Origin of the sequence: Pollutimonas sp. M17 (genome assembly GCF_025836975.1) — a bacterium.
GTDB lineage: Bacteria > Pseudomonadota > Gammaproteobacteria > Burkholderiales > Burkholderiaceae_B.
Genome location: NZ_CP107548.1, coordinates 507,690 through 562,988 on the forward strand (window position 1 = coordinate 507,690; position 55,299 = coordinate 562,988).

54 protein-coding genes, 2 pseudogenes and 1 riboswitch (2 of these 57 running past the window's edge) are annotated in these 55,299 nt (G+C 63.2%); of the genes and pseudogenes, 34 read left to right on the plus strand and 22 right to left on the minus strand.

Features of this window, described 5'->3' with window-relative positions; translation table 11 throughout:
- Positions 1–71, minus strand: partial view of an IclR family transcriptional regulator gene (locus tag OEG81_RS02405; RefSeq protein WP_264131128.1) — the start only. It extends 754 nt beyond the left edge of the window; only the first 71 of its 825 coding nucleotides appear in the window; its start codon is at positions 69–71; the stop codon falls past the left edge of the window.
- Between the two features lie 146 nt (positions 72–217).
- On the opposite strand from OEG81_RS02405, the gene OEG81_RS02410 reads away from it, so the two are divergent.
- The 4 genes from OEG81_RS02410 (at position 218) to OEG81_RS02425 (ending at position 3,860) form a co-directional block, all read left to right on the plus strand.
- Positions 218–1,144 carry a dihydrodipicolinate synthase family protein gene (locus tag OEG81_RS02410; RefSeq protein ID WP_264131129.1) on the plus strand — a complete coding sequence of 309 codons (927 nt, stop codon included), beginning with the start codon at positions 218–220 and terminating at the stop codon, positions 1,142–1,144.
- A 64-nt stretch (positions 1,145–1,208) separates the two neighbouring features.
- The gene (locus OEG81_RS02415) at positions 1,209–2,174 is read left to right on the plus strand and encodes a Bug family tripartite tricarboxylate transporter substrate binding protein (RefSeq protein ID WP_264131130.1); all 966 of its coding nucleotides are present in this window, start codon (positions 1,209–1,211) and stop codon (positions 2,172–2,174) included.
- 120 nt (positions 2,175–2,294) lie between these two features.
- A complete protein-coding gene (locus OEG81_RS02420) occupies positions 2,295–3,473 on the plus strand; it encodes a zinc-dependent alcohol dehydrogenase (RefSeq protein ID WP_264131131.1) in 1,179 nt (392 codons plus the stop codon).
- Between the two features lie 75 nt (positions 3,474–3,548).
- On the plus strand, positions 3,549–3,860 hold the full coding sequence (locus tag OEG81_RS02425; RefSeq protein ID WP_264131132.1) for a hypothetical protein: 312 nt from the start codon (positions 3,549–3,551) through the stop codon (positions 3,858–3,860).
- A 7-nt stretch (positions 3,861–3,867) separates the two neighbouring features.
- Here OEG81_RS02425 and OEG81_RS02430 read toward each other — a convergent pair whose 3' ends face one another.
- Positions 3,868–4,782, minus strand: coding sequence for a LysR family transcriptional regulator (locus OEG81_RS02430; RefSeq protein ID WP_264131133.1), 915 nt, complete (start codon positions 4,780–4,782; stop codon positions 3,868–3,870).
- A gap of 124 nt (positions 4,783–4,906) precedes the next feature.
- Here OEG81_RS02430 and OEG81_RS02435 point away from each other — a divergent pair, with 124 nt between their 5' ends.
- Entirely contained in the window at positions 4,907–5,674 is a 768-nt protein-coding gene (locus OEG81_RS02435; protein ID WP_264131134.1) for an SDR family NAD(P)-dependent oxidoreductase, read from the plus strand.
- 42 nt (positions 5,675–5,716) lie between these two features.
- On the opposite strand, the gene gshA is transcribed toward OEG81_RS02435, so the two are convergent.
- On the minus strand, positions 5,717–7,288 hold the full coding sequence (gshA, locus tag OEG81_RS02440; RefSeq protein ID WP_264131135.1) for a glutamate--cysteine ligase: 1,572 nt from the start codon (positions 7,286–7,288) through the stop codon (positions 5,717–5,719).
- 76 nt (positions 7,289–7,364) lie between these two features.
- On the opposite strand from gshA, the gene OEG81_RS02445 reads away from it, so the two are divergent.
- Positions 7,365–7,853: a hypothetical protein gene (locus OEG81_RS02445; RefSeq protein WP_264131136.1), complete on the plus strand. Its 489-nt coding sequence runs from the start codon at positions 7,365–7,367 to the stop codon at positions 7,851–7,853.
- On the opposite strand, the gene OEG81_RS02450 is transcribed toward OEG81_RS02445, so the two are convergent.
- On the minus strand, positions 7,780–8,052 hold the full coding sequence (locus OEG81_RS02450) for a helix-turn-helix domain-containing protein (RefSeq protein ID WP_264131137.1): 273 nt from the start codon (positions 8,050–8,052) through the stop codon (positions 7,780–7,782). The genes OEG81_RS02445 and OEG81_RS02450 overlap by 74 nt on opposite strands.
- Before the next feature lie 150 nt (positions 8,053–8,202).
- Positions 8,203–8,281: riboswitch (SAM riboswitch) on the plus strand.
- Between OEG81_RS02450 and metX the strand changes: the two genes are divergently transcribed.
- The 8 genes from metX (at position 8,271) to OEG81_RS02490 (ending at position 17,714) form a co-directional block, all read left to right on the plus strand.
- Positions 8,271–9,521 (plus strand): homoserine O-succinyltransferase MetX, encoded by a 1,251-nt coding sequence (gene metX, locus OEG81_RS02455; RefSeq protein WP_264131138.1) that lies wholly within the window; start codon positions 8,271–8,273, stop codon positions 9,519–9,521. Its footprint overlaps the riboswitch before it by 11 nt.
- Positions 9,518–10,132 carry a methionine biosynthesis protein MetW gene (gene metW, locus OEG81_RS02460; RefSeq protein WP_264131139.1) on the plus strand — a complete coding sequence of 205 codons (615 nt, stop codon included), beginning with the start codon at positions 9,518–9,520 and terminating at the stop codon, positions 10,130–10,132. Before metX ends, metW begins: the two co-directional genes overlap by 4 nt.
- Before the next feature lie 11 nt (positions 10,133–10,143).
- The gene (locus OEG81_RS02465; protein WP_264132677.1) at positions 10,144–11,385 is read left to right on the plus strand and encodes a muropeptide transporter; all 1,242 of its coding nucleotides are present in this window, start codon (positions 10,144–10,146) and stop codon (positions 11,383–11,385) included.
- A 1-nt stretch (position 11,386) separates the two neighbouring features.
- A complete protein-coding gene (locus tag OEG81_RS02470) occupies positions 11,387–12,001 on the plus strand; it encodes a trimeric intracellular cation channel family protein (protein ID WP_264131140.1) in 615 nt (204 codons plus the stop codon).
- A 115-nt stretch (positions 12,002–12,116) separates the two neighbouring features.
- The gene (locus OEG81_RS02475; protein WP_264131141.1) at positions 12,117–14,318 is read left to right on the plus strand and encodes a TonB-dependent receptor; all 2,202 of its coding nucleotides are present in this window, start codon (positions 12,117–12,119) and stop codon (positions 14,316–14,318) included.
- Between the two features lie 11 nt (positions 14,319–14,329).
- A complete protein-coding gene (locus OEG81_RS02480; protein ID WP_264131142.1) occupies positions 14,330–15,688 on the plus strand; it encodes a PepSY-associated TM helix domain-containing protein in 1,359 nt (452 codons plus the stop codon).
- Positions 15,689–15,790: 102 nt separating this feature from the next.
- Positions 15,791–17,452, plus strand: coding sequence for a diguanylate cyclase domain-containing protein (locus OEG81_RS02485; protein ID WP_264131143.1), 1,662 nt, complete (start codon positions 15,791–15,793; stop codon positions 17,450–17,452).
- Positions 17,453–17,519: 67 nt separating this feature from the next.
- Entirely contained in the window at positions 17,520–17,714 is a 195-nt protein-coding gene (locus OEG81_RS02490; protein ID WP_264131144.1) for a hypothetical protein, read from the plus strand.
- Between the two features lie 102 nt (positions 17,715–17,816).
- Here the strand turns inward: OEG81_RS02490 and OEG81_RS02495 are convergent, their stop codons facing one another.
- The gene (locus OEG81_RS02495) at positions 17,817–18,683 is read right to left on the minus strand and encodes a DMT family transporter (RefSeq protein ID WP_264131145.1); all 867 of its coding nucleotides are present in this window, start codon (positions 18,681–18,683) and stop codon (positions 17,817–17,819) included.
- A 145-nt stretch (positions 18,684–18,828) separates the two neighbouring features.
- Here OEG81_RS02495 and OEG81_RS02500 point away from each other — a divergent pair, with 145 nt between their 5' ends.
- Positions 18,829–20,253: a PLP-dependent aminotransferase family protein gene (locus tag OEG81_RS02500; protein WP_264131146.1), complete on the plus strand. Its 1,425-nt coding sequence runs from the start codon at positions 18,829–18,831 to the stop codon at positions 20,251–20,253.
- Positions 20,254–20,259: 6 nt separating this feature from the next.
- Here OEG81_RS02500 and OEG81_RS02505 read toward each other — a convergent pair whose 3' ends face one another.
- The 3 genes from OEG81_RS02505 to OEG81_RS02515 all read right to left on the minus strand — a co-directional run bounded on the left by OEG81_RS02505 (position 20,260) and on the right by OEG81_RS02515 (position 22,405).
- The gene (locus OEG81_RS02505) at positions 20,260–21,042 is read right to left on the minus strand and encodes an exodeoxyribonuclease III (protein WP_264131147.1); all 783 of its coding nucleotides are present in this window, start codon (positions 21,040–21,042) and stop codon (positions 20,260–20,262) included.
- Positions 21,043–21,127: 85 nt separating this feature from the next.
- On the minus strand, positions 21,128–21,934 hold the full coding sequence (locus OEG81_RS02510) for a DODA-type extradiol aromatic ring-opening family dioxygenase (RefSeq protein WP_264131148.1): 807 nt from the start codon (positions 21,932–21,934) through the stop codon (positions 21,128–21,130).
- 63 nt (positions 21,935–21,997) lie between these two features.
- Entirely contained in the window at positions 21,998–22,405 is a 408-nt protein-coding gene (locus OEG81_RS02515; RefSeq protein WP_264131149.1) for a DoxX family protein, read from the minus strand.
- Between the two features lie 189 nt (positions 22,406–22,594).
- On the opposite strand from OEG81_RS02515, the gene OEG81_RS02520 reads away from it, so the two are divergent.
- Together OEG81_RS02520 and pyrE are read left to right on the plus strand one after the other, a co-directional pair.
- Complete coding sequence (locus tag OEG81_RS02520; RefSeq protein WP_264131150.1) at positions 22,595–23,482, plus strand: LysR family transcriptional regulator; 888 nt, start codon at positions 22,595–22,597, stop codon at positions 23,480–23,482.
- A gap of 35 nt (positions 23,483–23,517) precedes the next feature.
- Positions 23,518–24,189, plus strand: a complete 672-nt coding sequence (pyrE, locus tag OEG81_RS02525; protein WP_412034158.1) for an orotate phosphoribosyltransferase — start codon at positions 23,518–23,520, stop codon at positions 24,187–24,189.
- A 42-nt stretch (positions 24,190–24,231) separates the two neighbouring features.
- Here the strand turns inward: pyrE and gatB are convergent, their stop codons facing one another.
- The 3 genes from gatB to gatC are packed head-to-tail and all read right to left on the minus strand — an operon-like array spanning position 24,232 to position 27,530.
- Positions 24,232–25,686 carry an Asp-tRNA(Asn)/Glu-tRNA(Gln) amidotransferase subunit GatB gene (gene gatB / locus OEG81_RS02530; protein ID WP_264131152.1) on the minus strand — a complete coding sequence of 485 codons (1,455 nt, stop codon included), beginning with the start codon at positions 25,684–25,686 and terminating at the stop codon, positions 24,232–24,234.
- Positions 25,686–27,218, minus strand: a complete 1,533-nt coding sequence (gatA, locus tag OEG81_RS02535; RefSeq protein WP_264131153.1) for an Asp-tRNA(Asn)/Glu-tRNA(Gln) amidotransferase subunit GatA — start codon at positions 27,216–27,218, stop codon at positions 25,686–25,688. Before gatA ends, gatB begins: the two co-directional genes overlap by 1 nt.
- Before the next feature lie 3 nt (positions 27,219–27,221).
- Entirely contained in the window at positions 27,222–27,530 is a 309-nt protein-coding gene (gatC, locus tag OEG81_RS02540; protein WP_264131154.1) for an Asp-tRNA(Asn)/Glu-tRNA(Gln) amidotransferase subunit GatC, read from the minus strand.
- A gap of 230 nt (positions 27,531–27,760) precedes the next feature.
- On the opposite strand from gatC, the gene OEG81_RS02545 reads away from it, so the two are divergent.
- The 5 genes from OEG81_RS02545 to rodA all read left to right on the plus strand — a co-directional run bounded on the left by OEG81_RS02545 (position 27,761) and on the right by rodA (position 33,525).
- Positions 27,761–28,804: a rod shape-determining protein gene (locus OEG81_RS02545; protein ID WP_130037429.1), complete on the plus strand. Its 1,044-nt coding sequence runs from the start codon at positions 27,761–27,763 to the stop codon at positions 28,802–28,804.
- Between the two features lie 71 nt (positions 28,805–28,875).
- Positions 28,876–29,766, plus strand: a complete 891-nt coding sequence (mreC, locus tag OEG81_RS02550) for a rod shape-determining protein MreC (RefSeq protein ID WP_264131155.1) — start codon at positions 28,876–28,878, stop codon at positions 29,764–29,766.
- Entirely contained in the window at positions 29,744–30,322 is a 579-nt protein-coding gene (gene mreD, locus OEG81_RS02555) for a rod shape-determining protein MreD (protein WP_264131156.1), read from the plus strand. The genes mreC and mreD overlap by 23 nt, the downstream gene beginning before the upstream one ends.
- A 9-nt stretch (positions 30,323–30,331) precedes the next feature.
- On the plus strand, positions 30,332–32,392 hold the full coding sequence (gene mrdA / locus OEG81_RS02560) for a penicillin-binding protein 2 (RefSeq protein ID WP_264131157.1): 2,061 nt from the start codon (positions 30,332–30,334) through the stop codon (positions 32,390–32,392).
- Complete coding sequence (rodA, locus tag OEG81_RS02565; protein WP_264131158.1) at positions 32,389–33,525, plus strand: rod shape-determining protein RodA; 1,137 nt, start codon at positions 32,389–32,391, stop codon at positions 33,523–33,525. Before mrdA ends, rodA begins: the two co-directional genes overlap by 4 nt.
- Here the strand turns inward: rodA and mutY are convergent.
- From mutY to OEG81_RS02580, 3 genes are read right to left on the minus strand one after another with little or no spacing between them, the layout of a single operon-like run.
- A complete protein-coding gene (gene mutY, locus OEG81_RS02570) occupies positions 33,504–34,586 on the minus strand; it encodes an A/G-specific adenine glycosylase (RefSeq protein WP_264131159.1) in 1,083 nt (360 codons plus the stop codon). The genes rodA and mutY overlap by 22 nt on opposite strands.
- A complete protein-coding gene (locus tag OEG81_RS02575; protein WP_264131160.1) occupies positions 34,586–35,494 on the minus strand; it encodes a cell division protein FtsX in 909 nt (302 codons plus the stop codon). The genes mutY and OEG81_RS02575 overlap by 1 nt, the downstream gene beginning before the upstream one ends.
- On the minus strand, positions 35,491–36,162 hold the full coding sequence (locus tag OEG81_RS02580; protein ID WP_264132679.1) for a cell division ATP-binding protein FtsE: 672 nt from the start codon (positions 36,160–36,162) through the stop codon (positions 35,491–35,493). Before OEG81_RS02580 ends, OEG81_RS02575 begins: the two co-directional genes overlap by 4 nt.
- 232 nt (positions 36,163–36,394) lie before the next feature.
- Between OEG81_RS02580 and OEG81_RS02585 the strand changes: the two genes are divergently transcribed.
- From OEG81_RS02585 to OEG81_RS02610, 7 genes and pseudogenes are all read left to right on the plus strand, one after another.
- Complete coding sequence (locus tag OEG81_RS02585) at positions 36,395–37,411, plus strand: amino acid ABC transporter substrate-binding protein (RefSeq protein WP_264131161.1); 1,017 nt, start codon at positions 36,395–36,397, stop codon at positions 37,409–37,411.
- Between the two features lie 316 nt (positions 37,412–37,727).
- Positions 37,728–37,952: pseudogene (locus tag OEG81_RS18120) on the plus strand (ABC transporter permease subunit); the annotation flags it as partial.
- Positions 37,953–38,300: 348 nt separating this feature from the next.
- Positions 38,301–38,693: pseudogene (locus OEG81_RS18125) on the plus strand (ABC transporter permease subunit); the annotation flags it as partial.
- A complete protein-coding gene (locus OEG81_RS02595; protein WP_264131163.1) occupies positions 38,693–39,790 on the plus strand; it encodes an amino acid ABC transporter permease in 1,098 nt (365 codons plus the stop codon). The pseudogene OEG81_RS18125 and the gene OEG81_RS02595, both read left to right, overlap by 1 nt.
- 48 nt (positions 39,791–39,838) lie before the next feature.
- On the plus strand, positions 39,839–40,579 hold the full coding sequence (locus OEG81_RS02600) for an amino acid ABC transporter ATP-binding protein (RefSeq protein WP_264131164.1): 741 nt from the start codon (positions 39,839–39,841) through the stop codon (positions 40,577–40,579).
- Positions 40,580–40,724: 145 nt separating this feature from the next.
- On the plus strand, positions 40,725–41,720 hold the full coding sequence (locus OEG81_RS02605; RefSeq protein ID WP_264131165.1) for a Bug family tripartite tricarboxylate transporter substrate binding protein: 996 nt from the start codon (positions 40,725–40,727) through the stop codon (positions 41,718–41,720).
- 211 nt (positions 41,721–41,931) lie between these two features.
- On the plus strand, positions 41,932–42,597 hold the full coding sequence (locus OEG81_RS02610) for an OmpA family protein (RefSeq protein WP_412034097.1): 666 nt from the start codon (positions 41,932–41,934) through the stop codon (positions 42,595–42,597).
- Positions 42,598–42,720: 123 nt separating this feature from the next.
- On the opposite strand, the gene OEG81_RS02615 is transcribed toward OEG81_RS02610, so the two are convergent.
- Positions 42,721–43,158: a helix-turn-helix transcriptional regulator gene (locus OEG81_RS02615; RefSeq protein WP_317135363.1), complete on the minus strand. Its 438-nt coding sequence runs from the start codon at positions 43,156–43,158 to the stop codon at positions 42,721–42,723.
- Between the two features lie 171 nt (positions 43,159–43,329).
- Here OEG81_RS02615 and OEG81_RS02620 point away from each other — a divergent pair, with 171 nt between their 5' ends.
- Positions 43,330–44,073: a hypothetical protein gene (locus OEG81_RS02620; protein ID WP_264131167.1), complete on the plus strand. Its 744-nt coding sequence runs from the start codon at positions 43,330–43,332 to the stop codon at positions 44,071–44,073.
- On the opposite strand, the gene OEG81_RS02625 is transcribed toward OEG81_RS02620, so the two are convergent.
- Entirely contained in the window at positions 44,049–45,353 is a 1,305-nt protein-coding gene (locus tag OEG81_RS02625) for a D-amino acid dehydrogenase (RefSeq protein ID WP_264131168.1), read from the minus strand. The two genes, OEG81_RS02620 and OEG81_RS02625, sit on opposite strands and share 25 nt — an antisense overlap.
- Before the next feature lie 194 nt (positions 45,354–45,547).
- Here OEG81_RS02625 and OEG81_RS02630 point away from each other — a divergent pair, with 194 nt between their 5' ends.
- On the plus strand, positions 45,548–46,036 hold the full coding sequence (locus OEG81_RS02630) for an Lrp/AsnC ligand binding domain-containing protein (protein WP_264131169.1): 489 nt from the start codon (positions 45,548–45,550) through the stop codon (positions 46,034–46,036).
- Here the strand turns inward: OEG81_RS02630 and proB are convergent.
- The 6 genes from proB to OEG81_RS02660 all read right to left on the minus strand — a co-directional run bounded on the left by proB (position 46,017) and on the right by OEG81_RS02660 (position 51,028).
- Positions 46,017–47,201: a glutamate 5-kinase gene (gene proB, locus OEG81_RS02635; protein ID WP_264131170.1), complete on the minus strand. Its 1,185-nt coding sequence runs from the start codon at positions 47,199–47,201 to the stop codon at positions 46,017–46,019. The two genes, OEG81_RS02630 and proB, sit on opposite strands and share 20 nt — an antisense overlap.
- A 23-nt stretch (positions 47,202–47,224) precedes the next feature.
- Positions 47,225–48,331: a GTPase ObgE gene (obgE, locus tag OEG81_RS02640; RefSeq protein WP_264131171.1), complete on the minus strand. Its 1,107-nt coding sequence runs from the start codon at positions 48,329–48,331 to the stop codon at positions 47,225–47,227.
- Between the two features lie 193 nt (positions 48,332–48,524).
- Complete coding sequence (gene rpmA, locus OEG81_RS02645; protein ID WP_264131172.1) at positions 48,525–48,785, minus strand: 50S ribosomal protein L27; 261 nt, start codon at positions 48,783–48,785, stop codon at positions 48,525–48,527.
- A 37-nt stretch (positions 48,786–48,822) separates the two neighbouring features.
- Positions 48,823–49,134, minus strand: a complete 312-nt coding sequence (gene rplU, locus OEG81_RS02650; protein ID WP_264131173.1) for a 50S ribosomal protein L21 — start codon at positions 49,132–49,134, stop codon at positions 48,823–48,825.
- A 130-nt stretch (positions 49,135–49,264) separates the two neighbouring features.
- Entirely contained in the window at positions 49,265–50,491 is a 1,227-nt protein-coding gene (gene argJ / locus OEG81_RS02655) for a bifunctional glutamate N-acetyltransferase/amino-acid acetyltransferase ArgJ (protein WP_264131174.1), read from the minus strand.
- A gap of 48 nt (positions 50,492–50,539) precedes the next feature.
- The gene (locus OEG81_RS02660; RefSeq protein WP_264131175.1) at positions 50,540–51,028 is read right to left on the minus strand and encodes a MarR family winged helix-turn-helix transcriptional regulator; all 489 of its coding nucleotides are present in this window, start codon (positions 51,026–51,028) and stop codon (positions 50,540–50,542) included.
- Between the two features lie 202 nt (positions 51,029–51,230).
- On the opposite strand from OEG81_RS02660, the gene OEG81_RS02665 reads away from it, so the two are divergent.
- The 3 genes from OEG81_RS02665 to OEG81_RS02675 all read left to right on the plus strand — a co-directional run.
- The gene (locus OEG81_RS02665) at positions 51,231–52,322 is read left to right on the plus strand and encodes a M14 family metallopeptidase (protein ID WP_264131176.1); all 1,092 of its coding nucleotides are present in this window, start codon (positions 51,231–51,233) and stop codon (positions 52,320–52,322) included.
- Positions 52,323–52,487: 165 nt separating this feature from the next.
- The gene (locus OEG81_RS02670; RefSeq protein ID WP_264131177.1) at positions 52,488–54,830 is read left to right on the plus strand and encodes a bifunctional salicylyl-CoA 5-hydroxylase/oxidoreductase; all 2,343 of its coding nucleotides are present in this window, start codon (positions 52,488–52,490) and stop codon (positions 54,828–54,830) included.
- On the plus strand, positions 54,827–55,299 hold the 5' portion of the coding sequence (locus OEG81_RS02675) for an SDR family NAD(P)-dependent oxidoreductase (RefSeq protein WP_264131178.1). It continues 316 nt past the right edge of the window; 473 of the gene's 789 nt are visible here — the first part of the coding sequence; its start codon is at positions 54,827–54,829; its stop codon lies off the right edge, out of view. The genes OEG81_RS02670 and OEG81_RS02675 overlap by 4 nt, the downstream gene beginning before the upstream one ends.

Consider the following 55,299-nt stretch of genomic DNA (forward strand, 5'->3'; position numbering starts at 1 on the left):
GGTTCTGTTGCGGCGGAAAACAATTCCAGCAGGTCGAGCACGCGGGTAGCGGATTTGACACGATCGTTCATGGCAATGGACACCCATTGCGAAAGGGATGCCCTGTCTCTATAATGTTTATGAACATATACTATAGTTCATGTATATGAACATGTCAAGCAGCCACCGCACTTCGACGTGGCTGGTTCAGATCACCATTCTTTTGAAGGACATCCAAATGGCATCCCCAAAACGCTACGCCCCGCAAGACATCGTCGGCATTCTTCCTCCATTGCTGACTCCTTTTGACGAGAAGGAAGAGATCGTGGAATCCGTCCTGCGCGACGAGGTGCGCTTCATGCTTGCCCAAGGCGTGCACGGTCTGGTTCCGGGCGGGAGCGCGGGCGAAGGCAACGCGCTCTCCACTGAAGAAGTACGGCGGGTCGTCGGCATCACCTGCGAAGAGGCCAACGGACGAGTGCCGGTTATCGCCGGAATCATCGCCAATAGCACGCGGGAAGCCATACAGAAGGCCAAAGCGGTATCGGATCTGGGGGTTTCAGCGCTGCAGATCACCCCTGTGCACTACATCTACAAGAATGACGATGCGTCCATGATCCGGCACTTCGCCGCCATCCGGGACGCGGTGGATATCCCCATCATCATCTATAACGTCATCCCCTGGAACTACCTTTCGGTGACGTTGCTACTGAGGCTCATGCGCGAAGTCCCGGGAATCTTTGGCGTCAAGCAAAGCGCCAGCGACGTGAAATCGATGGCCGATCTGCTTCTGATGGCGGAGCCCGAGATGCGAATCTACGCTGCGATCGACGCGCTGCTATATCCGACCCTTGCGATGGGAGCGCATGGTTCGATATCGCAGATACTGGCGGCGGTACCGGGCCCTTGCGTGGAAATGTGGAACCTGGTGCAGCAAGGCGAGCATGAGCGCGCCCGTGAACTGCACAACCGCCTGCTGAAGGTCTGGAATGCCATCTCGGCGGACAACCGATTGGCTGTCACCAAGCACGTGCTTTCGCTTCAGGGCATCCCGGTCGGCAAACCTCGCTCTCCGCTTGCGCCGGCATCGGCAGAGCAGCAACACAACGCGCGCGCTGCGCTCGCCGAACTGCTGGGAGCGGACAAGGTGACACCCGTTAACTGAACCAGGCAGCCGGGGTCCGGCATGTCGCCGGGCGCCGCAGGCTGTCAATGTTGAGGAGACTTCAATGAAAAAAATACTATCCACCGCGCTTATGGCCGCCTCGCTTTGCCTGACCGGCATCGCGGCGGCCCAAAGCTACCCGAACCAGCCCATCAGGATGATAATTCCATTCGCGGCGGGAGGCACGACCGATTTCGTCGGCCGTGTGATCGGAGAGAAGCTTGGTGAAATTCTGGGGCAGCCTATCGTCATCGAGAGCCGTGGCGGCGCCGGCACCATCATCGGGACGGGGGTGCTGGCCAGAGCCCCTTCGGATGGCTATACCATCATGCTGGCTACGCCGGACTTCACCATCAATCCAAGCTTGCAGCCGGAGCTGCCTTACGAAACTCCGAAGGACTTCACCCCAATCAGCCTGATCGCCACTTATCCCCTGGTGCTGGCCGCCAACAGCGAGCAGGGCATAAAGTCGGTATCCGACCTGATCTCGCGAGCACGGGCCAAACCAGGCCAGCTCAATTACGCTTCGGCCGGCAACGGCTCGATCCAGCATCTTTGCGGCGCCATGCTGGTCGACATGGCGAAACTGGAAATGACGCATGTGCCCTACAAGGGCGGAGCGCCCGCCGCCGCCGATCTGGTCGCCGGCCGCGTATCGGTACTTTGCAGCGGCGCGCCACCTCTCGATCCTTATGTGAAAAGCGGCAAGCTGCGTATTCTGGCGGTCAGTACGCCGACCAGCCACCCGGCGTTGCCAGGAGTGCCGAGCATCGCGGAAAGTGGAGTGCCGGGATTCGACGTCACCGCCTGGTTTGGATTCATCGGCCCGGCAGACTTGCCCAAGGACGTCGTAAAACGCCTGAACGACGCAATAGTGAAGGTCATGCAAGACCCTGATCTACGCAAGCGGCTGTCGATACTGGGTGCGGATCTGGCCGGGAGCACGCCCGAGGCAATGGGCAGCCTGATCAACGCTGAAATCGAAAAATGGCGAAGAGTAATAATCGCCAATGGCATCAAAGCCCAGTAAGCCGCAGCATGCGCGTGGAAGCAGCCGCAAGGCTGCTTTCCTGTTCCTGAGGTCCAAAGCGCCCTGGGCACCTTGCTTGCTGCACGCCGCCGGCAGCTTACTTTGAAAGGAGCCCCGGCAATGAAAGCGCTTCAATGGCAAGGCAAGCGGGATATACGGTACGACACGGCGCCGGATCCCGTCATCGAGCATCCACGGGATGCCATTCTTAAAGTGTCGTCCTGCGCGATCTGCGGCTCCGACCTGCATCTGTTCGATGGTTTCATGCCCGGCATGAAATCGGGCGACGTCATGGGGCACGAGTTCATGGGCGAGGTGATGGAGGTGGGCAAGGAGAACAAGGCGCTGCGCCCCGGCGATAGGGTGGTGATACCCTTTACGATCTTCTGCGGAGAGTGCTTCCAGTGCCGGCGAGGCCATTATTCTCTTTGCGAGCGCAGCAACCGCAACGCCGAGGCGGCGGCCAAGCTCTTTGGCCACACCTGCGCGGGCCTCTTCGGCTATACCCATCTGACGGGCGGATACCCGGGCGGCCAGGCCGAGTACGTAAGAGTGCCTTTCGCAGACACGACGCATATCAAGGTGCCCGAAGGCCTGTCTGATGAAAAAGCGCTATTCCTGGGCGACATCCTGCCGACTGGCTGGCAGGCAGCCGCCCAATGCGACATCCTGCCAACGGATACCGTGGCGGTGTGGGGCGCCGGGCCGGTCGGGCAGATGGCGATACGCAGCGCCGTCATCATGGGTGCCAGGCAAGTCATTGCGATAGACCGTGTTCCAGAGCGCCTGGCCATGGCGCAGGAGGGTGGCGCCATCCCGATCAACTTCGACGAAGAAAGCGTGCTCGACCGCCTGGGCGAACTGACCTCCGGCCATGGCCCGGAGAAATGCATTGACGCGGTGGGCATGGAATCGCATGTAACGCGGTCGTTCGACGCCATTTACGACCGCGTCAAGCAGGCCATGATGCTCGAGACGGACCGGCCCCATGTGCTCAGGGAAATGATCTACGTATGCCGGCCCGGAGGCATATTGTCGATTCCCGGAGTATACGGCGGACTGATAGACAAGATTCCCTTCGGCGCCTCGATGAACAAGGGGCTGACCTGGCGCATGGGGCAGACCGACGTGAATCGCTGGGCCGATGACCTGGCGCAACGCATCGTCGAGGGGCAGATAGACCCATCGTTCGTCATCACCCACAATGTGGGCCTGCGGCAGGGGCCCGAGATGTACAAGACGTTCCGGGACAAAGAGGACGGCTGCATCAAAGTGGTGCTCAAGCCCGGCCAGGGCTGAAGGCGGGGGATTCCGGGGGGCGGGTATGCAATGTGCTGCGTGGCCGGCAGCGTTGCCAACATGGAGGTCCTTGCAATGACTGCACTTGATCCGAATACACCCGATCCGAATGCCAAAGCGCCGCGCCCGCGGAATGAGTCGGCCGACAAGGAACGCAAGCCCGATATGGATCGTCCTCCGTCCAGGCAATCGGGAGAGCGGCCTGCTTTCGATCGCGGCACGGCGGCGGCCGACCGGGACGCCCGCAGCGGGCAGCGCCCCGGCCAGGGCGACTACGCCGCCACACAGGCGGAGGGTACGGCGGATGCGCCGGATGTCGAGCGGGCAAAACACCCTGTGGATCCGGACGATGGAAATACGGCGGACGAGTCCGGCATGAAGAAGTAGCGGGGATTCAACCGGCCGCCGCCGATTGTGCCAGATAAGGCTCGACCACGTGCGCCAGCCAATCCAGGATGGCTTTTACACGAGGCGCCAGCTGGCGCCGCTGCGGATACAGCAGCGACACCGGCATGGCCGGGGCGGTGAATCCGGGCATGACCTTTACCAGTGAGCCGTCAGCCAGCAGGCGCAGGGCTCCCAGAACAGGCGCCTGGATAAGCCCAAGGCCGGCCAGGCAGGCGGCTTGGTAGGCGTCCGTGCCATTGACGACAAGAGTGCTTCGCATGGGATGTACGCGCACGGCGTCCCCGTCTTGCCATTCCCAGCCGGCCCCTTGCGCCCCGAGCGTGGCGGCATAGTGAATGAGCCGGTGCCGCGACAGGTCGGACAGGGTGCTGGGCGTCCCGTGCGCCTGCAGATAGGAGGGACTCGCCAGATTGCACATGGCCATGGCGCCAAGCGGGCGGGCGATCAGGTCGGTGCTGGCCAGCGGGCCGACCCGCAACACGCAATCGAATCCTTCCTGCACCACATCGACATGGCGATCCGTGGTGCTGATTCCTATTTCCAGCAAGGGATGGGCGGACAGAAACTCCGGCAGCCTGGGGATGATCAGGTCGCGGGCCAGGGTATTGGGCAGGTCGATGCGCAGGCGGCCCTGCAAACCGCTATGCGCCGGCTGGAACATGGCTTGCAGTTGCTCGGCATCGGCGATCAGGTCTTTGCACCCCGCAAGGAACTGCTCTCCGTCGGTGGTGAGCCTGACATGGCGGGTGCTGCGATGCAGAAGCCGTGCCCCCACATGCGCCTCCAGACGCCGCACGGCCATGGAAACGCGGCCTTTTGCCAAGCCCAGCTGGTCGGCGGCCTGCGTAAAGCTGCCGAGCTCGGCGACCCGGGCGAATATGCGCAAACTGTTCAGATCCATTCGTACATTGTACGTTTCAGGAGAACAGTTTGGTGTCGTTCAAGCTGTTTATCCTTTTTGGGAGAACGACTAAAGTTTCCTGGAACGACTTGAAGCACCACTCATTCAATCCAAGGAGAACACCATGACCGAATCCAGCACTCGCATTGCGCTCGTCACGGGAGCCAGCCGGGGCCTGGGCCGCAGCGCGGCCCTGAAACTCGCCGAAAAAGGGGTCGATCTGATCCTGACCTACAAGGACAATGAAGCGAAAGCGCAAGAGGTCCTGGAACAGATCGGAAAGCTGGGCCGCCGTGCCGTGGCGCTCCGGCTGGATATGGCTGACAGCAAAGGCTTCGAGGCGTTCGCGCAGCGCGTGGAAAGCGCCCTGTCCGAAACCTGGCGGCGCGATCGATTCGATTACCTGGTCAACAATGCGGGGGCTGGCGTTCAGGCGTCCTTTGCCGAAACGACGGAAGATCAGTTCGATCTGCTCGTCGACATCCATCTGAAGGGCACCTTCTTCCTGACTCAGAAGCTCCTGCCGCTGATCGAGGATGGCGGGCGTATCGTGAACACGTCATCCGGCCTGGCGCGCTTCACCTTTCCCGGCTATGCGGCGTATGCCGCGATGAAGGGTGGCGTAGAAGTATTGACCCGCTATATGGCCAAGGAACTGGGGCCGCGCGGCATTGCCGTCAACACGATTGCGCCCGGCGCCATCGAGACGGATTTCGGCGGCGGCGTGGTGCGCGACAACGCACAGGTGAATGCGCAGATCGCCAGCGTCACGACCCTGGGCCGCGTCGGCCTGCCGGACGACGTGGGCGGCGCCGTGGCGGCGCTGCTCTCCGACGGCAACAGCTGGGTCACCGGCCAGCGCATCGAAGTGTCGGGCGGCATGATGCTTTGATCGAAGAGGCGAAGGCAAGGGCTGCCGGCGCAGCCCTTGAGATCAGACTTTTACCGGTTTCTTGAGCGCGCCGTGGTAGCGCGCCACATAGCTGTCGAAGTCCTCGGTGTCGCCGTCTTCCAGCCTTTTCTGCTCGGCGATCGATTCCCGGGCGATTGTTTCATACTCATCCTGCACAGCCGGTTCCAGCGCTTGCGCGCGCAGGGCGTCGCGGTGTTCGATGCTGCGCTTGAGCGAATAATCGTGCAGGCTAAGGTTCTGGTCGCGCAAGGCCTGCAACAGGCGGGCGGAAGGCGTTTTGCCGCTGTCGCGCACCTTTTCCGCCTGGATGGCCAATGCCTGGGCATATAGATCGCCGCCTTTGGCCTGGTCCAACAACTGAGCATAGGGAGCGATGCCTTCGATGAGTTCGGCGCCCCATTCTTCGCGGGTGGTGGGCATGTTCTGGTTGATCAGTTCCAGGCCGGGCTTGCGGCCTTCCTTGACGACCAGGCTGAAGTTGTCGTGGCTGTCCATGCAGAAACCGTTGTTGGGAAACAGCTTGCTTTGCTCGGCGGCACAGAACAGCAGGAAGGCGTCCATGAAGCGGCTGGTGGCGGCGGAGATGCCTATGGGCGATTCGGGGTCGATATCCAGGCAACGGACCTCGATGTATTGCACGCCGCGCTCGGCAAGAGCCGTGGCGGGCCGCTCACACCGGCCGGTGGCGCGCTTTGGGCGAATGTTCGAGTAGTACTCGTTCTCGATCTGCAGGATGTTGGTGTTCAGTTGTATCCATTCGCCGTTGCGGTGCGTGCCGATGGCCTCGTACGCCGGCCAGGGCGTGGTGACCGCGGTCAGCATGCGCGTCAGGAATGTCTCCAGGTCGTTGTAGCAAAGCTGCAGGTCGGATTGCGCTTTATTCTGATAGCCCAGGTCGCTCATGCGCAGGCTGGTGGCATAGGGCAGGTACAGCGTGTCGGCGTCCAGCTCCTGCAAGGGATGGGGCAGGCCGCGCATGAAGCTCTTCGATACGGCGGGAGAGGCGCCGAACAAATACATCAGCAGCCATGAATAGCGGGTGAAGTTCCGGATGAGCGCCAGGTAGCCTTTGGAGCGCTGTTCGCTTTTGCTTGCGCCCGGTATGTCCATCAGGTCCCAGAAGGCATCGGGCAGGGAGAAGTTGTAGTGCACGCCGGCAATGCACTGCATGGCTTTGCCGTAGCGTTCGGCCAGCCCGCGCCGGTATACATGCTTGAGCATGCCGGTATTGGACGTGCCATACCATGCGATGGGAATTTCGGGCTCGGGCGGCAGCTGCGCCGGCATGGACTGATTCCATATCAGCTCGTCGGTCAATTGCTGCGCGACGTAGCGATGCGTCTGTTCCAGCTCCTGCACGAGGCTTTCGGTAGAATCGTGCGTTTCCGTGATCAGTTCGAGCAGGGCTTCCGAGTAATCGGTGGTGATGCGCGAGTTGGTCAGCGCCGAACCGAGGGCTTTGGGATGGGGCGTCGCCGCCAGCATGCCTTGCCCTGTGACGCGCAGTCCTTCTTTTTCAATACCGCGCAATATGCCTTGCAGCACCGGCAGGTGTGAGCCCAGCACGGCAAGGCGTTGGTTACTTGAAGTCATTCAGGGTATCTTTAAAGAAGTCTTTGTCGCAGGCGATTTTACCTGAGGTGTGGCCGTGATACGTATAGGTTTGATTATGCTGCTGTCCAGTCTGTTGGCGGCCTGTTCGCCCCAATATAACTGGCGCCAGCTTACCGTGGCGGGCGGCGCCGTGACAGCTTTTTTTCCCGACAAGCCGGTGACTCAAGAACGCAGCCTGCCCTTTTCCGGGCATGCCATTGCGTTCAGCATGACGAGCGCAACGGTGGACGGCGCCCTGTTCACGGTGGCCTATGCGGCGCTGCCCGAAGCCTTGCGGGCGGACGAGGCCGTCCGCAAGGAATTCGCCGCCGCCGTGGTGGGCTCCCTATACAGGAACCTGGGTCAGGAACCGCCGCAAACGATACCGGTATCGGGGGAATCGTTCACCATCGAGGGCGAATCGCCCGACGGCGCCATTACGCTGCAGGCCCGGGCCTGGTTGACCGGACAAGGTTTGGTGGAGGGCATCGTCACCGCCGCGCGGGACCGCTTTCCCGAGCCGCAGGCGGCCGAATTTTTGCATGGCGTGGAACCGAGCCGATAAGTCCCGGCAGCAAGCCCGCCTGCAAGGCGGCGGTGATGGCGGCCTGCCGTCCATGGACACCGAGCTTTCGGCACGCATTATGAATATGGAAATTGACGGTTCTTTCGGTCAGGCCCAGGATCATCCCCATTTCCCAACTGGTCTTGCCGAGCGCCGCCCATTGCAGGCATGACAGTTCCCGTTGCGTGAGCGGCTTCATGGGCTACTCCTCCTTGTCCCCGGTATTATTTACATTTATTGATGGAATGTATCAAGTTTTATCACTAAGGTAAAACCGATACGGACAAATGCGCAGCAGCCGGCGGGCGGCTCCCGCGCAAGCCGCCTTTGGCAGGAGTGATAAAATGGCACCCGAAACAGCGCCGATTTGCTTGATCTGCTTGCGGGCGCCTCATAAATCCAGCTAAAGAGGTCCATATGGCCGAATTTTCCGCAACCGTTATTTCCCCGACCCTTCCAACCCCTGCTTCGGCAATCCCGCCCGCGGCGCCAGCCGGATCGGTGGGTATCGTATCCCCCCAATACATTTCATTCACCGAGCCGCTTGCCCTGACCAGCGGCCAGGTCCTGCCGGGCTACGAGCTTGCGGTGGAAACCTATGGCGTCCTGAACCAGCAGCGCAGCAATGCGGTATTGGTCTGCCACGCCTTGAACGCATCGCATCATGTGGCCGGCATCGCCGCCGACAATCCCAAGGATGTCGGCTGGTGGGACAATATGGTGGGCCCGGGCAAGGCCGTGGATACCGATCGCTTTTTTGTGATCGGCGTCAACAATATCGGCTCATGCTTCGGCTCGACCGGTCCGGCCAGCATCAATCCGGCCACCGGCAAGCCCTGGGGCGCGGCCTTTCCCATGCTGACGGTGGAAGACTGGGTGCGCGCCCAGGCGCGGCTCGCCGACCACTTCGGCATTGAAAAATTCGCGGCGGTCATGGGCGGGTCGTTGGGCGGAATGCAGGCCTTGAGCTGGGCCATCACTTGCCCCGAGCGCATAGGCCACTGCGTCGTGATCGCCAGCACGCCGCGCCTGTCGGCGCAGAACATCGGCTTCAATGAAGTCGCGCGGCGCTCCATCATCAGCGACCCGGATTTCCATGGCGGCGATTACTACACCCACGACAAGGTGCCGAAACACGGTCTGTCGGTGGCCCGGATGGTGGGGCACATCACGTATCTGTCGGACGACGACATGGCGACGAAGTTCGGCCGCACGCAGCGCGCGCCGGCCGACAACGGCGAGTTCCACTATGGCTACGACGTGGAGTTCGAGGTGGAGTCCTATCTGCGCTATCAGGGCGAGAAATTCTCCACTTATTTCGACGCCAATACCTATTTGCTGATTACTCGCGCGCTGGATTACTTCGATCCCTCGCGCAATCACGGCGGGGATCTGGCGCGCGCCCTTCAAGGCGTGCAAGCCGACTTCCTGCTGGTGTCCTTCAGCACTGACTGGCGTTTTCCCCCGGCCCGTTCACGCGATATGGTGCGCGCCCTGCTGAAAAACAAGCGGCCCGTAACGTACGCGGAAATCGACGCGCCCCATGGCCACGACGCTTTCCTGCTGGACGATGCCCGCTACCATGCCGTCGTGCAAGGCTATTACGACCGGATCGCCGCCAAGCTGGGCCTGGCCGAGCGTGCCCGGACAACAGGAGTGCTAGCGTGAGCCAGTCTACCGTGGCGCCCCGGCATGTGCGCGCCGACCTGCGGCGCATTGCCGGCTGGATAGAACCCGACAGCCGCGTCCTGGACCTGGGCTGCGGCGACGGCACCTTGCTGGCTTATCTGCAGACCAACAAGAATGTGGTCGGCGCGGGTGTCGAGCTGAACGACGAACACGTGATCGCCTCGGTGCGCCGGGGCGTGCAGGTCATACAGCAGAACCTCGAAGAGGGCCTGGCGCTGTTCGACGACCAGCAGTTCGACACCGTCGTGCTTTCGCAGACCTTGCAGTCCATGCACCATACCGAGCATATCCTGCGCGAGATGGCGAGGGTGGCCCGCTACGGCATCGTGTCCTTCCCGAATTTCGGCTACTGGCCGCACGGCTGGTCGATATTGCGGGGGCGCATGCCGGTCACCGGCGAAATGCCTTACCAGTGGTTCGATACGCCGAACATCCACTTATGCACGCTGAAGGACTTTGAAGCGCTGGCCGCGGCCTTGCAGCTGCGCATCACGCATCTGGCCACCTTCAACGGCAACAAGGAAATCAAGCTATTGCCCGGCTGGCGCAGCACCCTGGCGGTGTACCGCTTCGAGTCCCCCAACCGATAAAGAGGTTCGTCATCGCTACATTTACCAGCGTCTATGCCAGCCCACGCGTCATTCCCCTGCTGGTGCTCGGATTCGCAAGCGGCCTGCCGCTCGCCCTGACCAGCGGAACGCTGCAGGCCTGGGCCACCGTCGATAATGTATCGCTGCAGAACATAGGCTTTCTGACCCTGATCGGCACGGCGTACACGCTCAAGTTCCTTTGGGCGCCGCTGGTCGACAGGTATGCGCCGCCCATCCTGGGGCGTCGGCGCAGCTGGATATTCTTTACGCAGCTCATGCTGGCGGCGGCCATCGCCGGCATGGGCCTGTTTTCCCCCGGCAATCATCTGGGCCTGCTTGCCGCGCTGGCGGTGCTGGTGGCCTTTCTGTCGGCGACCCAGGACATCGCCTTCGATGCCTACAGCACCGATGTGCTGCGCAAGGAAGAGCGGGCGGCGGGGGCGGCGGTCAAGGTGCTGGGATACCGCCTGGCCATGATCGTGTCGGGTGGGCTGGCGCTGGTGCTGGCCGATCAGTGGCTGGGCTGGCGGAACACCTACTTCCTGATGGGCGGTTTCATGGCGGTGTGCGCCATCGCCACCGTCCTGGCTCCCGAACCCGAGGTGGTCGCGCGCGCGCCGCGATCGCTTGCGGTCGCCGTGGTCGAGCCGCTGGTGGAGTTTTTCAAGCGGCGCGGCGCCATCACCATCTTGCTGCTCATCGTGCTTTACAAGCTGGGCGATGCGTTCGCCGGCGCGCTGTCGACCACCTTCCTTTTGCGCGGCGCGGGCTTCAGCGTGTCCGAAGTGGGCACCATCAACAAGGTATTCGGCCTGGCGGCCACCATTGTGGGGGCGCTTGCGGGCGGCTCCATCATGTCGCGGCTGGGCCTGTACCGGTCGCTGATGCTGTTCGGCCTGTTGCAGGCGATCTCCAATTTCGGCTACTGGGTGCTGGCCGTGACGCCGCCCCAGGTCTATTCCATGGCGTTGGTCGTGGCGGTGGAGAACTTGTGCGGAGGGTTGGGCACGGCCGCTTTCGTCGCCTTGCTGATGGCCTTGTGCAAGCAGGAGTTCTCGGCGACCCAGTTCGCCCTGCTATCGGCCTTGTCGGCGGTCGGACGCACTTACCTGGCCGGTCCCTTGACGCCGCCCTTGGTCGAATCGATAGGCTGGCCCGGCTTTTTCGTGATCACCGTGCTGATCGCCTTGCCGGGCCTGATCCTGCTGCGCCTGCGCAGGGCCGAGATCGAAGGCCTGGATACGGCCCCCTGACATGCTGCTGGCCCTGTACCTGATCGCCATTACGGCTGAAGCCATGACCGCGGCCCTGGCGGCGGGCCGGCGGGATATGGACTGGATAGGGGTCTGCATCATCGCCTGCGTCACGGCGCTGGGCGGCGGAACCTTGCGCGATGTGGTGCTCGGTCACTACCCGGTCACCTGGGTGCTGCATCCCGAATATCTATGGATAACGGCGGGGGCCGCCCTGGTCACCGCCCTGATCGCGCCCGTCATGCGGCGCCTGCACAGCCTTTTCCTTTGGCTGGACGCCTTGGGGCTGGTGGTCTTTACCGTCATCGGCTGCCAGATCGCCTTGCGCATGGAGCTGCCCATTACGGTCGTGCTCATCAGCGGCATGATCACCGGCTGCGCCGGCGGCATGTTGCGCGACATTCTGTGCAACGACATTCCACTGCTCTTGCGCAAGGAGCTGTACGCCAGCGTTTCCGTGCTGACGGGCGCCTTGTTCCTCGGCGCGCAACACCTGGGCGTGGGCCTGAATATGTCCATGATTGCATCCATGTCGGCGGGGCTGGCCCTGCGCATGCTTGCGCTGCGCTTCAACTGGCAGATGCCCAAGTTCGTTTACCGGGACGAATGGCGGTAGGCGGGCATACCGTGCTTGCCGGCCGCTCGTGCCGGAAGCCGGCGTAATTGACCTGCAGAATTGATATGAGCAATAATGCGATTCATTCTCAATGTCAATTCCATCCGGATCCATCATGCCTACACGCCTCTTCCTGCACGCGGCGATCGTCGCCGCCTTTGCGGGCGCACCGGTTTATGCGCAGACCACTTCCTCAGACTCTTCCGTTGAAACCCTGGCGCCGGTTACCGTGCAGTCCAGCGCCGACGCGTCGGCCGGGGGCCTGCTGCCGGCGTATGCCGGCGGGCAGGTGTCGCGCGGCGGGCGCATGGGCCTGCTGGGCAATCTGGACACCATGGACAGCCCATTCAACAGCACGCAATACACCAACCAATTGATCAAGGATCAGCAGGCGGCCAGCGTGGCGGACATCCTGCAGAATGATCCCGGTGTGCGCAATGCGCGGGGCTTCGGCAACTTCCAGCAGGTCTATATGGTTCGAGGGTTCCCGTTGTTCTCGGACGACATCACCTACAACGGCCTGTACGGTCTGCTGCCGCGCCAGTACCTGGCCAGCGAGTTCATCGAACGCCTGGACGTGTTCCGTGGGGCAAACGCCTTTTTGAACGGCGCGGCTCCAGGCAATTCCGGACTGGGCGGCTCGATCAACGTGGTCCCGAAGCGGGCGCCCAACGAGCCCTTGTCCGAAGTGACATTGGGCTGGGAAAGCGGCAACCAGGGTTATGCGGCGCTTGATCTGGCCAGGCGCTTCGGTCCCGATGACAGCACCGGTATCCGTTTGAATGCCGTGCGTCGCGACGGCGGCACGGCCGTGGACGACGAAAAGCGCGAATTGAGTGCCTTCGGATTGGGCCTGGACTGGCGCGGCGAGCGTGCGCGGCTGTCGGCGGATTTGGGATGGCAGGATCACCGCTTGCAGGATCCCCAGCCCAGCATCAACGTCGATGCGGGCCTGCCCATACCGTCCGCGCCCAATGCCAGCACCAATCTGGGGCCGGGCTATATCCATTCCAACGAGCGCGACCTGTTCGGGACCATTCGGGGTGAGTTCGATATCACCGACAAGATGACGGCCTGGGCGGCGGTGGGCGGGCGCAGCAGCGACGAGTCTTCTTTTACGACCACGCCAAAAGTCATAAACCTGGCGGGCGACATGACTATGTCCGGCATGACCGTTACGCGCAAGGATAGTGTCAAAACGGGTGAAGTTGGCTTAAGGGCCAAGTTCGATACTGGCAGCGTCGGCCACACTGTCAATATATCCGCCAATCATTACCGATGGGATAGCCGGAATGCCTACATTTCCTTTGCGGGAGTTGGGCATTCCAACTTGTACAGCCCCGTGCGTGTCGCACGTCCGCAAGCCGTCGGAGGATCGGGCGGCGATATACACGATCCGTTGTTGACCGAGAGTATACGGACCACCAGTTTCGCCATCGCAGATACCATGTCCCTGCTGGACAACAAGGTGTTGTTCACGGCGGGCCTGCGTCATCAAAAGATTTCCAGCCGCAGCTACAACTACAATACGGGTGAGTCGAACGGCCCCGCCAACAGTGCCAGCCGTATAACGCCTGTGGCCGGTCTGGTCATCAAGGCGACCGATCAGATTTCACTGTATGCCAACTATATTGAAGGGCTGTCCCAGATCGGCGCCGCGCCCGCTACGTTTGGCAGTAGCCCCAGGCGACCAGTTGTTAACGTTGGGGCCACCTTCGATCCAGTTCAAACCAAGCAGAAGGAAGTCGGCATCAAGTACGACGGTGGAAAAATCGGCGCCAGCCTGGCGCTGTTCACCTCTGACCAGCCCTCCGCCTATGTCGATCCGGACTCCCTGGTATACGGCGTCTACGGCAAGCAGCGCAACCGCGGCGCGGAGCTGAGCGTCTACGGCGAGCCTGTGCGCGGCTTGCGGGTGCTGGGCGGGGTGACGCTGCTGGACGCCAAGCAAGTCACCACGGTGGGTGGCGCCAATGATGGCAATCGCGCCATCGGCGTGCCCAGGACCATGGCGAACCTCGGCTTGGAATGGGATGTTCCGGGTACAGGCGGCCTGACGCTGACCGGCCAGGCGGTGTATACCTCGTCGCAGTACGCCGACGCCGCCAACAAGCAGGAACTGCCGGCCTGGACGCGCTTCGACCTGGGCGCGCGCTACCTGACCGAGATTGACGGCCACCTGCTGACCCTGCGCGCCAACGTCATCAACGTCGCCAACAAGAATTACTGGGCGTCCGCGGGCGGCTATCCCGGCGCCGGCTATCTGGTCCTGGGCGCGCCGCGCACCGTCATGCTTTCCGCCACGCTGCAATACTGATCGGTATTTTCATGAGGCTGTTTGCAACACTGATACACCGCTGGGCCGGACTGTTCATTGCTTTGTTCCTGGTCGTCTCGGGCCTGACCGGGGCGGTGATCTCCTGGGATCACGAGATCGATGAATGGCTGAACAGCGATCTGTACAAGATCGAAAGCCAGGGCGAGTTTCGCTCGCCCATCGACCTGATCAAGGTGGTCGAGGCCGACGACCCCCATGCCCAGGTGGTGTACGTGCCCCTGCATTTCGAGGAGGGGCACGCCGCCACCTATCTGGTCCAGCCGCGCATCGACCCGGCCACGGGCAAGCCTTATCCGCTGGACTACACGCAAGTGTTCATCGACCCGGTCACTGCCGCCATCGTCGGCAAGCGCGATGCCGGCGAAGTGTCGCTCTCCAGGCGGGCGCTCATGCCTTTCCTGCGCGATCTGCATGAAAGCCTGCATGTCCCCGCGTTCTGGGGCTCGGACCGCTGGGGCTATCAGTTCATGGGCATCGTCGCCCTGGTCTGGTTGCTGGACAGCTTCGTGGCCCTGTACCTGACTTTGCCGCTTCGTCGCCGGCAGGCGGGGGCCGCCAGTGGCGGCGCAGCGGACGGCGACGGCCCCGCGCCATCCAATGGGCGCAACTGGTGGCAACGCTGGAAGCCTTCCTGGCGGATACGCTGGGGGGCGGGCGGCTACAAGCTTAATTTCGACCTGCATCGGGCCGCGGGATTGTGGGTGTGGGGCGTCATTCTCGTCATTGCCTTCACCTCGTTTTCGCTGAACCTGTATCGCGAGGTGTTCTTCCCGGCGATGTCGCTGGTGTCGCAGGTGACGCCGGGACCCTTCGAAACGCGGCCCAGGTCGCCGCTGAATCAACCCATCGAGCCGCGTATCGGGTTCGGACAGGCGCTGGAGCTATCCCGCGAGCAGGCCGGCCGGCAAAATTGGGAGCGGCCGCCCGGAGGAATCTTCTATGCGCGCAACCTGGGCTTCTATAGCACTGCCTTCTTCCATCCTGGAGCGGATCATGGCAGTGGCGGCATGGCGATAGCGAACATGTATTTCGACGGCTCGGACGGCCGCTACCTGGGCGATTACCTGCCCTGGAAGGGCACGGCGGCGGATATCTTCGTCCAGTTGCAGTTTCCCCTGCACTCCGGCCGCATCCTGGGTTTCCCCGGCCGCGTCATGATGTCGCTGATGGGCCTGGTGGTGGCCATGTTGTCCATTACCGGCATCGTGATCTGGGCACGCAAGCGCCGCGCCCGCAAGCAGGCGGCCTGGCGCGATGCCTCTTCCCCCGTCGCGGGCCGCAATGCCGCCTTGCCGCACGCGACGCCGTCTAAGCGGCACGACGCCCCCCATGCGGGGGGCGGCTCCTAGCGGTTTCTCGGGTGGCAAATCCGCCGGACTTGTGTTCATATATGTCGGATTATTTCGTCGGGTATATGCGATGGCCTCCTCTGTCCCCGCGACGATGGCGCGATGAATTTCAAGACCATCAAATTTCGCATACTGGCCCTGGGCGCAGGGCTGATGATTGCGAACATCATTTTCCGGTTTGTCGTGGCGCTTCCGTTCGCGCAGGATACGCTGCACCGCCTGGTCGACGATCAGCAGCTTTCCATTGCCTCTTACATCGCGCGCGACATCGAGCATAACGTCGAAAGCCGGCGCACTCTGGTCGACCAGTTGGCGCGCAGCTTGCCGGCGGCGCTGCTTGACCGGCCCAAAGAGCTGGGCGAGTGGCTGGAAGAGCGCCGTCGCCTGCATCCCCTGTTCGCCGAAGGGATGCTGCTGATCGATCCGCAAGGCAAAAGAATAGCGTTCGACGGCGAGGCCGGGAACCCGGACAGCAAGCGGGATTTTTCCGATAGCGCCTGGTTCCAGGCCGCGCTGGCGGCCGAGGTGTCGGTGATCGGCAGGCCCGAGCGCTCTTCCACCAGCGGCAAGCCCATCATCGTCATGGCTGCGGCGATTCGAGACGCTGACCGGCAGCCGGTCGCGGTGTTGGGCGGGGTGGCCGATCTTAGCGCGGATGGCTTCCTGCGCGACATGCAGGAGAACCAGTTCGGCCATCGCGGCGGCTTCTTGCTGATTTCACCGCAGGACCAGGTTTTCATCGGTTCCAGCGTGCCAGAAATGATCCTCAAGCCCACGCCGCCGCCAGGGGTGAACCTGCTGCATGACCGTGCGATGGCCGGCTATCGCGGCACCGGCGTAACCGTCAATGCCCAAGGGGTCAAAGAGCTTTCCGCCATGGCCAGCGTTCCAGGCACCGGATGGTTCGTCGTAGCGCGCATACCCACGCAGGAAGCATTTCGTCCAGTGAATGCGCTCAAGGCATTGATCGCGCAAAGCACGGCAGTGGCCGTAGCGGCGGTCATGCTGCTTTTGCTGTTGTTGCTGCCTCGCATACTGCGGCCTCTTACCGAGAGCGCGCAGGCCATGCGGGAAATGGCTGACGGGAAGCGCAAGCTGGAAGCCCTGCCCGTTGAACGCGACGATGAAGTGGGCGGCCTGGTGCAGGGCTTCAATTACCTGTTGGCCAAACTGCGCGAGAACGAGGCCGTGCTCAAGGAAAGCGAAGAGCGCCTGTCCTTCCTGGCGCACCACGACACCTTGACGGGCTTGTATAACCGGCAGATGCTGGAAAGCCGCCTGGACTACGCGCTGGACCTGGCAAGGCGCAATGGCACGAGCTTCGCCTTGCTGTTTTGCGACCTTGACCGTTTCAAGCCCATCAACGACGAGTTCGGGCACTCCATGGGCGATGCCGTGCTGGTCCAGGTCGCGCAGCGTTTCCTGCGGGGGCGCAGAAGCTCCGACACGGTGGCGCGCCTGGGCGGGGACGAATTCGTCGTGCTGCTGACCAATCTGACCGATCCGCGCCTGGATGCCGAGCGGCTGGCCCGTGAATACATGATTTCGATCTGCGCTCCCTATAGTGTGGGCGACCACCGGTTCACGCTGAGCGTATCGATAGGCGTCGCCCTGTATACGGGAGAACCGGTGTCGGGGTCGCAACTGATGACGCGGGCCGATATGGCCATGTATCAAGCCAAGCGGACAGGCCGCTCGCGGATATGCGTTTTCGGTGAGGCCAGCGGCGACATGGCCGGCAGCCCGGCGACGGTGCCGGTATAAACCGCTAGACAATGCCTTTGGCCTCCGTTATGCTGGCAGCTGGTTTTTCATTCAATCTGGAGCCGCCATGGACATGTCCGTTGAAAGCGCCGTCAGTGTCGCGATCAGCCTTCAAGGCTACAACGCCGCGCAAGAGCAGCAAAACGTCCTGCTGCGCAAAGTACTCGACAGCCAGGCACAGACCATTGCCAGCATCATGGATTCCATGCCCAAGCTGGCCACCTTTGGCCCCGTGGGAACGCAATTGCACGTAACGGCTTAGTTTCCACTGGCTCGATTCATCCGGGCGTTCTCTCCGCGGACGTCCGGTCATCCGAATACACGGCGCAAGCATATCCTTGCGCCGTTTTGTTTTCAGGCTGCATCATTTCCTGGCGAAGATGCGCGCTCCCGCCACGCAAGCCACCACTGCGATCGTCGCGGCCATCATGGCCCCGCTGACGCTTTCTCCCAGCAGGGCGGCGGCCAGGGCCAAACCCATGAAAGGTTGAAGCAGCTGCAGCTGGCCCACGGCGGCGATTCCCCCTTGCGCCAAACCCCGGTACCAGAAGAAAAAGCCGATCAGCATGCTGAAGAGGGATACATACCCCAGGCCTATCCAGGCGGGCAGGCCGATCTGCTGCCATGACTGCGGGTGCGTGACGATGGAAATGACCGCCATGAAGGGCAGCGATAGCACCAGCGCCCAGGAAATGACCTCCCAGCCGCCCATGTGCCGCGACAGGCGCCCCCCTTCCGCGTAGCCGTAGCCGCAGGTCAGGATGGCGCCGAGCATCAGCACGTCGCCGCGCCAGGAGGCGTCGGCATCCTGCGCCAGGGCAAAGCCCGCCACGCAGGCGCTGCCCAGGAGCGCGAACAGCCAGAAAGCGGGGCGGGGCCTTTCCCTGCCGCGTATGACGCCGAAAATGGCGGTGGACAAGGGCAGCAGGCCGATGAAGACCAGGGAGCGCGCCGCGGTGATGTACTGCAGCGCCAGCGCCGACAGGAGGGGGAAGCCGACCACCACGCCCAGCGCCACCGTCGAAAGGCTGGCCATGTCCCGCGAGGATGGCCGCCCGCTGCGTTGCATGCCCAGCAGGATCAGGGCCAGAATGCCCGCGATGGCGGCCCGCGCCGCCGTCAGGAATACCGGGTCGAAGCCGGCTATCGCCACGCGGGTGGCCGGCAGCGATCCGCTGAAAATGGCCACGCCCGCCAGTCCGTTCAACCAGCCTTTGGATACTTCGCCCATTATTTTCCTTGTGTCCATGCAATGCCTGGAATGATGATTCCCGCGGCCTGCCGCCGCCAGAGACACATAGGTACAATCATAAAAATCTGTACTGGTACGTATATGGGTACAGAAGGGTCGGCGATGCGCATAAGGGAACGATCTCATGGAAACAGGGACATTGACGGCGCAGGTGATGCGCGAAATCCAGCAACGGATTGCGGGGCGCCAATTGATCACGGGCGCCAGGCTGCCGTCCATAAGGGCTTTGGCCGGATACATGGGCGTGTCCAAGTCCACGGTGGTCGAAGCCTACGACCGCCTGGCGGCGGAGGGAACGATCTTTGCCAGAAGGGGATCGGGCTTCTACGTGGCGGCGCCCATGCCTCCCTTGTCGCTGGTGGACATCGGCCCCCGGCTGGATCGCGAGATCGACCCGTTATGGGTTGCGCGCCAGGCGCTGGATACGCAAGGCGAGCTGCTCAAGCCGGGTTGCGGCTGGCTGCCGCCATCGTGGCTGCCTCAGGACAGCATGCGCCGCGCCTTGCGTTCGCTCGCCAAGGCGGACTCAGAAGCCTTGTCCAGCTACGACACGCCTTTGGGATTCGCGCCGCTAAGGCAACTGCTGGCCCGCCGGCTTCATGACAGCGCCATCGATGCCGCGCCCGACCAGATACTATTGGCCGATTGCGGCACGCAGGCACTGGACCTGCTGTGCCGGTTCCTGCTCGAGTCGGGCGATGCCGTACTGGTCGACGATCCTTGCTATTTCAATTTCCATGCCTTGCTGCGGGCCCATCATGCGAAGGTCGTAGGCGTGCCTTATACCCCGTCAGGCCCGGACCTTCAGCGTTTCGAGCAGGCGCTTGCCGAGCATCGGCCGCGCCTGTACCTGACCAACTCGGCCTTGCACAATCCCACGGGCGCGGCGCTGTCGCCCCTGACGGCCCATCGCGTGCTCAAGCTGGCGGAGCATTATGAACTGACGATAGTCGAGGACGACATCTTCGCCGATTTCGAGCCCGAGCCGTCGCCGCGCCTGGCCGCCTTCGACGGCCTGAACAGGGTGGTGCATGTGGGCAGCTTCTCGAAGACGCTTTCGGCCTCGGTGCGCTGCGGCTACATTGCCGCCCGGCCCGAATGGGTGGACGCCCTGGCCGACCTGAAAATAGCCACCACATTCGGCGGCAGCCGGCTGTCGGCCGAACTCGTTTACCGGATGCTCAAGGAAGGCAGCTATCGCCGGCATACCGAGGGATTGCGCCTGCGCCTGGCCCATGCCATGGGGCCCGTGGCCGACAGGCTTGCCGCTTTGGGCATACAGCCGTGGATGCGGCCCCGCGGTGGAATGTTCTTGTGGTGCGGCCTGCCGGGCGGGGTCGATGCGGTCGAACTCAGCCGCCGGGCGCTGGAACAGGGCGTTGTGCTGGCTCCTGGAAACGTATTCAGCCTGTCCAAATCGGCCGGGTCGTTCTTGCGTTTCAATGTGGCGCAGTCGGGCGACGCACGCTTGTACGACGTGCTTCGCACGCTGCTGAGCCGGCCGGCCGGGCAGGCGGAAGCGGCTGCGGGGCACTCCGCGGCCGCTTGATGCGCGCTACAGCGCCGTTTCGTAGTCGATGGTCAGCGGCGCATGGTCGCTGAAGCGCTGCTCTTTGTAGATGGACGCAGTCGTGGCCGTGGCGGCGATTTCAGGCGAGGCGATCTGGTAGTCGATGCGCCAGCCCACGTTCTTGGCCCAGGCCTGGCCGCGATTGCTCCACCAGGTATAGGCGTCCCCCGTGGCCTCGGGGTGCAGGCGGCGATACACGTCCACCCAGCCGATTTCGTCGAATACGCGTGTCAGCCAGGCGCGTTCCTCGGGCAGGAATCCGCTGTTCTTCAGGTTGCCTTTCCAGTTCTTCAGGTCGATTTCCTTGTGGGCGATGTTCCAGTCGCCGCACAGGATGACCTGGCGTCCGCATTTGACCAGATTGGCCAGGTGGGCAAAGAAGTGCTCCATGAACACGAACTTGGCCGCTTGCCGATGATCGCCGCTGGAGCCCGAGGGCAGATAGACCGATATGATGGAAAGCGTATCGTAGACGAGTTCCAGATAGCGGCCTTCGGCGTCGATTTCAGGCACGCCCAGGCCCTCGATGATCTGCAGCGGCTGGCGGCGCGCATACACGCCCACGCCGCTATAGCCTTTTTTCTCGGCATAATGGAAGTAGCCGTAATAGCCGGGGGGATTGAGCATGTCGGCCGTCATGTTGTCGGCCTGGGCCTTCAGTTCCTGCAGGCAGATGAAATCGGCGTCCTGCACGGCCAGCCATTCGAGGAAGCCCTTGCTGACGGCGGAGCGGATGCCATTGAGGTTGGCGGATATCACACGAAGCATCGTATAGCGTCCCGGTATCGGTCAAAGCATAGACTTTAACCGATACGGCGCTATGGATGAGGGGTTTCTTGTGCGGCGGGGCGGCTTATGCGGCCGGCCCGAAGCGGAAGCTGGACGCGGTGATGCCGGCGAACGCCAGGGCTTCGTGGTACACGCAGGCGGCGGCTTCGTTCTCGGCGGCGCCTGCCGCGACCATGAGCGGGATCAGGTGGTCTTCCCGGGGGTGGGCGAGCCGGGCGGCGGGCGCGTTTTCCCAATTGCGCAGCAGCTGGCCGCGTTGTTCGACGGGGCTGTGCAGCAGGGTTTGCTGCAGCCAGGCATCGAATTGCGCCGACGCGGCGGCACCCCCGCCATAAATCCGGCGCAGGTTGTGGTAGCTGAGGCCGCTGCCGACGATGAGCACGCCTTCGTTGCGCAAGGGCGCGAGGGCGCGGCCCAGGGCCAGGTGCCTTTCGGGGTCGTACTGCGCATCGATGGACAGCTGGACCATGGGCACATCGGCGTCAGGGTACATGACGAAGGCCGGAACGAAAGCGCCATGGTCGAAACCGCGCTGGCTGTCTTTTTGCACGGGCAGATCCGCGGCCCGAAGCAGCTGGAGGACGCGATCGGCCAGGCCGGGTGCGCCGGGAGCAGGATACCGGACCTCGTAAGTGTGCGCCGGAAATCCGTGGTAGTCATAGACCATGCCGGGCTTGGAGGCCGACATGACCTTGAACGTACCGGCAGTTTCCCAGTGCGCGGATACCATCAGTATGGCTTCGGGCTTGCGGCCGATCTGCGCCGGAATGCCGGCCAGCGAAGCGGCGAGCGCGGTGTTGCTGGCCTGCATTTCGGGCATATAGGGCCAGGGGCCGCCGCCGTGAGAGATGAAGTAAGTGGGCAGTTTCATGATCGAATCCATATCGTTCCCGGCCTGGGCCGGGAACGATGCCTTGGCGCAGGCGCGCGGGGCTTATTCCGATTTGCCGCGCAGTGCGTCGATGCTCCACGGACCGGGGCCGGCGAAGATGAGATAGAAGAAGATGAAGCAGAACAGGACGGCCGCTTCGCCGCCGTTCATGTTGGGGAAGAGCAGCATGCCTTTGCCGGCGACGTGGCCGATGAAGTAGGCGGCGGCCGTGAAGCCGGAAGCGATGAATGCGGCGCTGCGTGTGAAAAGACCGATGATGAGCAGGACGCCGGCGACCAGTTCAATGAGTCCCGCAATGCCCATCATCGAGAAAATCTGCAGGCCTTCGATGGCATTGCCGGGCGTACCGAAATACTTGGAGGTTCCGTGCCACAGCAGGCAATAGCCGGCCACGATACGCAAAATGCTCAATACGCGTGGAGCCCAGATCGTGCATGAATTGGTCGTCATAATTAATCCCCGTTAGGTTTGAAGGTGCCGCGTTGAAGTGATGCTGCTTGCAATGGCCTGCAGCCGGCCGGTTAAAAGGTTTTCCTTGAAAATCCCTTATGTCCATGATTTACGCCAAGAAAGTTTAATAGAATAATAATAGGAAATATATAGCCGATTTATTATTGATTACTTTCCTGTAAGGAAACGATGGATACCTTGGTCAGTTTGCGGGTGTTTCGGGAAATCGCCGACGCGGGCAGTTTTGTGGCGGCCGCCGAGCGCCTTTCCATGTCGGCGCCCATGGCCAGCAAGCATATGGCTCACCTGGAGCGTGAGCTGGGCGTGCGCCTGCTCAACCGCAGCAGCCGCAAAGTCAGCCTGACCGAAGCCGGCGCCCTTTACTACGAGCAATGCCGCAATGCCCTTGAAACGCTCGAGCTGGCGGCTGTCGCGGTGGGCACCGGCGTCGAAGCCCCGCGCGGGACGCTGAAGGTGACGGCGCCGGTCTGGTTCGCCAATCCGCGCATCGTGCATGTCATGGCCGATTATCGGCGCAAGCACCCCGAAGTCGTGCTGGATCTGCGTTTTACGAATCGCAAGGTGGACCTGGCGGCCGAAGGCTACGACCTGGCCCTGCGCGTTACCCGGGATCCGTCGCCGCAACTGATCGTGCGGCGTATTTGCGGGATACGTTTCTATCTCGTGGCTGCGCCCAGCTATCTGACGGCCGGAACGCCGGCCGCCATTTCCGACCTGTCCGCCTACCAGGGCATCGTGCCCAACTACCTGAATACCGATGCATTCGAGTTCGAGGGCCCCAAGGGCAAGGTGCGGATACGGCTGGATGCGGCGATGAAGTCCGACGATTCCACGTTTTCATACCATGCGGTTCGCGCGGGGGTGGGGATAGGCTTCCTACCGGGCTGGCTGGTCGAGGACGATCTGAAGTCCGGCGCGCTGGTGCAGATCTTGCCGCAGTACCGCCAGTTGCCCTACGAGCTTTACGCCAGCTATATCAGCCGCAAGTACCTGACGTCGAAAGTGCGATCGTTCATCGATTTCCTGGCCGTGTCGTTGGGCAACGGCTCTTTATGACCGATAATACCGGTTTTCCCCTTTCTGGCTGAATGATGGCTGACTCTTCCAACCGCACGGATTTCGTGCGTTTCTCCCTGGATCAGGGCGTCTTGCGTTTTGGGCAATTCAAGGTCAAGTCGGGGCGGATCAGCCCTTATTTTTTCAACGCCGGCCTCTTCAATACGGGCCGCTCGATAGGGCGGCTGGCGCAGTTCTACGCGCAGGCCCTGGTGGATTCCGGCCTGGATTTCGACATGCTGTTCGGCCCCGCCTACAAGGGCATCCCGCTCTCCACGGCGACCTCGGTCGCCCTGGCCGGCCATCCGTCGCTGGCGGGCCGCGATATACCCTTCGCCTTCAATCGCAAGGAAGCCAAGGATCACGGCGAAGGCGGGATGCTGGTGGGTGCGCCCTTGCAGGGCAAGGTGGTGATCATCGACGACGTCATCACCGCCGGCACGTCGGTGCGCGAGTCGGTGGAAATCATCAGGCAGGCCGGCGCCGAGCCCGCCGCCGTGCTGATCGCCCTGGACCGCATGGAGCGCGCGGGGCCCGATGATGCGCTGTCGGCTCATTCGGCGGTGCAGGACGTTGCGGCGACCTACGGCATGCCCGTTGTCAGCATCGCGTCGCTGGCCGACATCATGGCGCTGCTTGACGGCGACGCCCGCCTGGGCGAGCATCGCGCGGCCGTGGCGGCCTACCGGGCCCGCTATGGCGTGTAAGGCCCGGAGCCCGTCGCGGGCCCGGGCCCCGGATGCCGGGGCTTAACCCAGCTTTTCCTTGAGCAGGTCGTTGACCTGCTGCGGATTGGCCTTGCCCCTGGCGGCCTTCATGACCTGGCCGACCAGGGAATTGAAGGCTTTTTGCTTGCCGGCGCGGAATTCCTCGACGATGGCGGGATTGTCGGCCAGCACCTGATCGATCATGGCGCCGATGGCGCCGCTGTCGCTGATCTGTTTCAAGCCGCGCGCTTCGATGATGGCATCGGGGTCGCCGTTGTTCTCGCCCGTCCACATGGCGGCGAATACGTCGCGCGCCATCTTGTTGGAGATGGTGCCGTCGATGATGCGCGCGATCAGCGCGGCCAGGGCGGCGGGGCGCACCGGGCTTTGCGCGATGTCGATCTCGTCGCGGTTCAGCGCGGCGGAAAGCTCGCCCAGGACCCAGTTGGCGGCCAGCTTGGCCTGCCCTTCGGGCAATAGGGCGGCGGTTTCTTCGAAATAATCGGAACTGGAGCGGGCCATGGTCAATTGCGCCGCATCGTAGCCGCTCAGCCCCAGTTCGGATTCGAAGCGGGCTCGCTTCTGCGCGGGCAGCTCGGGCATGGCTTCCCGCACGCGCCGTATCCAGTCGGGAGCGATGACAAGGGGAGGCAGGTCGGGATCGGGAAAATAGCGATAGTCGTGCGCGTCTTCCTTGCTGCGCATGCTGCGTGTTTCGTCCCGGTCGGAATCGTACAGGCGGGTTTCCTGAACGACCTTGCCGCCGTCTTCGATCAATTCGATCTGTCGGCGGGCCTCGTAGAGAATGGCGCGCTCGAGGAAGCGGAAGGAGTTGACGTTCTTGATTTCGCTGCGTGTGCCCAGTTCGGCCTGGCCCTTGGGGCGGACCGAGACGTTGGCGTCGCAGCGGAAGGAGCCTTCCTGCATGTTGCCGTCACAAATGCCCAGCCATACCACCAGCCCGTGCAGCGCGCGGGCATAGGCCACCGCTTCGGCGGCCGAGCGCATCTCGGGCTCGGACACGATTTCCAGCAAAGGGGTGCCGGCCCGGTTCAGGTCGATGCCGGTGGACGATTCGCCGTGCGGCCCGGTGAAGTCCTCGTGCAGGGACTTGCCCGCGTCCTCTTCCAGGTGGGCGCGGGTGAGATTGATGGTTCTTTCCTGGTCGCCGACGAAAAAGCTGATGGATCCGCCCTGGACCACGGGGATCTCGAACTGGCTGATCTGGTAGTTCTTGGGCAGGTCGGGATAGAAATAGTTTTTCCGCGCGAAAATCGAACGCGGCGCGATATGGGCGCCCACCGCCAGGCCGAACTGGATGGCGCGTTCGACCGCGCCCTTGTTCATGACGGGCAGGCTGCCGGGCAGGGCCATGTCGACTTCGTTGGCCTGCGTGTTGGGTGCGGCGCCAAAGCGCGTGCTGCTGTCAGAAAATATCTTGGACTCGGTGGAAAGCTGAGCGTGCGTTTCCAGGCCGATGACGATTTCCCATTCCATTATCGTTGTTCCGGTTTGCGTTGGTGCCAGTCGGTGGCTTGCTGGTAGCGGTCGGCCACGGCGAGCAGGCGGCCCTCGCTGAAGTAATTGCCGATGATCTGCAGCCCGATGGGCAGGGGGCGCCCGGCGCCGCCGAAGCCGCAGGGCACCGACATGGCGGGCAGGCCGGCCAGGCTGACGCCCAGCGTGTAGATATCGGCCAGCCAGTCGGCGATGGGATCTTCGCGGTTGTCGCCGATGTGCTTGGCGACGGAGGGCGTGACGGGACCCATGATGACGTCGCAGTGGCTGGAAAAAGCCTGCTGGAAATCGTTGACGATCATGCGGCGCACGCGTTGCGCCTGCAGGTAGTAGGCGTCGTAGTAGCCGTGGGACAGCACGTAAGTGCCGACCATGATGCGCCGCAGGACTTCGGGGCCGAAGCCCTCGGTGCGCGAACGGCTGGTCATCTCGGCCAGGTCGCGGTATTGCGCGGCGCGGTGGCCGTAGCGGACGCCGTCGTAGCGAGACAGGTTGCTGGACGCCTCGGCCGGCGCGATGACGTAGTAGGTGGGAATCGAAAGTTCGGTGCGGGGCAGGGATATGCCCACGCGCACCGCGCCCAGCGACTCGAAGGCTTGCAGGGCGGATTCGACGGCGGCGGCTACGTCCGGGGCCAGGCCGGCATTGAAGAATTCCGAAGGCACGCCGATGCGCAGGCCTTTCAGGGGCTGGCTGCCCGCCGCTTGCTGGCCGGCGAGCGCGGCATCGAAGTCAGCGCGGATGCGGCCCGGCGCGTTCGGGACGCCGTCGCATTGTTCCAGGCTGGTCGAATCGCGCGGATCGAAGCCGCTCATGGGGTCGAGCAGCTCGACCAGGTCACGGGCGTGGCGCGCTATGGGGCCGGCCTGGTCCAGGCTTGATCCGTAGGCGATCATGCCGAAGCGCGACACCGTGCCATAGGTGGGCTTGATGCCGCTGACGCCGCACAGGGCGGCCGGCTGCCGGACCGACCCGCCGGTATCGGTGCCGGTGGCGGCCATGACCAGGCCCGCCGCAACGGCCGCCGCCGACCCGCCCGACGAGCCGCCGGGCACGGCAGCGCCGTCCCAGGGATTGAGGGTGGGACCGAATGCGGAATTCTCGTTGCCCGAACCCATGGCGAATTCGTCGCAGTTGAGCTTGCCGATGGAGACGGCGCCAGCCTGCTTCAGCCGCTGGACCACGGTGGCGTCGAAGGGGCTGGTGTAGTGTTCCAGCATTTTGCTGGCCGCGGTGCTGCGCCAGCCCTGGGTGACGAACACGTCTTTGTGGGCGATGGGCACGCCGGCCAGCGGGCCGGCCAGGCCGTCGGACAACTGCTTGTCGGCGGCGTCGGCCTGGGCCAGGGTGAGCTCGCGGTCGATATGCAGGAAGGCATTCAGGCCGCTGCTGTCCAGCGCGGCGTCAAGCGCGCTGCCGGCCAGCTCGCGGGCGCTGACCTGGCGCGATTGCAGCGCCTGGCGCAGCGCGGCGATGCTGTCGAATTGTGTATGCAATGGGGTGCTGGGCATGGCTTACTCGATGACCGTGGGAACCAGGAACAGGCCGTTGTCCTCGGCGGGAGTATTGGCCATGAGGGCCGCGCGTTCTTCGAGCGTGCGGGTGGCCGAGGCCGTGTCGGGCCGCAGGCGCAGCGCGATGTCCTGGTGGGCGGCCAGCGGATGGGCCATGGGTTCGATGCCCGCCGTGTCTACGGCCTGCAACTGCTGGATCAGGCTCAGGATGCCGTTCAGTTCGTTCTGGGCCCGGGCGCTTTCGTCCGGCGCAAGCTCGATGCGGGCGAGCTTGGCTATGCGGGCCACATCATGTTCGGTGATTGCCATGGATGTCTTTACTGGAAGAGGGTTGCGGCCGGTAATGTATTAGCGTGTAACGCGTGGTGCAAGCGGCTGGTTACAGAAAATAATTTGCCGTTATTCGACCTTATCGAGAATCAATTATAAGTTATCATTGTCGGTTTAATTCGTTGGTGAATTCCGGCGCCTCGCGTTTGCGCTTGATGGCAGCACCGATCCGGCGAACTTTTTTAAATCATTGATCTCACTGGACGCCCATGTTCGGATTCCTTCGTAGTTACTTCTCCAGCGATATGGCGATCGATCTGGGAACCGCCAATACCCTTATCTATGTTCGCGGCAAGGGAATCGTGCTGGACGAGCCCTCGGTCGTCGCCATCCGCCACGACGGCGGCCCCAGCGGCAAGAAAATCATCCAGGCCGTCGGCCGCGAGGCCAAGCAGATGCTGGGCCGGGTGCCGGGCAACATCGAAGCCATCCGCCCCATGAAAGACGGGGTCATCGCCGATTTCACCGTGACCGAGCAGATGCTCAAGCAGTTCATCCGCATGGTGCATCCGCGCAGCATGTTCGCGCCCAGCCCCCGCATCATCGTGTGCGTGCCCTGCGGCTCCACCCAGGTCGAGCGCCGTGCCATCCGCGAATCGGCCCTGGGCGCCGGCGCAAGCCAGGTCTATCTCATCGAAGAGCCCATGGCCGCGGCCATCGGCGCCGGTCTGGCCGTGTCCGACGCCAGCGGCTCCATGGTGGTGGATATCGGGGGCGGCACCACGGAGGTCGCCATCATTTCGCTGGGCGGCATGGTGTACAAGGGTTCGGTGCGTGTCGGCGGCGACAAATTCGACGAAGCCATCATCAACTACATCCGCCGCAACTACGGCATGCTGATCGGCGAACCCACCGCCGAGCTCATCAAGAAGGAAATCGGTTCGGCCTTCCCGGGCTCCGAGATCCGCGAAATCGAAGTCAAGGGCCGCAACCTGTCCGAGGGCGTTCCCCGCAGTTTCACGGTCTCGTCCAACGAGATACTTGAATCCCTTACCGATCCTTTGAATCAGATCGTATCCGCCGTCAAGACGGCGCTCGAGCAGACGCCTCCGGAGCTGGGCGCCGACATCACCGACAAGGGCATCGCCCTGACGGGCGGCGGCGCATTGCTGCACGATCTGGATCGCCTGCTCCAGGAAGAAACCGGCCTGCCCGTGGTGGTGGCCGAAGACCCGCTCACCTGCGTCGTACGCGGCTGCGGCGAAGCGCTTGAACACCTGGAGCGGCTGGGCTCGGTATTCATTTACGATTGATTTTGGTTTCTTAAAGGGTCGGGTGCCCCCTTCGTGTGCGCCGGGCTCCACGGCGCAGGCACGACTATCCCATGCAAGAATCCGGCACGATCAGGCTGTTCAAGCGCGGTCCAACCGCTGAGTTCAGGCTGTTCGTGTTCGTCCTGCTGTCGCTGAGCCTGCTGGTGGTGGACGCCCGCTGGCAGGTGCTGGACCCCGCGCGGCAGGCCATCTCCGTCGTCATCTATCCCTTCCAGCGACTCATGATGGCTCCGCGCGAGGCGCTGGAGCATATCGACAACTGGACCGAGGCCGCGGCGCTGGCCCGCCGCGAGAAAGAAGCCTTGCAGCGCCAGCGCATCGAACTGGCGCAGATCTCGACGCATGCCGCCCAGCTGGCCGCTGAAAACGAACAATTGCGCCGCCTGCTGGACGTGGCCGACGCCGTGGTCCAGCCCTCGGTGGCGGTCGAAGTCCTGTATGAACCGCCCAATGCGTTTTCGCATCATCTGATCTTCAACAAAGGGTCGTCCAGCGGCATCCAGCCAGGCATGCCCGTGATCGACGAAGGCGGCATCGTCGGGCAGATCGTCAGGGTCACCCCCTTCACCTCCGAGGCGGCGCTGCTCACCGACGACAAGGTTTCCATCCCCGTGCAGGTGCTGCGCAATGGCTTGCGCCTCATCGCGTTCGGCGGCAATGTCTCGGGCAAGGTCGAGGTGCGCTACCTGACGGCCAATGTGGACCTGGCGCCCGGCGACACGCTGATCACCAGCGGTATCGGCGGCCTGTTCCCCGCCGGTCTTTCGGTCGCCACGGTCGACCGGGTCGAGCGGGACGTGGCCACGGGCTTTGCCCTGGCCGTCGCAACGCCTCTGTCCCATCCCGAGCGCCACCGCCATTTTCTGGTTCTGCGGGTCGATGTGTCGGCGCAGGAGTTCAAGCAGGAGGACGTGCCCGATGCCACGCAAGCCGGACAATAGCGTGCCGATGGCGGGGCTGGGGCGATCCGGCCTGAGTTCGCTGCAGCCCATCGATACATCTCCGTTCAAGAAGCCGTCCAGCCTGCTGTTCATCTGGGCCACGGTGCTGCTGGTCTGGCTGATTTCGCTGTTGCCATGGCGCCTGTGGCAGCCGGCCCCCGACCTGCTGTTGCTGGTCATTGCCTTCTGGTGCCTGAATGAGCCGCAGCGCGTAACCATGCTGGCCGCCTTCGTGTTCGGCCTGTTCATGGACGTGCACGACGCCGCGCTGCTCGGGGGCCAGGCGCTTACCTTTACGCTCACGGCCTACGGCGCCATCGTGCTGCGCCGGCGCCTGTTGCGTTTCAATGCCATTGTGCAGGCCATCCATCTGCTGCCCATATTCGTCGTGGCCAACGCCATTACCCAGTTCATTTGCGCCTGGCTCTCCGGGCAATGGGCCGGCTGGGGATGGCTGTGGTCCTCCCTGTTCACAGTGGCCCTGTGGCCGCTGGCCGATATCCTGCTGCATCTGCCGCAACGCCGGCTCGACGAAGCCGACGCCGGCTCGGTCTAGGGCCGGCCCATGTTCGAATTCAAGAAGACCACTCACCACCAGAAGCGGCGCATGCTTCTGCGCGTGGCGGTGGCGGGCGTGCTGGCCTTGCTGTGCTTCATGGGCCTGGTCGGCCGGCTTTGGTATCTGCAGGTGGTGCGCTACGACGGCCTGGCCGCCCGCGCCGACCAGAACCGCATCGCGGTGGTGCCCATACCTCCGCGCCGGGGCGAGATCCTGGACCGGAACGGCGTCGTGCTGGCGCGCAACTACCGGGACTACACGCTTTCGGTCGTGCCCGCCAACGTGAAGGGCGACATGAAGGAGCTGCTCGACGACCTCGGGCGCCTGGTGTACCTGAGCCATTCGGACCGGCGCCGATTCCTTCAGAACCTGAATCAGAGCGGCCGCTACAACCCCGTCCTGCTGCGCAACAACCTGAACGATACCGAGGCGTCGTGGTTCGCGGCGCATGCCTTCAAGTTTCCGGGCGTCGAACTGAGCGCCCGCTGGGTGCGCGAATACCCCGAGGGCGAGTCGGCGGCGCATGTCCTGGGCTACGTGGGGCGCATCTCGGAGCAGGATGTCGCCAGGCTGGAAGAGGAAGGCCGCTGGGGCAACTATCGCGGCAGCAATATCATCGGAAAGAAGGGCATAGAGAAAACCTGGGAAGAGGCGCTGCACGGGCGCACGGGCGTCGAAGAAGTCGAGGTCACCGCCACGGGCCGTCCGGTGCGCACCCTTAGCCGCGTCGATCCGGTGCCCGGCTCCGACCTCATCCTGTCGCTGGACATCGGCCTGCAAAAGGTGGCCGAAGAGCAGTTCAAGGGCCGGCGTGGAGCGCTGGTGGCCATCGAGCCCAAGACCGGCGATGTGCTGGCCTTTGTGTCCGCGCCCTCGTTCGATCCCAACCTGTTCATCGACGGCATCGACGTCGAGAACTGGCGCAAGCTCAACGAATCGCCCGATCATCCCTTGATCAACCGTCCTTTGTATGGCACCTATCCCATCGGTTCGACCTACAAGCCGTTCGTGGGGCTTGCCGCCCTGGAACTGGGCAAGCGTACCGCGACCCAGCGCATTTCGGATCCCGGCTACTTCGAGTTCGGCGGCCAGCGTTTCCGCAACGCGGGCGGCGCCGCCTACGGCCCCACCGACATGCATCGCGCCATCGTGGTGTCGTCCGATACCTATTTCTTTTCGCTGGGGCCGGAGATCGGCGTGAACGCGCTTCACGATTTCAGCAAGCAGTTCGGATTCGGCCAGATTACCGGCATCGACCTGGACGGCGAGCGGCGCGGCGTGCTGCCGTCCACGGAATGGAAGCGCAAGGCCTACAAGAAGCCGGCGCAGCAGCGCTGGTATGCCGGGGAAACGGTTTCGGTGGCGGTGGGGCAGGGCTATAACGCTTTCACGCTGCTGCAGCTGGCCCAGGCGACGTCGGTGCTGGCCAATAACGGCACCTACATGAAGCCGCACCTGGTCAGCCTGGTCGAGAATCCACAGACCGGCCAGCAGGCGCGCACCGTCACCAAGCCTTCGTACACGATTCCGCTGAAGCCTGAAAATCTGGCCGTCATACGCAATGCCATGGCCGACGTGATGCGCTCGGGCACCGCGCGGCGCTCGTTTGCAGGCGCTCCCTACCAGGCCGCGGGCAAGACCGGGACCGCGCAGGTCTATAGCCTGAGAGGCGCCAAGTACAAGGCCAGCGCCGTGGACGAGCGTCTGCGCGACCACGCCCTTTTCATGGCCTATGCGCCGATGGAAGACCCCAAGATCGCGGTGGCGCTGATTGTCGAGAACGGCGGCTGGGGCGCCACCGTTGCCGCTCCCGTCGCGCGCAAGGTGTTCGACTACTGGCTTTCGCCCAAGCGCAAAGGCCAGGGCCAGCGGGCCGATGCCATCGCCAAGCCCAGGCCGCCGGCCGACATGCCTCCAATGGAAGAGGAGGGAGCCAGCGGCGAATCGCAGGATGCCATGGTGCGCCCCGAAGACCTGCCGGCCACCGACGAAGACGAACCCGGCGACGGGCACGAATCCCCGCTGGCCGCGCCCGGCCCGCGCCTTCCCTCGCGAGGTGTCCGATGAAACGCATCATGCAGTGGGTGATCCGGGCCGTGACGGCGTTCGACTGGCCCTTGCTGATACTTCTGGTGCTGATGACCATTCTGGGCATGACGGTGATGCACTCCGCGGTCGGCGGCACCGACTGGCGCTTCGCCGACCAGTCCCGCAATTTCCTGATCGCCTTCATCTTCATGTGGGCCGCGGCCATGGTGCCGCCGCCGCTCCTCATGCGCCTGGCCCCGTATTTTTATGTAATGGGCGTCATCCTGCTGCTGGGCGTCGAGTTCTTCGGGGAAACCAGCAAAGGGGCGACGCGCTGGCTCAATCTGGGGATAGTGCGTATCCAGCCGTCCGAGATGCTGAAGATTTCCGTGCCGATGATGCTGGCCTGGTATTTCCATCGGAACCAGGGCAACCTGCGGGTGCTGGATTTCCTGGTGGCCGGCATCCTGCTGGCGATTCCATTTTCGCTGATCGTGATGCAGCCCGACTTGGGCACGGCCCTGCTGGTATTCGCGTCGGGCTTTTGCGTCATTTATTTCGGCGGGTTGTCGTTCAAGCTGCTGGCGCCGATAGCGGTCGTGGTCGTGGTCGGCCTGGGCACCCTGGTGTATTACGAAGCGGACATCTGCCAGCCCGACGTCGACTGGGTGGTCTTGCATGAATACCAGAAATACCGCGTATGCACTTTGCTGGATCCCAGTTCGGATCCGCTGGGCAAGGGCTTTCATACCATACAGTCGATGATCGCGGTCGGTTCGGGCGGAGTCTACGGCAAGGGCTACATGATGGGCACGCAGGCGCATCTGGATTTCATCCCGGAACGCACCACGGACTTCATCTTCGCGGTCTATGCCGAGGAATTCGGCCTGTACGGCGGCGTAATGCTGCTGGTCCTGTACGGCCTTTTGATCGTGCGCGGGCTGACGATCGCCGCGCGGGCGCATACGCAATTCGGCCGGCTGCTGGCCGGCTCCATGTCGATGATGTTCTTTGTCTATGTCTTCGTCAATGTAGGCATGGTGACCGGCATCCTGCCCGTCGTGGGAGTGCCATTGCCTTTCATGAGCTATGGCGGCACCGCGCTGCTGACCCTGGGCATCGCCTGCGGGATACTCATGAGCATCGGCCACTACCGGCCGGTCAGGCAGTAGAGTCCGTCCAGTATTTTCTTCACGGGCGCCGGCAGGGCGGTGGCGGACAGTTCGTTGATCGGTATCCAGGCCTGGCCAGGCGCCGGTTCGGCAACGACGGGGGCGCCGGCCCGCAGATACCAGGGCTCTATATGCAGCCTGAAGTGGGAAAACACGTGCACCAGGCCGGCCATCTTGCGCGCCTCTTCGGGGCTCAGCCCCCAGTTCGAACAGGCCGTTGCCAGCGCCCGCTCATCCTCGTATTCCGGCAGGCTCCACAGGCCGCCCCATATCCCGGACGGGGGACGCTGTTCCAGCAGGATGGCGTCCGACGATGCCAGGATGAGCATCTTGCACTGGCGCTCGGGGCTGGCTTTCTTCTTGCGGGGCGCCGGAAGCTCGCCCTGCCTGGAGTGCGCATGGGCATAGCAATGGGCTTGCAGCGGGCAAAGCGGGCAATCGGGGCTGCTGCGGGTGCAGCGCTGCGAGCCCAGGTCCATCAGGCCTTGCGTATAGGCCGCCATGTCGAGGGCGGCGTCGGCATCGGCCAGGGCCGCCTCGGCGGTGCGCCAGAGCAGTTGTTCGGTGACCCGCTCGCTGGTGACGCCTTCTATCCCGAAATAGCGGGTGAAGACGCGCTTGACGTTGCCGTCCATGATGGGGCTGCGCTCGCCGTGGGCGAAGGCGGCGATGGCCGCGGCGGTGGAGCGGCCTATCCCGGGCAGGGTGGCGATGTCGGCCGAACTCTCGGGAAATGCGCCGCCCCAGTCCCGGCACAGCACCTGCGCGCAGCGATGCAGATTGCGCGCCCGGGCGTAATAGCCCAGCCCGGCCCAATACGGCATGACATCTTCCTGGCTGGCGGCGGCCAGGCTGGCGATGTCGGGAAAGCGCGAAAGAAAGCGTTCGTAATACCCGATGACGGTGGCCACCTGGGTTTGCTGCAGCATGATCTCCGATAGCCATATTTTGTATGGATCGCGGGTGCCCTGCCAGGGCAGGTGATGGCGGCCGTGCCGTTTTTGCCAATCAACGATGGTGCCGGCGAACGCATCCAGGCGGGGGTCTGTATTCAGCAGCATCAGAATCGGGTATTGCGGGTAACGGACCACCGTGCCGACAGGGCGGCCAGTATCGCGACCAGCAGGAAAGCCAGCAGCAGGCTCAGGGTGTCGGGCAGTTGCAGCGTCATATGGGCACCGTAGCTGCTGGCCAGGCGGCCCAGCGCGGCATTCAGGGGGTACAGGATCAGCGCGGCCAGAGCGAGCGCCACGGCGCTGGCCACTATGCCGGTAAGCGCCCCCTGGTACAGGAAGGGGCGGCGCACGAACGATTCCGTGGCGCCCACCAGGCGTGCGACCGCGATCTCCTCGCGCTGCGTAAGCGCCTGCATGCGCACGGTGTTGAACACGGTGGCCGGCACGACCAGCGCCACGCAGGCGGCCAGCATGCCCAGGCCGATGCGCACGAAGCCGAGTATGGATTCCAGGCGCCTGACCCAGTCGCTGTCCAGCTGCACTGAATCGACCTGATCCAGCGCGCGCCACTCTCCCGCCAGGGCATTGGCATGCCGGGCCAGTTCGGGCGACTCGCGCAGGGTCACGATAATGGCGTCGGGCAGCGGATTGCCGGGCAGGACCGCCAGCGCATCGCTCCAGGATGGGTTGGCCTTCAGGTCCTCCAGCGCCTGCTCGCGCGTGACCACCTTGACGCTGGCGATTTCAGGGGCGTGCTTTTCCTGGAGTTCGTCGGCCAGCCGCCGCGCCTCGTCGGCCGTGGCGGAGGGGTTCAGGAAAAGGGTCAGTTCGGGGGAGACCGGTATCTGCCTGACGACGGGCTGGGCCGAGGCCAGCACCGATGCCGCGATGATGGGAATGGCCAGCGTCAGGCCGATCACAAGAATATTGGACAGGGACGAGAATGGTTGCGCCAGCAGGCGGCGCACTGAAACCAGCAATGCATAACGGTGTTGCCGCAGCCAGCGCTTCACGGGGCGACTCCTTGGATATCGAAAAAGCGGCCGGCGTCGATGCGCAGCGTGCGTGAGGCGTAAGAAGCCATGAGGGCGCGGTCATGCGAAGCAATCAGGGTGGTGACGCCGACCCGGTTGAAGTCGCGGAAGACTTCCATGATCTTGTTGGCGCTGACTTCGTCCAGGTTGGCGGTGGGCTCGTCGGCGATGAGTATGGCCGGCCGGTTGACGATGGCGCGGGCGATGGCCAGGCGCTGCTGTTCGCCGCCCGACATTTCGACCGGATTCAGGTCTTCCTTGCCCGACAGGCCGACCTTCTCCATGGCGGCGCGCGCGCGCGTGCCCGCCTGGCGCGTTTCCAGCCCCATGACGGCCAGCGGCAGCACTACGTTGTTGATGGCGTTGCGGTCGTACAGAAGGTGGGTGTCCTGGAGTATGACGCCCACCGCACGCCTCAGGTAGGGGCGGGCGCGGCCCGGCATCTTGTCGATGCGATGCCCGTTGACATGGACGGAGCCTCGGCTGGGGGGCTCCAGCCCGCCGATCAGCTTGAGCAGTGTCGACTTGCCGGCCCCGGACGGCCCCGAGACGAATACGAACTCGCCGGGCTCCACCCGGAAATTGATATCGGCCAGGATATTGCGCCCGCGCCCATATGATTTGAAGACATGCTGGAATTCGATCATAGCGACAATGAAGTTGATACCCGAATGATAAATGGCGGAAGGCATCCCTGGACGCTACACATGGTAAACGGCGGAATGCGGCCGCGGTCCTGCGTGGGTGTTACAAAGAATGTCTCAAGGGATATCCCCCATGTTTTTAATGCTCTCCAGCAGCTACGATTCGACACCTGACGGCTCAATAGAGATTGTATGCCGTGTTTATAAACTCGAATCGATACGGAAGGGACCAATCATGAAACTCATCAAGGCGGCTGCTCTGGGAGCCTCGCTGTTCTTTATCGCCGCGGCGTCTCACGCCGGCGAAACATTCGACGCCGTGAAGAAAAAGGGTTTTGTTCAGTGCGGCGTGCATACCGGCCTGCCTGGTTTTTCCATTGCCGACAGCAAGGGTCAATGGAGCGGTATCGACGTGGACGTCTGCCGCGGCATCGCGGCGATGATGTTCGGCGACGCCACCAAATACAAGACCACGCCCGTGACGACGCAGCAGCGCTTCACGGCATTGCAGTCGGGTGAAATCGACGTCCTGACCCGCAACACCACGGCAACCATGACCCGCGACACCACGCTGGGCCTCATGTCCCCCGGCATCAACTACTACGATAGCCAGGGCATCATGGTCAGCAAGAGCCTGGGCGTGAAAAGCGCCAAGGAACTGGGCGGCGCGGCCGTGTGCGTGCAGCCCGGCACCACCACCGAGCTCAACCTGGCCGACTGGTTCCGCGCCAACAAGCTGGAATTCAAGCCCGTCGTCATCAACAGCCCCGACGAAGCCATGCGCTCGTACGTAGCAGGCCGCTGCGATGCCTACACGACCGACAAGTCCGGCCTGGCCACCATCCGTTCCACGCTGGCCAACCCCGACGATCACATCATTCTGCCCGAGGACTTCTCCAAAGAGCCGCTGGGTCCCATGGTGCGCCAGGGCGACGACCCCTGGTTCATGGTGGTGCGCTGGACGCTCAACACCATGCTCGAGGCCGAAGAGTACGGCATCACCTCCAAGAACGTGGACGAAATGACCAAAAGCGCCAACCCCAACATCCAGCGCATCCTGGGCGTGACCGGCGAAATGGGCAAGGGCCTGGGCCTGGACAACAAATGGGCCTACAACATCATCAAGCAGGTCGGAAACTACGGCGAATCGTTCGAGCGCAACATCGGCATGAGCTCGGCCATGAAGCTGGAGCGCGGCCTGAACGCCCAATGGAAAGACGGCGGCCTGATGTACGGCTGGCCCATCCGCTAAGCCTGCAGGGCCGATAAGGTAGGAAGGCCGGAGGCTTGGCGCCTCCGGCCTTCAAGCAAAGGGGGCTGCGTCAGAGCCTCCAAACGATTTAACTTCTATGACGAATAAAAAACCTTTGTCCCGGTCTCCCAAGCGGCGTCTATCCTGGAACGACCCCGGCCTGCGGTCGCTTATCTACCAAGTGCTGGTGCTGGGCATAGTCGGGCTTGGCGTCTGGTACCTGGTCACAAACACCCTGCACAATCTTGCGGTGCGCAACATTTCCACGGGCTTCGGGTTTCTTGGCCGCGAGGCCGGCTTCGCCATTGGCGAGTCCATGGTCGACTACACGCCGGCGGACACCTACGGGCGCGCCATCTGGGTCGGTATCCTGAATACCTTGCGCGTATCGGTGGCCGGCATTATTGCCGCGACCCTGTTCGGCACGCTGCTGGGCATTGCCCGGCTTTCAAAGAACTGGCTGGTTTCCCGCGTGGCCAGCGCCTACATCGAGATCATGCGCAACATACCCTTGTTGCTGCAGCTGTTCTTCTGGTATGCCATCATCACCGAGATCATGCCGGGCCCCCGCGATGCGCTGCATCCGGTGCCGGGCGTCTTCATTTCCAACCGCGGCCTGAAACTGCCTTCCGTGCAGGGCGATGCGCTGGACTGGATCATGGCCGGACTGGCTCTGGCCATCGTCGCGATTGTCGTGCTGGGCCATTGGGCCAAGAAGCGCCAGGACGCCACCGGCAGCATCTTCCCGCTGGGCCGCGCGGCGGTGGCGCTGCTCATCGCCTTTCCCGTGGCGGGCTGGCTGATCAGCGGCGCGTCGCTGACGCTCGAAATGCCCGTCCTGAAGGGCTTCAACTTTTCCGGCGGCATAACCCTGTCGCCCGAATTCGCGGCACTGCTGGCCGGCCTCATCATCTATACGTCGGCATTCGTGGCCGAGGTCGTGCGCTCGGGCATACAGTCGGTCAACCGCGGCCAATGGGAGGCGGCCGAAGCCATAGGCCTGCCACGCTCGCGCCTGCTGCGCCTGGTCATATTGCCCCAGGCCCTGCGCGTCATCGTGCCGCCCATGACCAGCCAATACCTGAACCTGACCAAGAACAGTTCTCTTGCCGTCGCCATCGGCTACCCGGACATCGTGTCGGTGGTCAACACCACGCTCAATCAAACCGGCCAGGCCATCGAGGGCATTCTCATCATCATGGCGGCCTACCTGACCGTCAGCTTGTCGATTTCCGTATTCATGAACTGGTATAACAAGCGCATCGCGCTGGTGGAGCGCTAATGAGCACGCACACTCCGACCGCGTCCAGCCTGCCTCCGCCCCGCCTGCAGCAGGGAGCCATAGGGTGGATGCGCGCCAGCCTTTTTTCGTCTCCGCTCAATACCCTGCTTACGGTGCTGGTCGCCTGGCTCTTGCTGATGTCCATTCCGGCCATGGTCGAATGGCTGTTCATCCGGGCCAATTTCGACGCCACCAACGCGCAGGAGTGCCGTGCTTCGGGCGGCGCCTGCTGGGCCTTCATCGCCGAAAAGCACCGCCTGATCCTGTTCGGCGTCTATCCCTACGACGAACAGTGGCGGCCCCTGCTGGCCAGCGTCATTCTTGTCGCCGTCATCGTATGCAGCTGCATACGCTGGTTCTGGAAGCCCTTTTTGGGCCTGATCTGGATCGTGGCGCTGGTCGCCGTCGCGGTCCTGATGTGGGGCGGGGTATTCGGGCTCAGCTATGTCGAGAACGACCGCTGGGGCGGCCTGCCGCTGACGCTCATCCTGGCCACCTTCGGCATTGCCTTCGCATTTCCCTTCGGCCTGCTGCTGGCGCTGGGCAGGCGGTCGCACATGCCGGCCATCAAGGCCCTGTGCGTCGTCTACATCGAACTCATACGCGGTGTGCCCCTGATCAGCCTGCTGTTCATGTCGTCGGTCATGCTGCCGCTGTTCCTGCCGGAGGGCTTCAGCATCGACAAGCTCTTGCGTGCGCAGATAGCCATCATCCTGTTTGCCGCGGCGTACATCGCCGAAACGGTGCGCGGCGGTTTGCAGGCCATACCCAAGGGCCAGTACGAGGGCGCGGATTCCATCGGCCTGAGCTATTGGCAGCAGATGCGTAAAATCATATTGCCGCAGGCGCTGAAGGTGGTCATTCCGCCTCTGGTCGGCATTTTCATCGCCCTGTTCAAGGATACCTCGCTGGTCGTCATCATCGGCATCTTCGACCTGACGCAGGCGGCCAAGACGGCCGTGGCCGATGCCGCCTGGCGGGGCTTCAGCACCGAAGCCTACCTGTTCATCGCCTTCATCTATTTTATTTTCTGCTTTTCGATCTCCCGTTACAGCCAGTCGCTCGAGCGGCATTTGCAGACGGGACATCAACGCTGATCAACACGACGCCCGCGGCATCGCGGGCAGATACAAAGGAGTACAGACATGTCTGAGGCCATCATCCGCCTGGCAGATGTCAACAAGTGGTATGGGCAGTTCCATGTGCTGCGCAATATCAACCTGAATGTCGCGCCCAGCGAGCGCATCGTCATTTGCGGCCCCTCCGGATCGGGCAAGTCCACCATGATACGTTGCATCAATCGCCTGGAAGAGCATCAGCAGGGCAGCATCGTCGTCGACGGCACCGAACTTACCAACGACCTGAAGCAGATCGAAACCATACGCCGCGACGTCGGCATGGTGTTCCAGCATTTCAATCTTTTTCCCCACCTCACCGTGCTGGAGAACCTGACGCTGGGCCCGGTATGGGTGCTGAAGAAATCCAAGGCCGAGGCCGAGGCCACCGCCATGAAATACCTCGAGCGCGTGCGCATCCCGGACCAGGCGCTGAAGTATCCCGGCCAGTTGTCGGGCGGACAGCAGCAGCGCGTGGCCATCGCCCGGTCCTTGTGCATGAGCCCCAAGATCATGCTGTTCGACGAGCCCACTTCGGCGCTGGACCCCGAAATGGTCAAGGAGGTGCTGGATGTCATGGTGGGCCTGGCCGAGGAAAGCGGCATGACCATGCTCTGCGTTACCCACGAAATGGGTTTTGCGCGCAAAGTCGCCGACCGGGTCATTTTCATGGATCAGGGCGAAATCATCGAAGAAAACACGCCCGACGCGTTCTTCGACAACCCCCAGAACGAACGCACCAAACTTTTCCTCAGCCAGATACTGCACTAGCGCCCGCCGACGTCCGGAAAGCGGCCACTCCGGCGGCGGGATAAGCCGGCCCGCCTCTGTTGCGCAGGGCGGACACTTTTCTCGCATCAAAGGCATTATTCGTGTACGGTAATGCCTTCTTATTATTTATGACAAGGGATTACGTATGTTGTCCGGCCTTAAAACCATATCATCCGTTGCGGTTGCCGCCTGCTTCGCACTGACGGCCTTTGCGGCGCCCGCCGCGGCGGAAGACTTTCCGTCCAAACCCATCCAGTTCATCGTGCCGTATTCGGCGGGTGGCCCGCTCGATGGCATGGCGCGTTTGCTGGCCGAGAAGGTCAAGCCCGACCTGGGCACCATCGTCGTGGAGAACAAACCCGGCGCCGGCGGAAACATCGGCGCCAGCATCGCCGCCAAGGCCAAGCCGGACGGCTATACGCTGGTCATGGGCGCGGTCGCCATCAATGCCATCAATCCCTGGCTGTACGAGAAGCTGCCCTTTGATCCGGTAAAGAGCTTCGAGCCCGTAACGCTGGTTGCCTCGGTCCCCAACATCCTTATCGTGAACAATGAGTTCGCAACGGCCAACAAGATCAATTCGGTCAAGGATCTTGTCGCCTATGCCAAGAAGAATCCGAACATCCTGAATTTCGGCTCGGGCGGCAATGGCAGCGCCGGACACCTGGCGGGCGAACTGCTCAATGTGCGGGCCGACGTGAAGACGGTGCACGTGCCGTACGCCGGCGCGGCGCCCGCCAAGCTGGCCCTGCTGGCCGGCCAGATCAATTTCATGTTCGACAACCTGGCATCCGCCTCCAGCCTGATTACCGAAAACAAGGTCAAGGCCCTGGCGGTTACCACCACCGAGCGCTCCTCCGCCTTCCCGCAAGTGCCCACCATGCAGCAAGAGGGTATCCAGAACTTCGATCTGGGCACCTGGTTCGGCGTCTTCACGACGGGCGGCACGCCCAAGGCCGTCGTCGACAAGCTCAATGCCGCCTACGTCAAAGCCTTGCAGGATCCCGCCGTGCGCAAGAACCTGCTGACCATGGGCTCCGACGCCAAGCCGACGACGTCCGATGAGTTCGGCGAGCTGGTCAAGCACGACCTGGCCAAGTACAAGGAAATCGTCGAGGTTTCCGGCGCCAAGCTGTTCTAAGGCACCCGGGACAGCCGGCGCATTCCAGCGCCGGTGGCGACACGGCAAAACCCCCGCAGGTGCTGCGCCTGCGGGGGTTTTGTTTTGCCAATGTCAACAAAGGTCAAAAAGTCCCTCCTGATCCAAACTGTAACACCCTGGCCGATACGCGCTTGCTAGCATTAGCGGCGACAGCTTTGGCGCTGCCAACACATGGAACAAGGAGAATGACATGAAGATATCTATGCGAGCCGGTCGGGTTGCCGCCTGCATCGGGGCCGTCGCGATGGTGGCCGGATGCGCCAACATGAACGATATGGGCACGGGCGGCAAGACCGCCGTCGGAGCGGGCGCGGGCGCCGCGGTGGGTGCCGGGCTGGGCGCCCTGATTGGCGACAGCAGCAAGGCGGCGGCCATCGGCGCCGGCATCGGCGCGGTTGCGGGCGGCATCGCCGGCTACAACTGGTCGGGCGTGAAGAATGACGTCGAGAAATCAGGTGCCAGCAGCCTGGGCGTGGACGTGACCGAGATGCCGGACGGCACGCTCCGGGTCAACATACCCAGCAATGTGTCCTTCGACACCGGCAAGTATGCCTTGAAGCCGGCCTTGCTGCCGGTGTTGGACAGCGTTGCGCGCGCCTTGGTGCAGCATCCCGAGCTGCGGGCCAAATCCATCGGCTATACCGACAGCACGGGCTCGGCGGCCACCAACCAGACGCTGTCGGTCAATCGGGCCCGGGCGGTTGCGAACTATCTGACGGACAAAGGCGTGCCGGTGGGCAACCTGACGGCCGAGGGCAGGGGGCCGCAGAACCCCATAGGCGATAATGCGACGGCCGAAGGCCGGGCGATGAACCGCCGTGTTGAGCTGTACCTGTACGCAGTGAAGCAGCCATGATGCTCGACGCTTGACCTGCGGCGGGCCGGCGCGAGGCGGCAGCGCCGTCCGCCGGCCGGCGTCCTTCCCGGACAATGACAATGACAACGGCTCGGGAAGGGCGCAAGCCGTGCCTGCTCGGCATCAGGAGCGGGCGGGCTTTTCCTGGAAAGACCTGATCATGCTGGCCAGCGTGGCCTCGACGATGCTGCGGTCTTCGTGGGACAGCGCCCAATAGACGTCCGGTGAAATAGTCGTGAATGGCCACAGTCCTTGCCGCCCGGCCTGAGCGGGATCGGCAAGCTGGTATGTCGAATGTGTTGCGTCTTCAGCTTGGCCCGTTTCCATCGGACCTATGCCCTGGGCCAGCCAGGCGGGGTTGACCCGCAGCGCTTCCGCCAGCCGGAATATTCCCTTCGCCGTCTGGCGCGTCTTGTTTTCGTAATTGGCAATGGCGCCCTGCGACAGGCCGCAGGCCCGCGCAAGCGCGGATTGGCTCATTCCGCGCAGGATACGGGCTCGACGAAGGCGATCGGCAAAATGGTCGTTCACGTTTGTGATTGAACGATTTAACTCAATCACATTGGTAATAATGCCGATTACAAACGTGATTCTTTAATGTAAATTAAAGTAAAAAAATATTCATAAAATTAAATGCTTTTCAGAGTATGGGCGCAAAATGCGCCTATAGATCAGGCGTTCGATCCAAACTGGGGCGGAGGTCTCAATGATTGCCTTTTTCCTTCTCACCGCATGAGGCTCGATCCCGTCGTCATGCTGTTCGCCCCCAAGGCGGAAGGCCCCGCAGGTCGCCAGCGGGCAAACCGGGCCGCCGAGCTTCGCGCCCATGGCTTCGACGTCTTGCGCTGCAACGATATGCCGGAGCTCTACCGTGTGGCGCAGGCCCGGTTCTCTCCCGATCGCCTGGCCATGGTGGTGCTGGACGGCACACACGATGAAAACTGCGCCGCCGCAGCCAGCTTCAGGGCCTTGCATTCAGGCGCCGGCATCGTGTCCATGGTCGAGCCCGACAGCGAGACAGCGGTAATCCAGGCATTGCAGGTGGGGGCCGACAACTGCTGCCCGCAAACGGGGTCCACCCGCTTGCTGGTCGCCATGCTGCTGCGTCTGTTTCACAGGGCGGGAAACTTCCAGGCGCCGCTCGCCCCGCAACCCGACGGCGACGCGCGGCCCGAAACCTGGAGCCTGCAGGAACAGGGATGGGTGCTGGTTACGCCGCAAGGCCTGCGCATCGGCCTGACCACCGGCGAACGCGCCTTTCTTTCGACACTGCTCGCCATGCCCGACCTGCGCGCCACGCACACGCAACTCATCGACGCCATCAATGCCAGCCATGCGCTGGACGACCCCCAGGCCAACCAGGGCCGGTTGGGTGTGCTGGTCAGCCGCCTGCGCCGCAAGTTCACCGACAACGGTATCGATATACCGCTCAAGTCGGTGCACAACTGGGGCTATATGTTTACCGGTCCGGTATAGCGCGTGGCGTCAAGACCGGTGCCCGAGCCCGAACCATAGCGCCGCACCGACAAGTCATCGCTGCGTATGGCGGTGGGCCGTCCCGAAACAATGTCGGCCAGCAACTGGCCGCTGCCGCAGGCCATGGTCCAGCCCAGCGTGCCGTGGCCGGTGTTCAGGAACAGGTTGGGCAGCGCGGTGGCGCCCACAATAGGGGTGCTGTCCGGGGTCTTCGGACGCAATCCCGTCCAGAACGACAGATCCCCCTTGGCGTAGCTGTCCGGGAAGAGATCGTCAAGCACCATCTGCAACGTACGCCGGCGCCTGTCGTCCAGGGTCTTGTCGAAGCCAACGATCTCGGCCATGCCGCCCACGCGTATGCGCTGGTCGAAACGGGTGATGGCGATCTTGTAGGTTTCATCCAGCAGGGTCGATGCCGGAGCATAGTCCTCGCGGGCCACCGGCACGGTAATCGAATAGCCCTTCAGCGGATACACCGGCAGCTTCACGACGTTCTTGAGCAGCCGCGTGGACCAAGCGCCCAAGGCCATCACATAGGCGTCCGCGGCAAGAAGCCGGTCCGCGCACTGTACGCCCGCGACCCTGCCGCCGGCCAGCGCGATGCGCTGGATGTCGATGCCGTAGCGAAACTCCACGCCCAGCTTCTGCGCCTCGGCCGCCAGGCGGGTGGTGAACAACCGGCAATCGCCTGTTTCGTCGTTGGGCAAGCGTAGCCCGCCCGCCAGCTTCTCTTCGCTGCGTGCCAGGGCGGGTTCCGCCTGGTGAAGTTCCTTCCGGCCGAGCAACTGATAATCGATACCGGCCTCGCGCAGCACTTCGATGTCCTGTCCGACGCTATCGAGCTGCTGCTGGCTGCGGAACAGCTGCAGGGTACCCCGGCTGCGCCCTTCGTACTGGATGCCGATCTCCTGGCGCAAGGATTCCAGGCAGGCGCGGCTGTAGGACGACAGCCTGACCATGCGTTCCTTGTTGACGGCGTAGCGGCCGGCATTGCAGTTGCGCCACATCTGGTAGAGCCATTGCAGCTGGAACAGCGTGCCATCCGGCCGTATGGTCAGCGGAGGATGCTGGGCGAACATCCACTTGATGGCCTTGAGCGGCACACCGGGCGCCGCCCAGGGGGAGGAATAGCCATAGGAAATCTGACCCGCGTTGGCGAAGCTGGTTTCGAGCGCGGGGCCGGCATGGCGCTCGAGCACGGTCACTTCATGCCCCTGGCGTGCGAGGTAATAGGCGCTGGCGACTCCGATGGCGCCGGCTCCCAGAACAATGATTTTCATTTGATCCCAAATTTGAGCTCTAATTTCTAGGATGATAGGCGAGCTTCACCAGGGATTTTTTCTGAAGAAATCATGTTTGCATTAATTTTTCCTGAAAAGAACTTGAACCCGCCGCTTTTCAGCAATAATCGCTGTTACGGCAAAAAGGGCCCCAAAAGCGCCATGCGCCGGGAAGATTTCAAGGAAAAAAGGCGATGCGCATACAGCGAACCCCCACTTTTGCACTCGACAAGCTTGACCGGCATATTCTGGATCTATTGCAGAACGATGGCCGCATGTCGATGACGGAGTTGGCTGAGCGGGTGGGCTTGACGGTGACGCCATGCATAGACAGGGTAAAGCGCCTGGAACGGGATGGCGTCATTACCGGCTATTACGCCCGGGTCGCTCCGTCCGCGCTGGATGCGGGCCTGCTGGTGTTCGTGGAGATTTCCATGTCCAGCAAATCGGACCGGACCTTCGATGATTTTCGCCGCGAGATCCTTTGCATTCCCCAGGTTCAGGAGTGCCATCTGGTGTCCGGCGATTTCGACTATCTGGTCAAGGCGCGCATCAAGGAGATCGGGCAGTACCGCAGCCTGCTGGGCGACATCCTCTTGCGCCTGCCGGGCGTCACGCAGACCAAAAGCTGCGTCGTCATGGAGGAAGTGAAGGAAACCCTGTTCATTGCCGCTCAGAAATAGCGGCCGGCTCGGGATCCAGGGCGGCCGCCCGGACAAAGACCATGTTGTCGCGGTGCATGAGTTCAGGATCCGACATGCTGCCCAGTATGTCGGCGATGCGGCTGCTGGGCTGGCGCATGATGCGACGGGTGTCGGAGGCTGAATAATTGATCAGGCCCCGCCCGCATTCCACGCCATGCTGGTCCACGCAGGCGACGACGTCGCCGCGTTCGAACTCGCCCTCGACGGCGATCACGCCGATGGCGAGCAGGCTTTTATGCCCCTGCATCAGGGCGCGCACGGCGCCGGCGTCCAGGGTGATGCGGCCTCGCAGGCGCAGATGGTTGGCCAGCCAGCGCTGCCGCGCGGAACGCACGGGCAGGATGGCGCGCAGCTCGGTGCCTATGGATTCGCCCTGTGCCAGCCGCAGCAGGACATCCGCTTCGCGGCCCGAAGCGATCACGGTATGGCCGCCGCTGTTCGCGGCACGCTTGGCCGCCAGCACCTTGGTGAGCATGCCGCCGGTGCCGATGCTGCTGCCCGATCCGCCCGCCATGGCTTCCAGGGCGGGATCGCCGGCGCGGCCCACGGAGATGAAGCGGGCGTCGGGGTGCTTGCGCGGGTCGGCGCTGTACAGCCCGGACTGATCCGTAAGAATGACCAGGGCTTCCGCCTCGATCAGGTTGGTGACCAGCGCGCCCAGGGTGTCGTTGTCGCCCAGGCGGATTTCATCGGTGACCACGGTGTCGTTCTCATTGACAATGGGCACGACGCCCAGGCCCAGCAAGGTATACAGGGTGCTGCGCGCATTCAGGTAGCGCCGCCGGTCGGCCAGGTCTTCATGGGTAAGCAGGATCTGGGCGGTGCGTATGCCGTGGCGGGCGAAGGCCACTTCGTAGGCTTGTATCAGGCCCATCTGGCCGACGGCGGCCGCGGCCTGCAGTTCGTGCATGGCGTTGGGCCGGCGCGGCCAGCCCAGCCGGGCCATGCCTTCGGCGATGGCGCCGCTGGATACCAGCACCATCTGCTTGCCTTGCGCGTGCAGGCTGGCGATCTGCGCCGCCCACTGCGCGACGGCGCCTTCGTCTATGCCCTTGCCCTCGTTGGTGACAAGCGAGGATCCGACCTTGACGACCAGGCGCTTGGCATGGGAAACGGCGGACGGCGAAAGTTGGGTGGCGGTCATGAAGCGAAAGGCAAAAAGTGGATTCAGCTTGCGTCGGAACGCGTGTCGTCGAAACGGGGATCTTCGGCCACGTAGCTGCCGTCGGCCTTGTCCTGGGCAATATTGGCCTTCTCGCGTTCGGCATCCAGCCATTCCTGGAGGTGCCAGGCCAGTTCCTGCGTGCCCTCGCCGGTCAGCGCCGAGATGCTGAACACCGGGCCGGTCCAGCCCAGCGCTTCGCACAGCTGCTGCTTGACCTGCTCGGGATCGGGAACCATGTCCAGCTTGTTCAGGACCAGCCAGCGCGGCTTCTCGTACAGGGCGGCGTCGTACAGACGCAGTTCCTCGACGATGGCCCGGGCGTCTTTGGCGGCCTGCCCGATCAGGTCGGCGTCGGGGTCGGGCGACGACACGTCGACCAGGTGCAGCAGCACGCGGGTGCGCGACAGGTGGCGCAGGAACAGATGGCCCAGTCCCGCGCCTTCGGAGGCGCCTTCGATCAGGCCCGGAATATCGGCGATGACGAAGCTGTGCGAAGGCGAGGTGCGCACCACGCCCAGATTGGGATGCAGGGTGGTGAAGGGGTAGTCGGCGACCTTGGGACGGGCATTGGACACCTTGCTGATCAGGGTCGACTTGCCGGCGTTGGGCAAGCCCAGCAGGCCGACGTCGGCCAGCACCTTGAGTTCCAGGCGCAGCTTGCGCTGTTCGCCTTCCTTGCCAGGCGTGGATTGGCGCGGGGCGCGATTCGTGCTGGACTTGAAGTGCAGATTGCCCAGGCCGCCCGATCCGCCGGCCGCCAGGGTGACTTTTTCGTTGTGGCGATCCAGGTCGAACAGTTGTTCGCCGGTCTCGGCGTCCAGGATGGTGGTGCCCACCGGAACGCGCAGGGTGATGTCGGGGGCGGCTGCGCCGTACTGGTCGGAGCCGCGGCCGTTCTCGCCGTTCTTGGCGCGATGCAGGCGTGCATAGCGGAAGTCGATCAGGGTGTTGATGTTGCGGTCGGCGATGGCATAGATGCTGCCGCCGCGTCCGCCATCGCCGCCATCGGGCCCGCCCTTGGGAATGAATTTTTCGCGGCGAAAGCTCGCCGCGCCATTGCCGCCTTTGCCGGCAATGACTTCGATGGTTGCTTCGTCTACGAATTTCATGGTTTTGCGCTTAGAAAAGGGCGCGCGCCCTGGACGCGCTATTGTAGTTCGTATTTTACGGACGGATGCCGGCGCGAGGCCGGACGGGACGTCGCGATGCGGCGGACGATGCCGGCGTCGCCGCTATCGCCCGGGCCTGAAACAAAAAGCCCCGCCTTGACGGCAGGGCTTTTCAGGGTCTGCGAGCCGCTGATTATTCGGCGGCAATGACCGAGACGGTGCGTTTGTTCAGTGCGCCCTTGATGGCGAACTGGACCTTGCCGTCGACCAGCGAGAACAGCGTGTGGTCCTTGCCGATGCCAACGTTGACGCCGGGGTGGAACTGGGTGCCGCGCTGGCGAACGATGATGGAACCCGCCGAGATCTGCTGGCCGCCATAGGTTTTCACACCAAGTCGTTTCGATTCCGAGTCGCGACCGTTACGCGTAGAGCCGCCGCCTTTTTTCTGTGCCATGTTTAGCTCCTGCTATACAAAACCGTTGAATGCATCGTTAGGCCGAAATGGCTTCGATACGGAGTTCGGTGTAGTTTTGACGATGGCCCTGGCGCTTCTGGTAGTGCTTGCGCCGGCGCATCTTGAAAATCTTTACCTTGTCGTGGCGGCCTTGCGCAAGAACGGTAGCCTTGACCACAGCGCCGGTAACCAAAGGCGCGCCAATCTTCAATTGATCGCCTTCGCCAACCGATAACACCTGGTCTAGCGTGATTTCTTGCCCAATGTCTGCCGGTATCTGTTCTATCTTTAGTTTTTGACCTGCAGCAACACGATACTGTTTGCCGCCGGTTTTTATGACCGCGTACATGTGGGAATTCCTGAAAGTTTTAAATTTACATACCCTTGGCCAAATGCCAAGCTCATGATTCTAGCCTGAGGCATCTGGCCAAGTCAAGTTGCGTCGTGAAAATGACGCATTAAGTCAAGGGCTTACCCGTTTACGAGCGGTAATCCGCATTGATGCTGACGTATTCATGCGAGAAATCGCAGGTATACACCGTGTCGGCCGCCGTGCCGCGGCCCAGGGCGATGCGAACGACGATCTCGGCTTCCTTCATGACGCGCTGGCCGTCTTCTTCCTTGTAGTCGGGGTGGCGCTCGCCCTGGCTGGCCACCAGCACGTCGCCCAGCCACAGCCGGGTGGTCCTGACGTCCAGGTCGTCGATGCCCGCGTAGCCGATGGCGCACAGGATGCGGCCCAGATTGGGGTCGGAGGCGAAAAAGGCGGTCTTGACCAGGGGCGACTGCGCCACGGCGTAAGCCACTTTCAGGGCTTCTTCGCCGGACCTGGCCTGCTCCACCTGTATGGTCATGAACTTGGTCGCGCCTTCCGCGTCGCGGACGATCTTCTGTGCCAGTTCGGCGGCGGCATCGGCCAGCGCTTGATACAGCGGCGCATAAAGGGGGTCGGAGGCGGAATCGACCCGGACGCCGCTTTGGCCCGTGGCCATGATGATGAAGGAATCGTTGGTCGAGGTGTCGCCGTCGACGGTAATGCGGTTGAAGGAGCGGTCGGCGATGCCGCGCGCCATGTCCTTGAGCAGTTCGGGGGCGATGCCGGCGTCGGTCGCCAGGTAGCCCAGCATGGTCGCCATATTGGGCCGTATCATGCCGGCGCCCTTGCTGATGCCGGTCAGGGTGACGGTGGCGTTGCCCAGCGCCACCCGCCTGGAGACGATCTTGGGCTGGGTGTCGGTGGTCATGATGCTGTGGGCCGCCGCGAACCAGTTGCCGGCGGACAGATTGTCCACGGCGGCCGGCAGGGCGGCGACCAGGCGGTCCAGCGGCAGGGGCTCGAGGATGACTCCGGTGGAAAAGGGCAGCACTTGCTGCGCCTCCAGGCCGAGCAGGTCCGCCAGCGCCACGCAGGTCTGCTCGGCGGCTTGCAGGCCGCTGGGGCCTGTGCCGGCATTGGCGTTGCCCGTGTTGACGACCAGGGCGCGTATGCCACGCCCGCCCGCCAGATGCGCTTCGCAAACCTGCACCGGCGCCGCCCGGAAGCGGTTGCGCGTGAAGACCCCGGCAACGCTGCTGCCCTCTGCCAGGCGGAACACGGTCAGGTCGCGCCGGTTGGCCTTGCGTATGCCGGCCTCGGCAATGCCGATTTCTACGCCCGCGACGGGGAAAATGCTGGATTCCGGTGGGATGTACAGGTTTACGGCCATGGCTGTGCTCGGCAAGGGATGCGGGAACGAGTAATTCTATCGCAGCATTCAGTTCCGGTTCGGTGACTGGGGGCGGATCTGCAGCTTCAATTCGCCCAGTGCGTCGAAAAGGGTGTTCCGGCTTTTCTCGGACAGGCCGCCGAAGATGGATTGGACCCATTCTTCGTGCGCCTGCGCCATCTTGCGGAAGCTGCGCTTGCCCTTGCCGGTAAGTTTGATCAGCGAGCTGCGCCGGTCGGTGGCCACCTTGACGCGTTCGACCAGGCCTTCTTTTTCGAGCTGGTCGGTAATCCCCGTGATATTGCCGTTGGTGACCATCATGTGGCGCGAAAGCTCGCTCATTTTCATTCCGGCCGGCGTGCGCAGCAGCTGCGCCATCAGGTCGAAGCGCGGCAGAGTGGTCTCGTATTCCGTGCGCAGGCGGCCGCGGATCTCGCTTTCGATCAGGTTGCAGCAGGTCAGCATGCGCAGCCATAGCCGCAGATCGCGATGGTCTTCGGGAACGGTGCGGCTTTCCAGGTCGGGCGTGTCGGGCATGGCTTCTTTACAGGAAAAATGGCGCGTCAAATGGCAGGTTGTTGCGGGACATCGGGGCCGAAGCCGGGATATTTTAATCTTCAATCACATGGCAGTGGTAAATTCCGCAGTGCGGCCGCAAGCGGGAAGTTTATCCAGTTGCCTCGGCCCCGTCTTTGATATGCCGCAGTTTGTCGGATAACAATTGCTGGAGACCTGAACCATGTTCGAGAAGTATTTTGGCAGTAGCTATGCGGACGCGCGCGCCCGCTTCCTGGCGGCCGCGCGCCGGCGGCAATGCAGCCTGGAATCGCATGTGAACCCGGCGGGCCCGGGCGCCCAGGGCGAGGAGCTGGCGATGGACACGGCTTACTTCGGCGCCGCCGACGCCCGCGCCGTACTGGTGCTGACATCGGCCATGCATGGGGAGGAGGGCTACTGCGGTTCGGGATGCCAGGTGGCGCTTCTGGACGACCAGGCCTTGCTGGACAAGGCCCAGGCCGCCGGCATAGGCATCCTGCTGATCCATGCGGTCAATGCCTATGGTTTTTCATGGGGCCATCGCACCAATGAAGACAACATCGACCTGAACCGTAATTTCTGCGACTTCAGCAAGCCCCTGCCCGCGAATCCGCACTACGGCCGCCTGCATGATCTCCTGGTTCCGCAAAGCTGGCCGCCCTCGGCGGAGAACGAGGCCGCCATCCAGGCGTTCAGGGACACCGAAGGCGAACAGGCCTATCGCGAAGGCGTGATGCTGGGGCAATACAGCCATCCGGAGGGCCTGTTCTATGGCGGCAGGGAAGCCAGCTGGAGCAATCGCATCCTGCGCCAGGTGCTGGCGCGGTACGGCCGGAACCGCGACCGCATGGTCTGGATCGACTATCACACCGGCCTGGGGCCTTATGGGCACGCCGAGAAGATCTTCGTGCAGAAGGGACGCCCGGAATATCTGCGGGCAAAATCCTGGTGGGGCAGCGATGTGGTCAGCGTCACCGATCCCGACTCGAGCACGGTGGACATCGTCGGAACCGGCTTGCAGGCGCTGCTGGAAGAATGCGGCCACGTTCCCGAGCTGACCTTCATGGCGCTGGAATACGGCACCGTGCCCATGAACGAGGTCTTCATGGCCTTGCGCGGGGATCGCTGGCTGGCCGGCCGCGACGACGTCGATGCGGCCCGGCGCAGTGCCATGAAGGCGGCGCACCGGGCGGCCTTCTATCCGGATCACGACGATTGGCGCGGCGCCGTGGTGGCGCAGTCCCGGGTGAACCTGCTGCAGGCCATCTACGGCCTGTCGGGCGAGAGCGCCTGATCGGCAACCCTCGGCGAGCCCCGGCCGTCCGCAAGCAAGGCGCAGCCCTGCGAGGGCTGCAGAAATTTCTTGCGGGCGTTTTTTTTTGGCTATATAGTTTAAGCTTAAACTAATAATGCCGGGTGGCGGTATCGAGGCCCTGGCGGAGACCGATTCGGAGCAACCATGAAAATCGCATGCATAGGCGGAGGGCCGGCGGGGCTGTATTTCGGTTTGCTGATGAAGCTGGCCGATGCCGGGCACGAGGTCGCCGTCATAGAGCGCAACCGCCCTTACGACACCTTCGGGTGGGGCGTGGTGTTTTCCGATGCCACGCTGGACAACCTGAAAGAGGCCGACCCCGTTTCGGCGGAGCAGATCAGCGCCGCGTTCAATCACTGGGACGACATCGAAATCCACTACAAGGGCCAAAGCATGCGCAGCAGCGGCCATGGCTTCATCGGCATAGGCCGAAAGAAGCTGCTCAATATCCTGCAGGCCCGCTGCGAGGAACTGGGCGTGAACCTGGTGTTCGAAACCGATGTCGGCGATGACCAGGCCATTGCCGAGAAATACCAGGCCGACCTGGTGATCGCCGCCGATGGCCTGAACAGCCGGGTGCGCACCCGCTACGCAGCCACTTATAAGCCCGACATCGATACCCGCCTGTGCCGCTTCGTCTGGCTGGGCACCGAACAGACCTTCGACGCGTTCACCTTCGCCTTCGTGCAGACCGAGCACGGCTGGTTCCAGGCGCATGCCTATCAGTTCGAGCCGGGCATGTCCACCTTCATCGTCGAAACGCTGGATGAAACCTGGAAGGCGGCCGGGCTCGATGCCATGACCCAGGAAGACGGCATCGCCTATTGCGAAAAGCTGTTCGCGCCCTGGCTGGGCGGGCATGCCCTGGTTTCGAATGCGGGCCACCTGCGCGGGTCGGCCATCTGGATACGGTTCCCGCGCGTCATCTGCGACACCTGGATACACGAGCAGGCGCTGCCCGGCGGACGCAGCGTTCCCGTGGTGCTGATGGGCGACGCCGCGCATACGGCGCACTTTTCCATCGGTTCGGGCACCAAGCTGGCGCTGGAAGACGCCATCGAGCTGCACCGGTCCATACTCTCGCACGGCGGCGACTTGCGGGCGGCGCTGCGCCACTACCAGGACGTGCGCAGCATCGAGGTGCTGAAGATACAGAACGCGGCACGCAATTCGACGGAATGGTTCGAGAACGTTGCGCGCTACGCGGGCTTCGAGCCCAGGCAGTTCGCCTATTCGCTGTTGACGCGATCGCAACGCATATCCCATGAGAACCTGCGCCTGCGCGATGCCCAATGGCTGGAGGGCTATGAGCACTGGCTGGCCGGCAAGGCCGGACTGAATGCGAATGGCGCGGGGCATCCGGTTCCGCCCATGCTCACGCCCTACAAGGCACGCGGCGTCACATTGAAGAATCGCATCGTCGTCTCGCCCATGGCGATGTACTCCAGCGTGGACGGCGTGCCGGGCGACTTCCATCTGGTGCACCTGGGCGGGCGCGCCATGGGCGGTGCGGGGCTGGTCATGGTCGAAATGACCTGCGTATCGCCACAGGCCCGAATAACCCCGGGGTGCCCGGGCCTTTGGACGGATGAACAGATGCAGGCGTTCAGGCGCATCGTGGATTTCGTCCATCGGAACAGCGACGCGCGCATCGGCATACAGCTGGGGCATGCGGGCCGCAAGGGGTCCACCCGCGTCAGTTGGGAAGGCACCGACATGCCGCTGCCCGAAGGCAACTGGCCGCTGGTGTCCGCATCGGCACTGCCGTATATAGCGGGGGTATCGCAGGTGCCCCAGGCCATGACGCGCGAGCAGATGGACGCGGTCCGCGACCAGTTCGCGGCGGCGGCCCGCCGCGCGGCCCAGGCGGGCTTCGATTGGCTGGAACTGCATTGCGCCCACGGCTACCTGCTTTCCAGCTTCATTTCGCCGCTGACCAACCAGCGCGACGATGAATATGGCGGCTCTCTGGACAACCGCCTGCGCTATCCGCTGGAAGTCTTCGACGCCGTAAGGGCGGCATGGCCCGAGGATCTGCCGATGTCGGTGCGGATCTCGGCGCACGACTGGGTCGATGGCGGGATCACGGCCGACGACGCCATACAGATCGCCTTGCGTTTCAAGCAGGCCGGCGCCGACATGCTGGACTGCTCCTCGGGGCAGGTCAGCAAGGCGGAGCAGCCGGTATACGGACGCATGTACCAGACTCCGTTCTCGGACCGCATCCGCAATGAAGCGGGCGTGCCGACGATAGCGGTGGGCGCGATCTTCGAGGCCGACCACGTCAACAGCATCATCGCGTCCGGGCGCGCCGACCTATGCGCGCTGGCGCGGCCCCACCTTGCCGATGCCGCCTGGACCCTGCGCGAGTCCGCGCGCATCGGCTACACCGATGTCAGCTGGCCGCGCCAGTACTTTCCCGCCAAGCGGCAACTGGAAACCAACTTCGAACGGGCGGCCGCCTACGCGCAGCCGTTGGCAAAATGAAATCAGCTCAACCATTGAACGGGCGGCATGCCCTGGTCACCGGCGGGTCGCGCGGAATAGGCTTTGCCGTCGCGCAGCAGCTGGCCGGCCTTGGCGCCCGCATAACCCTTATGGGACGGGATGCCGCCGCGCTGGACGAGGCGGCCGGCCGCCTTTCCGGACAGGCGCGCGTGGGCTTCGTGCGTGGCGACATCGCGCAGCGCGGCCAGGTCCTGCAGGCCTTCGCGCAGGCCAGGGAGGCCTTCGGCTCCATAGACATCCTGGTCAACAACGCGGGCCAGGCGGAAAGCCAGCGTTTCGACCGTGTCGATGAAGAAACATGGCAGCGCATGATCGCCGTCAATCTAAGCGGGACCTTCCACTGCATGCAGGCCGCGCTGCCCGACATGCTGGAACGCAAATGGGGCCGCATCGTCAATGTCGCCAGCACGGCGGGCCTGATCGGCTACGCCTATGTCAGCGCCTACTG

What these genes read in the sequence shown, in the direction of transcription:
- gshA (WP_264131135.1), bottom strand. Translation starts at nt 7,288, where the DNA reads ATGACTTCAAGTAACCAACGCCTTGCCGTGCTGGGCTCACACCTGCCG.
- OEG81_RS02425 (WP_264131132.1), top strand. Translation starts at nt 3,549, where the DNA reads ATGACTGCACTTGATCCGAATACACCCGATCCGAATGCCAAAGCGCCG.
- proB (WP_264131170.1), bottom strand. Translation starts at nt 47,201, where the DNA reads ATGACCGCCACCCAACTTTCGCCGTCCGCCGTTTCCCATGCCAAGCGC.
- rodA (WP_264131158.1), top strand. Translation starts at nt 32,389, where the DNA reads ATGAAACGCATCATGCAGTGGGTGATCCGGGCCGTGACGGCGTTCGAC.
- OEG81_RS02480 (WP_264131142.1), top strand. Translation starts at nt 14,330, where the DNA reads ATGAGGCTGTTTGCAACACTGATACACCGCTGGGCCGGACTGTTCATT.
- rplU (WP_264131173.1), bottom strand. Translation starts at nt 49,134, where the DNA reads ATGTACGCGGTCATAAAAACCGGCGGCAAACAGTATCGTGTTGCTGCA.
- OEG81_RS02435 (WP_264131134.1), top strand. Translation starts at nt 4,907, where the DNA reads ATGACCGAATCCAGCACTCGCATTGCGCTCGTCACGGGAGCCAGCCGG.
- OEG81_RS02630 (WP_264131169.1), top strand. Translation starts at nt 45,548, where the DNA reads ATGCGCATACAGCGAACCCCCACTTTTGCACTCGACAAGCTTGACCGG.
- OEG81_RS02490 (WP_264131144.1), top strand. Translation starts at nt 17,520, where the DNA reads ATGGACATGTCCGTTGAAAGCGCCGTCAGTGTCGCGATCAGCCTTCAA.
- OEG81_RS02595 (WP_264131163.1), top strand. Translation starts at nt 38,693, where the DNA reads ATGAGCACGCACACTCCGACCGCGTCCAGCCTGCCTCCGCCCCGCCTG.
- rpmA (WP_264131172.1), bottom strand. Translation starts at nt 48,785, where the DNA reads ATGGCACAGAAAAAAGGCGGCGGCTCTACGCGTAACGGTCGCGACTCG.
- OEG81_RS02670 (WP_264131177.1), top strand. Translation starts at nt 52,488, where the DNA reads ATGAAAATCGCATGCATAGGCGGAGGGCCGGCGGGGCTGTATTTCGGT.
- OEG81_RS02475 (WP_264131141.1), top strand. Translation starts at nt 12,117, where the DNA reads ATGCCTACACGCCTCTTCCTGCACGCGGCGATCGTCGCCGCCTTTGCG.
- OEG81_RS02410 (WP_264131129.1), top strand. Translation starts at nt 218, where the DNA reads ATGGCATCCCCAAAACGCTACGCCCCGCAAGACATCGTCGGCATTCTT.
- OEG81_RS02580 (WP_264132679.1), bottom strand. Translation starts at nt 36,162, where the DNA reads ATGATCGAATTCCAGCATGTCTTCAAATCATATGGGCGCGGGCGCAAT.
- OEG81_RS02470 (WP_264131140.1), top strand. Translation starts at nt 11,387, where the DNA reads ATGCTGCTGGCCCTGTACCTGATCGCCATTACGGCTGAAGCCATGACC.
- pyrE (WP_412034158.1), top strand. Translation starts at nt 23,518, where the DNA reads ATGGCTGACTCTTCCAACCGCACGGATTTCGTGCGTTTCTCCCTGGAT.
- OEG81_RS02610 (WP_412034097.1), top strand. Translation starts at nt 41,932, where the DNA reads ATGAAGATATCTATGCGAGCCGGTCGGGTTGCCGCCTGCATCGGGGCC.
- obgE (WP_264131171.1), bottom strand. Translation starts at nt 48,331, where the DNA reads ATGAAATTCGTAGACGAAGCAACCATCGAAGTCATTGCCGGCAAAGGC.
- OEG81_RS02505 (WP_264131147.1), bottom strand. Translation starts at nt 21,042, where the DNA reads ATGCTTCGTGTGATATCCGCCAACCTCAATGGCATCCGCTCCGCCGTC.
- OEG81_RS02450 (WP_264131137.1), bottom strand. Translation starts at nt 8,052, where the DNA reads ATGAAGCCGCTCACGCAACGGGAACTGTCATGCCTGCAATGGGCGGCG.
- OEG81_RS02515 (WP_264131149.1), bottom strand. Translation starts at nt 22,405, where the DNA reads ATGACGACCAATTCATGCACGATCTGGGCTCCACGCGTATTGAGCATT.
- argJ (WP_264131174.1), bottom strand. Translation starts at nt 50,491, where the DNA reads ATGGCCGTAAACCTGTACATCCCACCGGAATCCAGCATTTTCCCCGTC.
- OEG81_RS02420 (WP_264131131.1), top strand. Translation starts at nt 2,295, where the DNA reads ATGAAAGCGCTTCAATGGCAAGGCAAGCGGGATATACGGTACGACACG.
- mreC (WP_264131155.1), top strand. Translation starts at nt 28,876, where the DNA reads ATGCAAGAATCCGGCACGATCAGGCTGTTCAAGCGCGGTCCAACCGCT.
- mrdA (WP_264131157.1), top strand. Translation starts at nt 30,332, where the DNA reads ATGTTCGAATTCAAGAAGACCACTCACCACCAGAAGCGGCGCATGCTT.
- OEG81_RS02545 (WP_130037429.1), top strand. Translation starts at nt 27,761, where the DNA reads ATGTTCGGATTCCTTCGTAGTTACTTCTCCAGCGATATGGCGATCGAT.
- OEG81_RS02415 (WP_264131130.1), top strand. Translation starts at nt 1,209, where the DNA reads ATGAAAAAAATACTATCCACCGCGCTTATGGCCGCCTCGCTTTGCCTG.
- OEG81_RS02445 (WP_264131136.1), top strand. Translation starts at nt 7,365, where the DNA reads ATGCTGCTGTCCAGTCTGTTGGCGGCCTGTTCGCCCCAATATAACTGG.
- metX (WP_264131138.1), top strand. Translation starts at nt 8,271, where the DNA reads ATGGCCGAATTTTCCGCAACCGTTATTTCCCCGACCCTTCCAACCCCT.
- OEG81_RS02605 (WP_264131165.1), top strand. Translation starts at nt 40,725, where the DNA reads ATGTTGTCCGGCCTTAAAACCATATCATCCGTTGCGGTTGCCGCCTGC.
- gatB (WP_264131152.1), bottom strand. Translation starts at nt 25,686, where the DNA reads ATGGAATGGGAAATCGTCATCGGCCTGGAAACGCACGCTCAGCTTTCC.
- OEG81_RS02620 (WP_264131167.1), top strand. Translation starts at nt 43,330, where the DNA reads ATGAGGCTCGATCCCGTCGTCATGCTGTTCGCCCCCAAGGCGGAAGGC.
- OEG81_RS02665 (WP_264131176.1), top strand. Translation starts at nt 51,231, where the DNA reads ATGTTCGAGAAGTATTTTGGCAGTAGCTATGCGGACGCGCGCGCCCGC.
- gatA (WP_264131153.1), bottom strand. Translation starts at nt 27,218, where the DNA reads ATGCCCAGCACCCCATTGCATACACAATTCGACAGCATCGCCGCGCTG.
- OEG81_RS02510 (WP_264131148.1), bottom strand. Translation starts at nt 21,934, where the DNA reads ATGAAACTGCCCACTTACTTCATCTCTCACGGCGGCGGCCCCTGGCCC.
- OEG81_RS02585 (WP_264131161.1), top strand. Translation starts at nt 36,395, where the DNA reads ATGAAACTCATCAAGGCGGCTGCTCTGGGAGCCTCGCTGTTCTTTATC.
- OEG81_RS02600 (WP_264131164.1), top strand. Translation starts at nt 39,839, where the DNA reads ATGTCTGAGGCCATCATCCGCCTGGCAGATGTCAACAAGTGGTATGGG.
- OEG81_RS02625 (WP_264131168.1), bottom strand. Translation starts at nt 45,353, where the DNA reads ATGAAAATCATTGTTCTGGGAGCCGGCGCCATCGGAGTCGCCAGCGCC.
- OEG81_RS02495 (WP_264131145.1), bottom strand. Translation starts at nt 18,683, where the DNA reads ATGGGCGAAGTATCCAAAGGCTGGTTGAACGGACTGGCGGGCGTGGCC.
- OEG81_RS02520 (WP_264131150.1), top strand. Translation starts at nt 22,595, where the DNA reads ATGGATACCTTGGTCAGTTTGCGGGTGTTTCGGGAAATCGCCGACGCG.
- OEG81_RS02430 (WP_264131133.1), bottom strand. Translation starts at nt 4,782, where the DNA reads ATGGATCTGAACAGTTTGCGCATATTCGCCCGGGTCGCCGAGCTCGGC.
- OEG81_RS02500 (WP_264131146.1), top strand. Translation starts at nt 18,829, where the DNA reads ATGGAAACAGGGACATTGACGGCGCAGGTGATGCGCGAAATCCAGCAA.
- OEG81_RS02660 (WP_264131175.1), bottom strand. Translation starts at nt 51,028, where the DNA reads ATGCCCGACACGCCCGACCTGGAAAGCCGCACCGTTCCCGAAGACCAT.
- mreD (WP_264131156.1), top strand. Translation starts at nt 29,744, where the DNA reads ATGCCACGCAAGCCGGACAATAGCGTGCCGATGGCGGGGCTGGGGCGA.
- gatC (WP_264131154.1), bottom strand. Translation starts at nt 27,530, where the DNA reads ATGGCAATCACCGAACATGATGTGGCCCGCATAGCCAAGCTCGCCCGC.
- OEG81_RS02485 (WP_264131143.1), top strand. Translation starts at nt 15,791, where the DNA reads ATGAATTTCAAGACCATCAAATTTCGCATACTGGCCCTGGGCGCAGGG.
- mutY (WP_264131159.1), bottom strand. Translation starts at nt 34,586, where the DNA reads ATGCTGCTGAATACAGACCCCCGCCTGGATGCGTTCGCCGGCACCATC.